Origin of the sequence: Bacillus sp. ME78 (assembly GCF_903970865.1) — a bacterium.
In the GTDB taxonomy this organism is placed as follows: Bacteria; Bacillota; Bacilli; order Bacillales; family Bacillaceae_G; genus Bacillus_A; species Bacillus_A cereus.
In genome coordinates this window covers 115,343-173,013 of record NZ_CAJCKK010000004.1, presented here as the reverse complement: position 1 = coordinate 173,013, position 57,671 = coordinate 115,343, and the positions used below count along the sequence as shown (strand labels likewise).

Here is a 57,671-nt window from a genome sequence, read left to right as displayed (position 1 = left end):
TCAATTTACACAACGAATAATCAGTATATTTCAACATATACACTTCAGGAATTAGAAAATAAGCTAAATGCATATGATTTTTTACGTGTGCATAAAAGCTATTTAATTAATATGTCATATGTAAAAGAACTGAAACCTTATTATAATGGCACGTATAATTTGTATTTAGATAGGTATGATGAGCAACCGATTCCAGTCAGTCGTAATTATGTAAAACGCCTTCGAAATAACATTGAATTATAGTAGGTAATGAGAGTATTTTAACATGATAAACTGAAAATCCTTCATGATAAGGAGGATTCAAGTTAAATATTCAGAAAATTTAGTACAATCTCCACTAAGAAATAGTATTGGGGGAATTGTATGTGAAGACATTGAAATCGATCTTACTTTGGGGCGTTATTACAGCAGTAGGAGCAGGTGCTTTTGGGGTAATAGCTTTATCACAAGGTGAAACCATTAATGCTGTATGGCTCTTAGTAGCTGCCGTATGTGTATATGCAGTTGCTTATCGTTTTTATAGTAGATTTATAGCGAGAAAGGTTTTTAATTTAGATGATAATCGGCAAACACCAGCCCATACATTAAACGATGGGAAAGACTATGTTCCGACAAATAAGTGGGTATTATTTGGACATCACTTTGCAGCGATTGCTGGGGCGGGACCTTTAGTAGGACCGATTTTAGCAGCACAAATGGGATATTTACCAGGGACCATTTGGATTATTGTTGGGGTAGTTGTTGCGGGGGCTGTTCAAGATTTTGTCATTTTATTTGCTTCGATGAGACGTAATGGTAAATCGTTAGGAGAAATGATTAAGGATGAGATTGGACCGGTTACAGGACTAATTGCAATGATAGGTATTTTAGGAATTATGATTATTTTATTAGCAGTATTAGCGTTAGTCGTAGTAAAGGCACTGATCGGAAGTCCTTGGGGAATGTTTACGATAGCAGCAACGATTCCTATCGCTATTTTAATGGGAGTTTATATGCGCTATATTAGGCCTGGTCGTGTTGGAGAAGGGTCAGTAATTGGTATTATCCTACTTATTTTATCTCTTATTGGAGGACAGTATGTAGCAGAAAACCCAACACTTGCAAGTATGTTCACATTTAGTGGTGAAACAATTGCTATTATGCTTATTGTATATGGATTTATTGCATCTGCATTACCAGTTTGGATGCTTTTAGCACCACGTGATTATTTAAGTACATTTTTAAAAGTCGGAACAATTGTAGGGTTAGCAATCGGTATCTTAATTGTAGCACCAGATTTACAAATGCCAGCAGTTTCGAAATTTATTGATGGAACTGGTCCTGTGTTCTCTGGAAACTTATTCCCATTCTTATTTATTACTATTGCTTGCGGTGCAGTGTCTGGATTCCATGCTCTTGTTTCATCAGGTACGACGCCGAAGATGATTGAGCAAGAGGGACACGCACAGCCAATCGGTTATGGAGCAATGTTAATGGAGTCGTTTGTAGCAGCGATGGCGATGATTGCAGCTTGTGTATTAACACCGGGAACGTATTTTGCAATTAATAGTCCCGCAGCACTTATCGGTACAGATGTCTCGCAGGCAGCTCAAGTTATTTCCTCATGGGGATTTGCTATTACACCAAATGAACTAAAAGATCTTGCTGTAAATGTTGGAGAGCAAACGATTTTATCACGTACAGGTGGTGCGCCAACATTAGCGATAGGTATGGCATATATTTTCTCACAAGTAATAGGTGGAACGGCCATGATGGCATTTTGGTATCATTTTGCGATTCTCTTTGAAGCCCTATTTATTTTAACAACGATTGATGCTGGAACGCGTGTCGGCCGATTTATGATTCAAGATATTTTAGGGCATGTATATAAGCCATTTGGGAAAACGGATTCTACATTAGCGAATGTAATCGCTACAACGTTATGTGTATTAGGGTGGGGATATTTCTTATACCAAGGGGTAATAGATCCGCTCGGTGGAATTAATACATTATGGCCACTTTTCGGTATTGCAAATCAAATGCTAGCAGGTATTGCATTATTACTTGGAACGACAATTTTGTTCAAAATGGGAAAAAAGGCGTACGTTTGGGTAACACTTATTCCAACTGTCGGGTTGCTGATTGTAACAATGACGGCGGGGTATCAAAAGCTATTTCATGAAAATCCTAAAATTGGATTTCTATCGCATGCAAAGGTATTTCAGAGAGCATTAGATGAGGGAAAAGTGTTAGCGCCAGCTAAAAATGTCGCTCAAATGAAGCAAATTATTTTCAATGATTATATTGATGCAGCGCTTTGTGGGATTTTTATGATAGTTGTAATCGCTGTGTTAATTTCAGCACTTCGAATTTGGATACAAGTATTAAGAAATAAGCCAATGCCGTTAAAGGAGGCACCATATATTCCGAGAGATGAAAGTGAGTCGAGGAACTATGCTTAAAAAGCTGTGGCAAGTATGGAGGGAAAGAAAACGCTTTATTAGTTTGCTCGTTGGGGTACCAAGTTATGAAATATACGTAGAGTATATGAAAAAGCATCATCCAGAAGAAGAGATTGTATGTCAAAAGCAGTTTTTTGCTGAGGCACAAGAAGCAAGATTTAACGCAAAGGGTGGAAAAATATCACGCTGTTGTTAATGAAAAAGGGCGAGTTTTCGCCCTTTTTATTTTTTTTGCTGTTTCACGTGGAACAGCAAAAAAATAAACAAAAAACTTTGGGAATTATAGGGATTTCGTATACAATAAAGTGAGGAAGGGGATAGATGGAAAAGTAGGGAGATTATTTTATGTTAAGGGACTTATTTGTAAATACAACAATTATTCTTTCCTTTATTTTTGTTGGAGGTCAGCTTTTAAGAGATAAGCCGTTAAAAGAAGGATTCTCTTTTTTGCAGAAGTGTGTAATCGGTATTTTTACTGGAATATTAGGTGTACTGTTAATGCATTTTGGTGTACACATTGAAGATATTATGTTGGATTTACGTTATTTAGCCGTTATTTTGGCAATTATAGTTGGAGGTCCGGTAGCTAGTAGTATAACAGTTACTATAATTTTAATTACTCGGCTAATTTTTACTGAGTACTCTTTAGCTTCCGAATTGGCTTGCTATACAATTTTACTAAGTGGAATTGGTGTTATCTTTATTGCAAGAATACAAACTTCGATTACGTTAAAGTTAGTATGGTTACACGTATACTGCCTTTCTATTTTGATAGTACCGATGTATATATTATTTAATGATATATCTGTAGTTGTACTATATTTAATTTCAAGTATTACTACAGGTTACATAACATTCGTAAGTACAAACTATGTTTTACAATCCAATGAGTTATTTCAAAAGATGAAACAATACGCAACGATAGATGCATTGACAGGTTTAGGAAACGTAAGACAGTTTGATTTAGAGATGAATCGTCATATTAGTAATAAGAACATGAAAAATGATTCGCTTTGTTTACTCCTTATAGATATTGATCACTTTAAGTATGTAAATGATACGTACGGGCATCCTGCAGGGGACGAAGTGTTAAAACAAGTAGGATGTATTTTACAAGAAACTTCACAATTTCCAGATTTAGCTTTTCGAAAGGGTGGAGAGGAGTTTGCGCTTTTGATACCGAATAAGGGATTAGCTTACGGAATTTGTATGGGCGAGCAAATTCGTACAGCTGTTGAAAGTCACCCATTTCAATTGTTAGATGGAACAAAAATAAAAATTACAGTTTCGATAGGGGTTTCAGAATATGAAGAATCACCGGAGCAATTTATTCAAGCGGCGGATGATGCGTTATACTACTCGAAACGAAATGGTAGAAATAAGGTCAGCTCTGCATCTTAAAGATAAGATGACCAGAAGACATAAAGCTTATAAAAAACACTCACAGAGTCAATGTATGAACCTTGTGAGTGTTTTTATTTATATATTAGACAAGTTCTTTTGATACAACGAATTTACGATATGCACCATGGTGAGTTGGACCTACGTATTCGTTAATTTTGAATGAGTAACGAATAGCAGCTGTGATGAATTCTTTAGCAGTTTTTACTGCTTCTTTCACAGATTTTCCTTTTGCAAGTTCTGCTGTAATTGCAGCAGAATATGTACAACCTGCACCGTGTGTATTGGTTGTATCGATTTTTTCTGATTCTAGAAGTTCGAATGTTTCTCCATCATATAGGACGTCGATTGCAGTTTCCGTACCAAGTTTGCTTCCGCCTTTAATTAGTACGTATTTGGCACCTAAAGCGTGGATTTTCTTCGCTGCTTCTTTCATGTCCTCAAGAGAATTAATTTTCACACCGCTTAATTGGTAAGCTTCAAATAAGTTTGGCGTTACAACTAATGCCTTTGGCACAAGAACGTCACGTAAGCAATCGTTCGTTTCAGGATGTAATGCTTCATCTGCACCTTTACATACCATAACAGGGTCAACTACTACATTTTTGAAATTGTGCTTTTCGATTGTTTCTGCAACCATTTCAATAATTTCTACTGATCCAAGCATACCTGTTTTTAAAGCATCTACGCCAACACCTTCAATTGTTGTTTCTAATTGTGGTTTTAATGTAGAAGCTGGGATTGGAAATACGTTATGTGCCCAACCGTTATGTGGATCCATCGTTACGATTGTTGTAAGAGATGTCATTCCGTATACGCCAAGTTCTTGGAATGTTTTTAAATCTGCTTGTATACCAGCACCGCCACTTGTGTCAGAACCAGCGATAGTAAGTGCTTTATTTAATGTCATTATGAAAGCCCCCTCAAGTGATATAATGAAAACTATGTTTTCACCATTATATCAATGTTACGAATAAGTACAAAGTGAAAAGTAGATGATTTATTTTAAGAGCTATTTAAAATCTTGTATGCAGGAGACTGAGTATGTTTCGAGATAATCGTACAAATGAATTAGTTATATTAAAGGAAATTGCAGAAACATTAAATACATCAAATGATACGTATCATGTATTGCAAGCTGTCCTAGAGAAATTACTAAGTGTGACAGGCTTAACGACAGGATGGATTTTTCTTGCAGATGAAAATGGGAAGTATACGAAGTTGATTGATTACCGATTACCAGAGGCACTTACATATGAAAATAAACGCCCGATGTGCGAAGGTGAGTGTTGGTGTTTACGGGGTTTTGTAGATGGGAAATTAGAGAGAGCCGTTAATATTATTGAATGTAAAAGAATTAATAATGCAATTGAATATAACTGGGGAGATACGGAGGGCATTCTTCATCATGCTACGGTTCCTTTAAAAGCTGGGGGAGAAAAATTTGGGGTGTTAAATGTTGCAAGTCCGGGTAAAACACATTTTTCAGAAGAAGAATTAGTATTACTCCAATCGGTTGCCTTCCAAATTGGTACGGCTTTAAAGCGAACAAAATTATATGAAAATGAAAAGAGAAGAGCACATTATTATGTGAAATTAGAGCGTTTCATTCAAGATTTAAAAATGATTCATAAGTTTAATGTACTACCTGAAAAGGTGGTAAATCACGTAGGTGAAGTATTTCAATGGAATCAAGTAGCGCTTTTTATTAGGGAGGAAAAAGAATTATCTCTGCGAGCGTCTTACGTTCAGGAAGAGTTACAAGAGGATGTAAAAGAGGCGGCCAAGAAGGCGTTAGAACAAGATGAACCAGTTCTAATAAAACATCAAATAGGACATAATGTACATTTAAATCGAGCTGTTATTGCTACACCAATACATATTCAAAACCATATATTTGGTGTTTTATGTGTTAGTTTGAATAATGGAGAGTTTGATGCTAATACAATAGATGTAATTCAAGCATTATCGAACCATGTTTCGTTAATAATAGAGAATTTGAGGTTAAACGAGCAGCGCCGTGAACTTGTACGAATGGAAGAAAGAAATCGATTAGCAAGAGATTTACATGATTCTGTTTCGCAAAAATTATTTTCATTAACCTTCATGACAAAAGGCGCCGAGGCAGTTTTAAAAGGTAAAAATGAAAAGGTAGATCACTCTTTGCATGAGATGCGTGAACTTGCGCAAGGAGCTTTGAAAGAAATGAGGACATTAATTTGGCAGCTTCGTCCGGCAGGATTAGAAAAAGGATTATTGCCAGCTCTAAAGCAGTACGGTGAAAATTTGGGACTGAAAATTAGGGAGCAAGTTACGGGTGTTCGTGATTTACCTCGTGTAGTAGAAGAAGCTTTATGGCGCATTGGCCAAGAAGCACTGAACAATGTAAGTAAGCATGCAGGTGTAAAAGAAGCGACGATTTATTTTACAGTGAATGAGAAAAATGTATCATTAGAAATAGTTGATCAAGGAAAGGGCTTTGTGGAAAAGAATATAAAAGAAAAGAAATCACTAGGTATGACTACGATGCGTGAAAGAGTAGAATTAGTTGGTGGAACAATTAAAATTGTAAGTAGTAATAAACGAACGAGCGTAAAAGTAAATGTACCATTATGATGTGAAAATGAGGGAAGTTTGTGAAAATAAAAGTATTGTTAGTTGATGATCATACAGTCGTTTTAAAAGGATTAGCATTTTTCTTAAGTACACAGGAAGATTTAGAGTTAGTTGGAGAAGCGAATAATGGGAAAGAAGCGTTAGTGAAAGTAGGAGAAACAAATCCTGATGTTATATTAATGGATTTATATATGCCTGAAATGGATGGTGTTGAGGCGACGGCATATATTAAAAAAGAGTATCCAAATGTGAAAGTAATTGTATTAACTAGCTTTTCTGATCAGGCGCATGTGTTACCTGCATTAAGGGCTGGAGCAAGTGGGTATATTTTAAAAGATGTAGAACCGGATCAGCTTGTTGAGGCTATTCGAAGTGCATATAAAGGTAATATTCAATTACATCCGGATATAGCAAATGCTCTTCTCTCTCAAACATTACCTGTAGAAGAAAAGGAAGAAGAACATTCTATTCAAGTGGATGTGCTAACAGCGAGAGAAAATGAGGTGTTGCAACTATTAGCAAAAGGGATGAGCAATAAGGAAATTGCATCTGTTTTAGTTATTACAGAAAAGACGGTTAAGGCGCATGTAAGTAGCATTTTGAGTAAATTAAATTTATCCGATCGTACGCAAGCGGCATTATATGCAGTGAAAAATGGAATTGTATAAGACAAAAGTCGTAAGACCTAGTTCGCCTTTAGAAGGTGGACTTTTTTTATGGAAAAATACGTCTATGTGAGGACGAAATTGTCTTGATATAAAGATAAAATATGTTTGTAAGCAACAAAACAACAATTACAAGGGATACCTTTTTTGAAAGCATATAACAACATAAGAGTGAGTACTAGGAGGAAGAAATAATGGCAACAGTTTTATTCGTTAAAGCAAACAACCGTCCAGCGGAACAAGCAGTTAGTGTAAAATTATATGAGGCATTTTTAGCAAACTATAAAGAAGCACACCCAAATGATACAGTAGTAGAACTGGATTTATATAAAGAAGAATTACCATATGTAGGTGTAGACATGATCAATGGTACATTCAAGGCAGGTAAAGGATTTGATTTAACAGAAGAAGAGGCGAAAGCAGTAGCAGTTGCTGATAAGTATTTAAATCAATTCCTAGAAGCTGATAAAGTTGTTTTCGGCTTCCCATTATGGAACTTAACGATTCCAGCAGTGCTACACACATATATTGATTATTTAAACCGTGCTGGTAAAACGTTCAAATACACGCCAGAGGGTCCAGTTGGCCTAATCGGTGATAAGAAGATTGCATTATTAAATGCACGAGGCGGCGTATATTCAGAAGGTCCAGCAGCTGAGGTAGAAATGGCTGTTAAATATGTAGCAAGTATGATGGGCTTCTTCGGCGCAACAAACATGGAAACAGTAATTATTGAAGGACATAACCAATTCCCAGATAAAGCAGAAGAAATCATTGCTACAGGTCTTGAAGAAGCAGCTAAAGTAGCAAGTAAATTTTAATTAAAATTATACTCGTCACTCGAAAAAACAGCATTAACGTTTATATGTTAATGCTGTTTTTTTATATTTTTAGTTCATCAGCAAGTTTTTCTAATGTATTTCGATCTTGTATATAATATGTTCGGCCTTCTTTTCTTAAATAATTTTGTTGGCAAAACTGATTTAATACATATAAAAGATGACGGTAGCTGACATTTAAATATTCCGAGGCCTCGGTATGCTTTTCTATATAACAATTATTTTGCTCTGTTAATAAAATAAAAGCAGCTAATCGATTTTCAAAAGGATAACTATAGTTTTTTGCGTAATTTTCAGTGCGAGTAATTGTCTTTTCTCCAATAAATTTACATAAGTGCTGTAAAAACGTTGCATCTTGTAATAAAAGTTGCTGACAATCTTTAAGAGGAAGTGCCAAACACACACAATCTTCTAGTACTTCAACGGACTTAGTAATATTTTCTACTCCTATTAAACCTAATTCTCCGATAAAAGATGGTGCTTGAATAAAATTAATTAATGAAACCTTCCCGTTTTTATGACTCATATATATTTTGGCTCTCCCAGAAATTAAGTAATAGAGATAAGGAAGAGCATTTCCTTCGCTACATATCATCTCTTTCGTTTGAAAAGAATGCAGCTCTACATATGGCAAGACATGAAATGAAAATAGGGTATGGAATTGATGGATTCGCATGTATTGATAAATTTCTTCCTCATTTTTGCTGATTTTCATATTTTCACCCCTATGTATAGTATGAGATATCTCCTATTATCTTTACAAGAAGGAATGATACGATTTATGTAAATTTGTTTTTGTAGAAAAGAGAGTGTGATGAATTTATGAAAAAATATAAAACATTGTTATTTGATGTAGATGATACATTACTAGACTTCCAAAAGGCTGAAAAATTGGCTTTACGGGTACTTTTTGAAGAAAAGGGAATCCCTTTAACAGACGAGATAGAGACTCGTTATAAAAAAATAAATAAAGGTCTTTGGGATGCTTTTGAAAAAGGTGAACTATCACGCAATGAAGTTGTAAATACACGATTCTCTCTGTTGTTTAAAGAGTATGGAGAAGAAGTAAATGGAATATTATTCGAAAATAATTATCGTAACTACTTAGAAGAAGGAAATCAACTCATGCAAGGTGCGTTTGAATTTATAAATCAAATTCAAGGGGAGTATGAATTGTATATAGTGACAAATGGTGTTTCTAAGACGCAAGATAAACGTTTGCGTAATGCAGGGTTACATTCATTATTTAAAGATGTCTTTGTTTCGGAAGATACAGGTTTTCAAAAACCGATGAAAGAGTATTTTGATTATGTTTTTGAACGGATTCCTAACTTTGCACCTGAAGAAGGGCTGATTATTGGGGATTCATTAAGCGCTGATATTAAAGGTGGATATGTAGCGGGAATTGATACTTGTTGGTTTAATCCAGAAAGGAAATTAAATGATAGTGGGATTATACCGACATATGAAGTGCATAATTTTGAGGAGTTAGAAGCTTTATTAAAGCAGCATGTGTAATAAAAATAGGCAGTGGAGCTTTCGTCCCCACTGCCTATTTTTATTAATTTTTATTTTCGTTATGTTTTGGGAGTGGAAAGGCATTCCCGATAGCAGCTGCACCAAGCATGGGCAATAGTAAATTAAGCGGGAAAAACATAAGTAATAGCAATGTTATAGCTATTGGCTTTCGTAACGCATAGCTTGAAATTGCTGTCGTTACGATGGCAACGGACGCTACTGGATCTATAGGAAGAATAGATGCTATAGCGTATCCAATACTTGATCCGGAAAATATAATTGGGAATATATGTCCACCCCGCCACCCTGTGTTCAAACAAACGGCAGTAATACACAACTTTAAAATCCCTGAAAGAAGTAGTATCCAAAAAGATAAATGGCTCCATTCAACAACTAACTCTTTTAATTGATGTTCCCCTGAAAATAATGTGTACGGAAGAAAAGTTCCTGCAATTCCTAATAAAATGCCACCGATAATTCCGAGTGTCAGCTTGTATTCCCTAAAAGGGTGAATTAACTTCTCTAATGTGAATTCTAACTTGAAATAAAAGAAACCAACTATAGCACCGATACTAGCAAGTGGAAGAAATGCGATCCATTCATTGAAAGAAAGTGCACCTTCCCCGAAATCAACAATAAAGGATCCACGATTATCGAGTTTACTCAGTAGTAAATAAACAGAAAAACCTGCGAAAGTAGTAGCTAAGTATACAATTGCCTTTTTTCCTTTAGAAAAAGCAGCAATTTGTTCCCCCTCATTTTCATTCGGTGCTAAATAACCGAATAATGGTGCGTTAAAAATGACACTTAAAGTAGCGCCAATTCCAATCTCGGTTAGCTCATTCATACCCTTTAAGGCAAATTTAAAGCGATCCCCTACCCATGTGCACAGTCCGCCTATAATTCCAACTAGTGCGGCTTCTGGACCAAGACTAGCTCCGAAAATTAAAACAATAATCGCTGTTAAAGTAGCCTGATGGACAAAGCGATATTCGATTCGACCAGTTTTTTTATATTCAGTCATCACTTCAGGCATAAGGCGTGGATATATACCGAAATATTTTTGTGATAGACCAACGAGGACCCCGCCAATTATTGTTACGCAAAGGGTGTAATAAGAGGGATAAGAGAGAACTTCAGGCAAGTATCCCCAAATAAAGTGGATTCCAATATTTATTGTGACTAAAAATAACCAGACTGTAGCTCCTACTATAGATCCTAGAAGAATGCCATATAGAGCAAGTATGTACTGCATATCTTTTTTATTTGTCATGTTATACCTCCGTTATGTAAATCTCAGTAGGGAAAAAGTGAAATATACTAGTGGAAAATGGATTGAATATATATAGTATCTTTTTGAGAGGACCGCCTATTCAACATATAGGCTGAATTTTAGAGAATTTGAATTTATAGGTTAAATTACTTATTTAATTTTATAGACTGATTTGAGTTTTTTAAAGGTCTTTTTTGAAATAGACTAGAATATATTTCTTTTGTTGCTTTATATGAAACTGTTAACATTTATTTTAGAACATTCAGAAAAACTGTTTGACATTAGGAAATTATTGCTATAAAATCAACGGTAATTGCATAGTCTTATCAAGAAAAGGTGGAGGGACAGGCCCGATGAAACCTTGGCAACAGCCGTATAACGGAATTGTGCCAAATCCTGCAGGTAGTAATCCTGAGAGATAAGAAAGAGCCTTTAGAGCGTGTTTTCAAACTGCTCCTTTCTTGTTTTCAGGAAAGGGGCAGTTTTTTATTTTGTATAAAAGAAAGGAGAATGAGAGATGGGAGAATCATGGGGAAAAGGAACGATTTGTGTGCAAGGTGGCTATACGCCAAAGAATGGTGAACCACGTGTTTTACCACTTTATCAAAGCACAACGTATAAATACGATACTTCGGATGATTTAGCAGCTCTATTTAACTTAGAGGCAGAAGGATATATTTATACGCGTATTGGAAACCCTACTCTAGCCGCATTTGAGCAGAAGTTATCAGATTTAGAAGGCGGTGTAGGAGCTGTTGCAACGGCTTCTGGGCAAGCAGCTATTATGCTCGCAGTTTTAAATATTTGTAGTAGTGGGGATCATTTACTTTGCTCTTCAACTGTTTACGGGGGAACGTTTAATTTATTTGGGGTGAGTTTACGTAAGCTTGGCATTGATGTTACGTTCTTTAATCCAAATTTAACGGCAGATGAAATTACGGCACTTGCTAACGATAAGACGAAACTTATCTATGCAGAATCATTAGGAAATCCAGCGATGAATGTTTTAAATTTCAAAGAATTTTCAGCTGCCGCTAAAGAATTAGAGGTACCTTTTATCGTTGATAATACATTAGCAACTCCTTATTTATGCCAAGCGTTTGAATATGGGGCAAATATTATTGTTCATTCTACGACTAAATATATCGATGGGCATGCGAGCTCTTTAGGCGGTATTGTAATTGACGGTGGAAACTTTGATTGGACAAATGGAAAATATCCTGAGCTTGTTGAACCAGATCCAAGTTATCACGGTGTAAGTTACGTTCAAAACTTTGGTGCAGCAGCATATATTGTGAAAGCACGTGTTCAACTATTAAGAGATTATGGAAATTGTATGAGCCCATTCAATGCATATATTAGCAATATTGGCTTAGAGACTTTGCATTTACGAATGGAGCGTCATAGCGAAAATGCTCTGGCAGTTGCTAAGTGGCTTGCTAATCATGAACGTATTGAATGGGTGAATTATCCGGGATTAGATAGTAATGAAAATTACTCGTTAGCACAAAAGTATTTGAAAAAAGGTGCTAGTGGGGTTTTAACATTTGGTATTAAAGGGGGATTAGAAGCAGCAAAAGAATTTATCGCAAATGTAAAACTAGCAACTCTTGTAACGCACGTAGCTGATGCACGAACTTGCGTTATACATCCCGCTAGTACGACGCATAGACAATTAAATGCTGAAGATCAGCGTTTAGCTGGTGTTACATCTGATTTAATTCGTTTATCAGTTGGTATAGAAGATGTTTCTGATATTATTGCAGATTTGGAAGCAGCTCTAGTTGGAGGCAAAACACATGCCGATCATAATTGATAAAGATTTACCGGCTCGCAAAGTGTTGCAAAAAGAAAATATTTTTGTAATGACGAAGGAGCGAGCAGAAACACAAGATATACGCGCTTTGAAAATTGCTATATTAAATTTAATGCCAACGAAGCAAGACACAGAGGCACAATTACTTCGCTTAATTGGAAACACACCGTTGCAATTAGATGTTCATTTACTTCATATGGAATCACATCTGTCTCGTAATGTAGCGCAGGACCATTTAACGAGCTTTTATAAAACGTTTCGTGATATTGAAAATGAAAAATTTGATGGGCTCATTATTACAGGAGCACCAGTTGAAACTCTTTCTTTTGAAGAAGTAGATTATTGGGAAGAGCTTAAACGTATTATGGAGTATTCAAAAACGAATGTAACATCTACGCTCCATATTTGCTGGGGGGCACAGGCTGGTTTGTACTATCATTATGGTGTTCCAAAGTATCCCCTTAAGGAAAAAATGTTCGGTGTATTTGAACATGAGGTTTGCGAGCAACATGTGAAATTGTTACAAGGATTTGATGAATTGTTTTTTGCTCCGCATTCTCGTCATACAGAAGTACGAGAGAATGATATTAGAGAAGTGAAAGAATTAACATTGTTAGCAAACTCTGAAGAAGCAGGTGTTCACCTTATTATTGGGCCAGAAGGAAGGCAAGTTTTTGCCCTTGGACATAGCGAATATAGTTGTGAGACGTTAAAACAAGAATACGAACGAGATCGTGACAAGGGATTAAATATTGATGTGCCAAAAAACTATTTTAAACATAATAATCCAGATGAAAAGCCGCTTGTTAGGTGGAGGAGTCATGGTAATTTATTGTTTTCTAATTGGTTGAATTATTACGTGTATCAAGAAACCCCTTATATATTGTAAAGAAAGATTGTGTAACACGTGGCAACGTTTTCCTTGTAAAGATCAACTTATATTTTTCCGAATGTTCAAAATACATTGTTTTTCAGATTTTTTACTCATATAATTTCATCTAAACACAATTTTTGAGGGGTGGACAGTACTATGAAAGAAATTCAAGTTGGGTTATTAGGTCTTGGGACAGTTGGCAGTGGTGTGGTTCGTATTATTACGGATCATCAAGAACGACTCATACACCAAGTAGGTTGTCCAGTTAAGGTAACGAAAGTATTAGTGCAAAACATTGAGAAAGAGAGAGAGGTAGAGGTACCTTCTACTCTATTAACACAAGATGCAAATGAAATTTTAGATAATCCAAATATTGATGTTGTCATCGAAGTGATGGGTGGCATTGATGATGCAAAATCATATATTTTACAAGCTTTAAAAAGCGGAAAGCATGTTGTAACTGCAAATAAAGACTTAATGGCATTACATGGAGCTGAATTATTAGCGACAGCAAAAGATAATAAGGCTGATTTATTCTATGAGGCGAGTGTGGCAGGAGGAATTCCAATTTTACGCAGTATCGTAGAAGGACTTTCTTCAGATCTTATTACGAAAGTAATGGGAATTGTAAATGGAACGACAAATTTTATTTTGACGAAAATGTCAGACGAAGGGAGAGCATATAACGACGTGTTAAAAGAAGCCCAACAACTTGGATTTGCAGAAGCAGATCCAACATCAGACGTAGAAGGTTTAGATGCAGCAAGAAAAATGACGATTTTAGCTACTCTCGGTTTCTCTACAAATGTAGAGCTTGGAGATGTGAAAGTAAAAGGGATTACCTCTATTACAGAGGAAGATATTGAATACAGTAAGAGCTTAGGTTATACAATTAAATTAATCGGTCTTGCAAAACGAGATGGTGAAAAATTGGAGGTTACAGTTGAACCAACTTTACTTCCAAATACACATCCTCTTGCGGCAGTACAAAATGAATATAACGCTGTGTATGTGTACGGTGAAGCAGTTGGAGAAACGATGTTTTATGGACCAGGCGCAGGAAGTTTACCGACAGCGACAGCTGTTGTTTCGGATTTAGTTGCTGTAATGCAAAATATTAGATTAGGGGTAACAGGAAATAGTGCTGTAGTCCCACAATATCAAAAAGTATTAAAAGAGCCAGACGAAATTGTCGTGAAAAAGTTTTTAAGACTTCATGTAAAAGACGAAATTGGTGTATTTGCAAAAATTACTTCATTGTTCTCTGAGCGTGGCGTTAGCTTTGAAAAGATTATTCAAATGCCGCTTGAAGAGAAAGGAAAGGCTGAAATTGTAATTGTAACGCATCGTGCGTCTCTTGCTGATTATGATTATATTCTACATACGTTGCAAGGGTATGAAGAAATCGATTGTTTAAAAGCGAACTATCGAATTGAAGGGGATGCTAAGTAGTATCTCTTACCATAAAACAGAAAGAGCCTATTAAGCAGCTTGCTTAATAGGCTCTTTTCTATTTAAAATCTGCGTACCAACTTGAATAAATGCTTGGATAATCCAGCCTGTTGTAAAGGATAAGATGATTGTTCCAAAATAGATAGGTCCATCTAATAAAAAGCTTAACGTTAAAAATAAAAAGGCTAATGAAATCTCTGTTCTTCTAAACGTCCATTTTTTCTTTTCAGCAACCGTTAAAACGAAAGCTTCTTGAGGCGCTGCGCAAAGGTTTGTAGAGACGTAAAGACCAATTCCAGCTCCAACGAATAGATTTCCGCAAATAAGTGTTATATATTTTGGAAGAGAGCGGATAGCGTCCATAATAGTTGTAATGGAACCAATCCAATCAACAAAAAGAGAAATAAGAACCATCGTTACAATTGTACCGATTGTAATTTGTTTTTTATTCCAAAAGAGTACGATAAGTGTAAAGGCAAAGTTAATCATGAAAATCCAAAAACCAATGCTTATCCCAAAATTTTGATATAGTGCAATAAAGAAGGAATCATAAGGACTAAGTCCAAAGGAAGTAATTGTTGTCATCATATTAATACCGATGGCAAGAATGAGTAAACCGCCAATGAAAAATATATATTCTAATTTGAATCGAAGCATAGTTGTATATCCTTTCTAAATGTATTTGCTAGGAAAGGATATATTGTGGAAAGCTTACCAGGTCAAGGGAGAATTTTTGTGAGAAGGGGAAAATGAGATGACAAATATAAGAAAGATTGCTGAACTTGCTGGAGTATCTGTTTCAACTGTTTCACGTGTACTAAATAATCATCCGTACGTAAATGAACAGAAACGAAAAGAAATTTTAGCAATTATAGAAGAATTAAATTACACGCAAAACGTGAATGCAATTCATTTAGTGAAAGGAAAAACGAATGTAATTGGCGTTTTATTGCCACACGTAAATGATCAATATTATAGTGCTATTATCGAGGGGATATCAAAAGAAACAGCAAAGAATAATTATAATATGATGCTTTGCCAGACAAATTATAGCGAAGAAAGAGAACTAGAAATTTTAAATATGTTAAAAATGAAAAAGCTTGATGGGGTTATTATTTGTTCTCGGACAAATAGTAAGGAGAAGCTTGAAGAATATACGAAATTCGGCCCGATTGTTATGTGTGAAGAAATAGATTCGAAGTATATTTCAAGTGTCCATATCGATTACTACAAAGTATTTTCACGTGGGATGAAAAGCTTAATAGATGCCGGTCATACACGTATTGGATATTGTATTGGAAGAAGTAATAGCGTTAATAGCCAAAGACGAAAGAAGGCGTACGGAGATTCGCTTCAACAGAGTATCGTAACATCGTTAGAGACCTGGAAATTTGAGGGGTGTTTTACAGTGGAAGATGGGCGCAATGTAATTAGAGAATGGGCTCATATGTCAGTAAAACCGACGGCGTTCCTTGTATCTTGTAACCATATTGCAGCGGGGATGGTTACAGAAGCAAAAAAACAAGGAGTTCGTATTCCAGAGGATATTACGATTATCGGGTGTGATGATCAAGAGGTGGCAGATATATTGGGTATAACGACGATTTCGCATTCTAGTAAAAACGTTGGAGTGAAAGCGTTTGAATTATTATATGAAAAGATTAATGAAGAGAAATTAGATGTGAAGCATATAGAGTTATTACCAGAGTTAGTAGATAGAGAAACGACATAATTGAGAAGGTGTGAAAATCGCTTTTCAAAATTTCGTTTGGTATAATTATGGACAATCTATGAGGGCTAAAAGGGGTTTTGATATGAGATCAAAAGTAGTAAAAGTAATTCTACTCATTACAATTGCATCTTTCTGTTTATTTGCATATGGCTTTGTTTCAGGTGTAAATGATGTATTAAATCCGAAAGCTTCAAATTTAATTAAAAAGACCGATGTAGTGGCAAAAGAGAAAAAGAAAACGGGAACGTTACAAATCGTTAGTTTAGGTGATTCATTAACGCGTGGCGTTGGTGATAAAGAAGGAATTGGCTATGTTGGGCGAATGAAAGAGGATTTACAAAAAGATTATAAGCAAAAAATTGCATTAACAAATTTAGCAGTTAGTGGTGCAAAAATGCCCGATTTATTAAAACAAATTGAGAGTAGTGGCGCTCAATATTCAATTAAGCAAGCAGATGTAATCGTGTTAACGATTGGCGGGAATGATTTGTTCCCAGGCTGGGAATCGCTCGGGAAAATAGATTTAGAGACGTATCGTCCTGATACAGAAACGTTTCAAAATGAAGCAAAGAAAATTATAGAAGAAATTCGTAAATTAAATGCAAATAGTCCGATTTTTTGGCTTGGTTTATACAATCCTTTTGAAGATGTAGAAGATTTAAAAGGGTCTTCAAACATTGTTGTGGACTGGAATGCATCTTTAGAGAAGTTAGCGCTAAACGATAAAAATGTGTATATTACACCGACATTTGATTTATTCCAAAACCGCGGGAAAGATTTATTATACTCTGATCATTTTCATCCGAATGAAGTAGGTTATACGTATATGGCAGAACGTTTAGTTCAAAATGTTGTAAGTAAATTAAAACTAGAACAAGGAGGGGTAAAATGACGACGATACTTTCCGTACGAGACTTGAAGAAGGTAATTGGAAACAAGACTCTTGTAGAGAATATTTCCTTTGATGTAAAGCAAGGAGAAGTGTTCGGGTTCCTAGGACCAAACGGTGCTGGAAAGACGACTACCATTCGAATGTTAGTCGGATTGATTAAGGCGACAGAAGGTAAGATTTCTATCGGTGGTTATTCGATTAAGGAAAATTTCAGAGAAGCGATGCGTCAAATTGGGAGTATCGTTGAAAACCCAGAGTTGTATACATATTTAACAGGATGGGAAAATTTAAAGCAATTTGCTCGTATGTTAGGTGATATATCAGATGAACGTATTATTGAAATTGCTGAAATGGTTCATTTAGATGAAAGAATTCATGACAAGGTAAAAACGTACTCACTTGGTATGAAACAACGCCTTGGAATTGCACAGGCGCTCCTTGGGAATCCTAAATTGCTTATATTAGATGAGCCAACGAATGGTTTAGATCCAGCAGGGATTAGAGAACTTAGGGAATTTATACATAAGCTTGTGAAAGAAGAAAATATGAGCGTGTTTATTTCAAGTCACTTGCTAAGTGAAGTGCAAATGATATGCGATCGCGTTGCTATTATTCATAAAGGAAAGATGATAACAGTTGCCAAGGTTGAAGAATTAATTAAAACAGCAAGTGATCGTGTAGAATGGATTGTTACACCAATTTCTAAGGCGAAAGATATGCTAGAAGCGGCCGAGGAAATAAGAGAAGTGAGTGTAAAAGGCGAGCGATTACTATGCCGCATGGATATTGCATCTATAAGTAGTTGGAATAAAAAATTTGTAGAAAATGAAATAGATGTACATAGCGTTAAGGAGCTTGTATTTACGCTAGAAGATTTATTTATTGAACTCACAAGGGGTGAGCAGCATGCGTGAATTTGCGAATCTAGTTTTAAATGAATCAGAAAAGATTTACCGTAAGAAACGTATTTTTGTTGTCATGCTTATTTTAGCAATCTTGATCCCGCTTTTTGTGTACGCGCAGTATCGTGAAATAGAAACGACACAAAAAAGACTCGGTACAACTGATTGGAAGGTTTCATTGCAACAGCAAATTGTTGATTCTCAGAACCGGTTGAACAATTCTAGGTTGCCAGAAGAATGGCGTGATTGGTTAAAGGTAAGAGTTGAGCAACAACAATATTATTTAGATCATGATATTAACCCGATGGCACCGGGTGCACCGACTTTTGTCAGAGCATTTATTGAACAAGGAATTACATTGTTTATTCCGCTTCTCGTAATGATTGTCGCTATTGATATCGTTTCAGGAGAACGAAGTGATGGGACAATGAAGATGTTACTTACGCGGCCGATTCGGCGCTGGAAAATACTCCTTAGTAAATACGTGACGATGTTATTTTTCATTTCGCTCATACTGTTTCTTGTAGGTTTGTTTGCTTACATATTATCAGGGCTTGTATTTGGATACTCGGGATGGAATTTACCTGTTTTAACAGGATTCGTCATTGATAAGGAAACGTTAAATACGAACTTTGTGCATCTTATTCCGCAGTGGCAATACATCTTAATGGCGTATGGACTAGCCTGGTTTGTTGCTATCGTTGTCGGAACTATATCATTTATGGTCTCTGTTTTAATTCGTAATACACCAGCTGGTATGGGCGTTATGCTAGCTGCATTAATTGCAGGCGGTATCTTAAGCTCGTTCGCAACATCTTGGGAAGGTGCGAAATATATTTTTAGCGTGAATTTATCATTAACGGATTATTTATCAGGAAAATTACCTGCATTACAAGGCTTATCAATGGGATTTTCTTTGATGAATTTAACTGTTTGGGCAGTTGTTTCCCTTATTATTTCGTTCTTAGTATTTACAAAACAGGATATGTTGAATTAATTAGACAGGAAGTGACAGTATGGAAAATGTTTTAAAGAATGATTGGGGACCATTATTGGCACCAGAATTTGAGAAAGAGTATTATCGTACTCTATCCAGTTTTTTGACAGAAGAGTACAGCACGCATGTTGTTTATCCGAAGGTAGAAGATATTTTTAACGCTCTTCAGTATACAAGTTATGAAAATACAAAGGTTGTTATTTTAGGACAAGATCCATATCATGGACCGAATCAAGCGCATGGTTTAAGTTTTTCTGTACAACCTGATGTTAAAACACCACCATCATTGTTAAATATGTATAAAGAACTTCGAGATGAATATGGTTATGAAATCCCGAATAACGGTTATTTAGTAAAATGGGCGGAACAAGGAGTATTACTACTAAATACCGTATTAACAGTTCGTCAAGGCGAAGCAAATTCTCATAAGGGAAAAGGGTGGGAGCACTTCACAGATCGTGTGATTGAACTGTTGAACGAACGTGCAAAGCCAGTTGTTTTCATATTGTGGGGGCGCCATGCGCAGGCGAAGAAGAAGTTAATTACGAATCCGAATCATCATATTATCGAATCTGTACATCCAAGCCCATTATCGGCAAGACGTGGTTTCTTTGGTAGTAAGCCATACTCTAAAGTAAATACGATTTTAGCTAATATGGGAGAAAGAGAAATTGATTGGGAAATTCCAAATTTATAAATAGAAAAGGTAGTTAACAGTCGTTAACTACCTTTTTATTATTGTTGTTCGTTCTTTAATTTTGCATCTAGTACAAAAGTACCAAATGGGATAACTGATGAAACAAATGCTCCAAGTGCCCATAAAATTGATTTACGGTGTACGATTGTTACTTGAATTACTGCAAAGATGAATAGAATAAACAGAACACCATGAGCCATGCCTGTAATTTTAACAGCTGTTGCAAATCCTGCGAAATATTTCAATGGCATTGCTACAAATAATAGTAATAGGAAAGAAATACCCTCAACTAGTCCAATTGCTCTTAATCGTCCGATTGGTGTAGATAACATAAAGTAGCCTCCTTTAACGTATGCTTGTATATAGTAAATTTGTATTCTTTTTCAAAATAAAATAGTCTATTTTGTTTCATTATATACAAAAAGAAAGTTTACACTACGAGAATAGTGCAAAGTTCAAAATATAGTCACAAAAGCATGAGAATTTAAATAAAAACCTATTTGAAGTATTTGACTTCAAATAGGTTTTGTGAATGAAAATATTAAACAAGTACATCCGTTTTTAAAACGAATTTCTCTACAACTTTTGCGACACCATCATTCATATTTGTATCTGTTACGTAGTTTGCAATTTCTTTAATATCATCAGGTGCATTGCCCATTGCAACACCAAGACCAGCAAATTCAATCATTGCTTGGTCGTTATAGCTATCGCCCATTGCGATAACTTCTTCACGCTTAATGCCAAGCTTTTGAATCAGTTTGTTTAAGCTCGTTCCTTTTGTAACACCGGCTTCAGTAAATTCTAAGAAGAATGGTTTCGAACGCATCACGCTTAATTGGCCTTCTAGTTGTTGTTGAAGTTTCTTTTCAACTTCAACAAGGCGTTCAGCTTCTTTATTCATTAATACTTTTACTACAGGCTCTTTAACTGCGGCTTTAAAGTCATCTACTACAACAATTGGCATACCAGTAATATCGCCCTCAATTTCAGTATAAGGATTATTTTCTTCCGTTACGATATCATCGCCCATATAAGTATGAATCCATACATCTTCAGTTTTACTAATTTCAAATAGGTTGTGAACGATTTCAGGAGATAGTGTACTACTAAAGATTTCTTCGTTTGTTTTACAGTTAATAATTTTTGCGCCATTAAAAGATAGAATGAAACTGCCGTATTCTTCTAAGCGAAGTTCTTTGGCTACATTGCGCATACCAAACGTTGGACGTCCAGAAGCAAGTACAACCTTTACCCCTTGCTCTTGTGCAGTCATTAACGCTTCTTTCGTACGAGGTGAAATAGTATGGTCATCACGTAATAAAGTATCATCTAAATCTAAAACAATCATTTTATAAGTCATATAGAAAATTCCTTTCTTTAATTGAAATCAAAATACATGTTCATGAAGATGTTGAGGAATAATAGTAAGACATCAAACCTCTTTGAAAAGAAGTAGATAAATCATTATGAGTGTGTTGCTCATAATATCGGTTAATAATCATTGGGGATGGATAAAACCCCAATGATTCAAGTTTGATTTTATCGTAACAACTCTAAAGGTAGAGTGCAATAATGGAAGTTTTCCAATTTACGATATTTGTTTTGCTGTGGAACGAGAAAATAGTATTTCTAGCAAAATGGCCATTACAGATCCAAGAACGAGACCGTTACTTAAAAACGATGCTAGAAATGGTGGAAGTGTGGAATATGCTCCTGCTGGAACAAACATAACTCCGACTCCTGTGAAGATTGAAAGACCGGCTACTTTAAATAATTGTTCTTTATCCTGGACAGTTTCGTATTCTCGAAAGGCGAGGCCAATCATGCTTGCGAATACAGGATAAATAGCGGCATAACCAACTGCAACAGGGATTGCTGCAAAGAATGAAGTAATCTTTGGGAATATACTAACGACAATAATAAAGCTTGACCCTAATATAAAAGGGAGACGTTTATAAATATTAGTCGTTGCAATAAAACCTGCTGATCCAGAAATAGCGACAGGTCCAATAGCTGAAAACAGGCCGCCTAGCAATTGGTTGATTCCTGTTATAATGCCGGCTTGTTTAAAACGATCTGATGCAGCATTTTCTTCATATTTAGAGACAACCTTTTGTACAACGCGAATACTTGCTAACATATTTGTTAGAAGTAAGAGTGTAACAAATATGACCGTAATTACCATGTTCCATTCAACACGAGGCATGCCGAAAACAAATAAGGACGGAAAACGAATTATGTCTGTCACTGGTGTTATTGGATTAGATAATCCGAAGCATGCGAATAATATCCAGCCGCATATGATACTGAAAAGAACGGAATATTGTCCAATAATAGGTAGCTTCATGATGAAAAAGGATAGTAAAATAACAATGAGTGAAAGAATAAATACGTTAGGTTGTACTTCTGTATGTTTTCCATCAAGGCCAAACATTCCCTTTAAGAAGGAGCCACTGAGTTGCGCGACAAGAAGAAATAAATACGTTCCAATGACTGTCGGTGTAAAATAGCGAACGAGTTTATCAATAAGTCCAAAAACGCTAAGAATAATACAAATAATACCGCTTAATAAGAAAGCATATTGAAGAACTTTAAGTGTCTCATTGCTTGATCCAAATAATACGACGCCTAAACTTGCGTAAAGGGAGAAAATTCCCCACCAAAGGCCAGCAGGACCTTCTTGAATAGGAAGTTTATGCCCAAATATAGCTTGCAAGAGACCAGCAAAGCCTAGAACAAATAATGTTCTTTGTACGAATGCAATGGCTTCAGCGCCATCAAGACCGTAACTAGTTGCGACACTAATTGGTACAATAAGGCTTCCAGCTAAAATAAATAGTGCCCATTGTAAGGCGGAAAGAAATGTCTTCATTATATCAACCTCTTTCATAGATTCCGTATCTAGTATATACGTATTTTATTTCCACTGGCAAAGATTGTAGATAGAGAAAAGAGTTGAAACACGGTATGAATGCACGTAAGCAATTATGGATAGCAGTTATATGTATGACTTTTGTTGTAATTCTAGGAACGATAGGATTTATGACAATTGAAGAGATTAGTTTGTTTCAAGCATTTTGGATGACGATGATTACTGTATTGACTGTTGGATACGGAGATGCCGTTCCTGTAACGCAAGCAGGGAAAGTATTTGCGCTCCTTATTATTCCTGTTGGTGTAGGTATTGTTACGTATGCAATTGGGGTAGTGGCAGCTATGATTATTGAAGGGAATTTATTTCATGCAGTACGGAGGAAGAAGATGGATAAACAAATAGCGCAGTTGAAAAATCATATTATAGTATGTGGTTGCGGTAGAGTGGGGCTTCAAGTTGTACATGAATTGCAAGAAAAGAACATTCCATTTGTCGTTGTTGATAAAGATGAAAGTATATTGGAGCAGGAAAAGCTTTTATTTGTACATGGAGATGCAACGGAAGATCAAGTATTACATAATGCCGGAATTTTAAAAGCAGCTGGTTTAGTTGCTATTGTTGCAAATGATGCCGAAAATGTATTTATTACATTAACAGCAAGAGGATTAAACGATACGATTAAAATTGTGGCGAGATCTGAAAAGCCAGAAACTGAAGAGAAATTAAGGCGTGCTGGTGCAAATAAGGTTATTAATCCATCTAGTATGGCAGGTATTCATATAGCAAAAGGTATTGCAAATCCATTAACCGTTCATTATATTGATACAGTGTTGTATGGAGTAGAACAGTCATTTGTCATTGAAGAAATTCTAGTTGGCAAAGATTCAATACTAGTCGGTAAATCGTTACTAGAGAGTAATGTAAGGAATCAGTTTGATGTAACGATATTAGCGATTTCAAGAAATGGTAATATTATACATAATCCAACAGGGCAGGAAAAATTACAAGAACATGATATGATAATAGTATTTGGTTCAGTAGAGAAACTGGGACAATTTGAGAAAGAATTACAAAGTACGAGGTGATAAGGAATGCAAATATCTAGTGACAAGATTTTAAATAAAATGGCGAATGAAATTGCGAAGGCGAAAAGTAGCGAAGGACAAAAGTCAAAAGAACATTTATTAGTTGTGCGTGCTTTATGCGATTTACTATTAGATGAACAGGTTGAATCTTCTACGTATAGGGAGCCGCAAATTCAATCGCAAGTAATTGGATCACAGCCTATAACAACAGTTCAACCAGTTATACCAGTTTCTGGAGAACCTGTGTATATAAAAGAAGAAGGTGCAAATGGTAATTCTTTATTTGATTTTTAAGAATTAAATCGTTTGGCTTATATGAAAAAATTGCTTATGATAAAGGTAAAAAAGGGGAATTAAGATGAAAATTTTCTTTTTACTAGGTTGTATTGCAGCGGGGCTATCTGTTGCGTTAGGGGCCTTTGGAGCACACGGTTTAGAAAATAAAATTTCTGCGAAAATGTTAGAAGTTTGGAAAACAGGCGTTACATATCAGATGTTTCATGCAGGTGGATTATTCGTAGTTGCTTTATTGATGGATAAGGTTCAATCATCACTTTTAACTACTGCTGGTTGGCTAATGGTAGCTGGGATTATTATGTTCTCAGGTAGTTTGTATGCATTAAGTACGACAGGCATTAAGTTCTTTGGCCCAATTACACCTCTTGGTGGTGTAGCGTTTATTGTGGCGTGGATTCTAGTAGGGACTGCAGTTGTAAAAGGATTATAAAAAACAAAAGCTGGCATTTGCCAGCTTTTTTTATGGTCTTGGAGTATAAGTTGCTTGTTGACTAGGTAAATACGTAATTTCTTCTGGAAATTCTACGTAATCTAAGTAGATCATTAATAGTAAATAGCGTTTTCCTGATTGCGGTTCACTAATAACGATATGGTCACGGCCGGCTGCTTCAATAATACCTGTATAAGATTGTGTACCAAGGGAACTGCCACGTTCATAAGTCATTACAACTGTAGCTTGCTTACCTTTGTTTAAACGAAGGATATTTTCAATATAGGATTGCTCTAGAGGTAACATGCCTTGAGAAATTGCATATTGAGCTTGCGCAGCTTGAGCTGTTTGTTGTTGCATTGCTTGCTGTTGTTGTTGAGTCATTTGTTGTGGTTGGACATAAGTTCCAGATGGTTGATAAAAACCTGTTCCATAGTACGGATTTTGTTGCTGTGCCATTCAAAAATCCCTCCTCATTTTCATCTCTTAATATACGCTAGGACAGTCTTCACCAGATGGTTGGAAGAAGCAGTGCTTTTTGAAGCGACCAGAGTTTTGTTGGTTATACCAAGTTGGTGGACAAGGACCTTCAGGTCTAAAGAACCATAAGGCAAAGTTAGCGGGCCAAAAACGTTGTCCTTGAATAGTTCGCCTTGCTAAGGCGATATCTTGTTCACGGGCTCTTTGATAAAAATATCCTTTTTGTGTTGCCTCAAAACCACCAGGATTTTGATACACCATTTGACGTAAATTACGAATACTTTTAAAGTCTAAACAATTTCCGCGGACACGATTTACCCCAACGTTTCCGACCATTAACATTCCTTGTTGCCCTTCTCCTTCGGCTTCAGCACGCATCAGTCTAGCTAACAACTTTACATCTGCTTCGTTATAAGCAATAACACCCATTATGTGTCACCTCTCTTTTTGTAATACCTTTTGGAAAGAGGTTTATTTCTAGATGAAGTGTGGAACAATTACTAGTTCATACGTATGAGAAAAAGGACTCAGATATGACAACCAAACGAAGTTTTACATTGAGAGAGGAAAATAAAAAAAGCTAGCGTGAGCTAGCTTTTCATCATTAAAATACTTTAGACCATAAGTTTGAGAAGAAATCTCCAATAGAGCGCATTGTTAGCACAAACCAATTTGCTTTTTCAACTTCCTCTGTTGTTTTTGCAGTAACTTTCATACTTTTACTACCGTCTAAGAAACCATATTTATCAATTGATTCTAAAGTAATTGAGCCTACTTTAGCATCTTTCTTAACAGGAGCAACTAAATGTCCATCTTCAGCAAGAGATTTATCTAATTCAGTCCCAATTTTATAAGGATCTTTGCTACCTTTTTTCGCAATTACTGTTATTTCTTTTTCAGGTGCAACCGTTACTTGATCTTCTTTCCCTTTTACTACAGAGATTGTGTTATTTTTATCAACCTTGAGCTTTTGTTTTTCGAAGTTATTAAATCCATATTCGATTAATTCACGAGATTCTGTGAAGCGCTCGTCCATTGATTTCGTTTTAATAATAACCGAGATAAGACGTAAATCACCGCGTTTCGCAGTAATAGTAAATCCATATCCAGCTGTATCAGAACTTCCTGTTTTTAAACCATCAGTACCTTCATAAGCGAAGGCAGCTCCTGGTAACATCCAGTTCCAGTTTTCCATACGAATTGGTTTTGGATGATTGTCTGGGAAGTTTCTAAATCTTTGTTTTGTATCCTCTAGCATTTCTGGATACTTTGTAATCATTACTTTTGAAAGTATACCCATATCGCGAGCTGACATAGAGTTTTCTGCATTTGGATCAGTACCCTCGGGATGTTTCCCTTTTAAGTCAGCGTTATTTAAACCAGTAGCGTTTACAAATTTATATTTCTTTAACCCTAGTTTTTTTGCATGTTCATTTGCAAGATTTAAGAAGTTTTTCTCACTTTCTGCAAGTAGCTCTGCTAAAGCAATACTAGACCCGTTTGCAGAGAAGATAACAATAGAATGATATAATTCTTTTACAGTATATTGACGTCCTTTCTCAAATGGTACGTTAGAGAATTCATTATTACGTGAGACTTCATAAGCGTAATCGGAAATATTTACTTTCGTATCCCAAGTAATTTTCCCTTCTTTAATTGCTTCTAAAACAGCGTAAACAACAATTAATTTTGACATACTAGCAATAGCTAGCAGTTCGTCTGGGTTTTGTTCATGCAGTATTTTCCCTGTATCTGCATCAAATAGAAGTGCAGCAGCAGCTTCTATTTGTATTTTTTCTTCCGCATGGGATGTTGTTACTTCTAAGGAAGAAATTGACAATAGAAGCGCTAGTAAAATAGACAAGATTTTCTTCATATAAATTATCACCTTCGCATCGTTATTAGCATATAGCTCGTACCATTTTAGCATGAATTTGGATATAGAAAAGTTACAATTTTGTAAGGAATTTGTCGGTTTTTGTTCGAATTTGCGGGAAAAAGGAGTTTTTTGAGGAGAAATATAGAGGGAAATAAAAAAAGGAACGAATTTCGTCCCTTTTTCAATATTATATGTGTAAAAATTTCTCTACTTTTTCGTCTGGTAAGATGTTTCCAACGAAGAATGTTCCGAATTCACCATAACGAGCACTTACTTCATCAAATCGCATTTCATATATAAGTTTCTTAAATTGAAGAACATCGTCAGCGAATAATGTTACGCCCCACTCGAAATCATCGAATCCAACAGATCCTGAAATAACTTGGCGTACTTTCCCTGCGTATTGGCGACCAATCTTGCTGTGACTGTACATCATTTTTTTACGCTCTTCCATAGGAAGCATGTACCAGTTGTCATCACCTTGGCGACGCTTATCCATTGGATAGAAGCAAATATGATTTGCTTTCGGTAATTCAGGATATAAGCGAGCTAAAATTTGTGGATTTTGATATGGATCCTCATCAGCTGGAAGGTAGTTGCTTAGTTCAACAACAGATACGTAAGAATATGCAGGAACCATATATTCAGCTAATGTTGTTTTATTCAATTCTGTCTCAATTTCATTTAACTCTTCCATTGTTGGACGTAAAATCATAAGCATAATATCAGCTTTTTGACCAACAACTGTATACATTGCGTGACTACCTTTTTTCGCAGTAGCTACTTCGTTCCATTTTTCAACGACATTTAAAAATTCAGACACTGCTTGTCCGCGTTCGTCGCTAGATAATGTTTTCCATGCAGCCCAATCAATAGAACGTAAATCATGTAAACAATACCAGCCATCTAACGTTGTTGTTGCTTCACTCATTCTATTCACCTCAGTTAATGATAGTTTTACACGTTAACTATAGCATATATAGTTTTAAAATCATCTATATAAAACCTTGGCGCATAAAATTGTCACATTTAAGTGTTTAAGCGAGGTGAATTTAACGGCTGAATTTTATGAAAATATAATCATTTTTATTTTATCTATTTTTTGGGAGCTATAAGTTTAAAATATAGAAGAAAAGCAGTATTCTTAAAGATAGAGTTTTTTAACATATGTAGGAGGGTTTATTCGTGAGCAACTTATTTACAACAGTAAAAGAAAAAGTTCAAGGAAAAGGCATTTCTATCGTACTTCCTGAAGGAACTGATGAAAGAATTTTAGGCGCTGCAGAGCGTTTAGCAAAAGAAGAGTTAGTAAAACCAATCTTAGTTGGTAATAAGGAAGAAATTAGCGCAAAAGCTGCTAGCATGAATTTAACATTAGCAGGCGTTGATATTTACGACCCAGCTACATACGAAGAAATGGATGCAATGGTAGCATCTTTCGTTGAACGCCGTAAAGGTAAAGCAACTGAAGAAGACGCTCGCAAAATCCTTAAAGACGAAAACTACTTCGGTACAATGCTTGTATACATGGGCAAAGCACACGGTTTAGTAAGTGGTGCAGCTCACTCTACAGCTGATACAGTTCGTCCGGCACTTCAAATTATTAAAACAAAACCAGGCGTTACAAAAACTTCTGGCGTATTCATCATGGTACGTGAAGAAGAGAAATATGTATTCGCTGATTGCGCAATTAACATTGCACCAAACAGCCAAGATTTAGCTGAAATCGGTATCGAAAGTGCGAAAACTGCTGAGTTATTCGGCATTGATCCACGTGTTGCTATGTTAAGCTTCTCTACAAAAGGTTCTGCGAAATCTCCAGAAACAGAAAAAGTTGTAGAAGCAACTCGCATTGCAAAAGAAATGGCTCCTGAGTTAACTTTAGATGGAGAATTCCAATTCGATGCTGCATTCGTACCATCTGTAGCTGAGAAAAAAGCTCCAGGTTCTACAATTAAAGGTGATGCTAACGTATTCGTATTCCCAAGCTTAGAAGCTGGTAATATCGGCTACAAAATCGCTCAACGTTTAGGTAACTTCGAAGCAGTAGGACCAATCTTACAAGGTTTAAACATGCCTGTAAATGACCTGTCTCGTGGATGTAACGAAGAAGAAGTGTACAAGTTAGCTTTAATTACAGCAGCTCAAGCACTTTAATTCTAAAATGAATTAGTATGGAAAATGACCACCCTTAGGGTGGTCATTTTTATTTTTCTAAGCCAAGTGCTTTATTATTACGATCAATAATACGTTGTAAATTCGTCTCATATAAAGGAATCTCATCTATTGTTAATTGAGATGGTGTTAACTTTGGAGCGAATTGCTGCAATGTTTTTAAAAGACGCATCATTAAATCTTGTACTGTAATGGTTTCGCCAAGTAATTCTGAGAGTGAGGCCATCGTACTTGGTACAATTTCAGGGTACGTAAAGCGTGTTTCTTTTCCTTGAATTGCTAGGTTGTAGAAATCACGAACGAGTGCGGCACGCTCAGAGCCACTTCCGGTAGCACAGAGATAAATTTGGACAGCGACACCGCCGCGAATACGACGTTGTGAAATACCAGCGAATTTTTGATCGCGAATACTTAAGTCATAACTACCAGGACAGTAAGAGCCAACAATTTCTTTTGCCTCGATAGTAACGTTGTAATCCTTTAACATCTCCTTAATTAAATGCCACATCGTATCGTATCCAAGATCAATATCGATACCTTTTTCTGTTTCTTGGAATAAAAGTGATACGTTTAAAACACCTTCATCAAGCACGACTGCAAGCCCGCCAGAATTACGAACAATAACATTGAAGTTGTGTTGTTTTAAAAAAGAAATACCTTCTTCTAAATGCGGAAGGCGTGAATCTTGAATGCCAAGGACAATTGTATTGTGATGAACCCAAGAACGCATTGTTGCGGCTGACTTGCCATTTCCAATGCTTGTGCATAATGTGTCATCCATTGCGAATGACTGAAGTGCGTGGAATGTTGGTCCCAAACTAGACTGATCTACAATGCGCCACTCTGGCTGAGATAAAATGGAACGGGAATTGCTCATATAACTAACCCCTTATCTTTAAAATGACAATCTCTATTATAGCAAAAAATGAAGAATGGAGTTTTCTCACATATAAAGGGGGAGCTTAAAGGTGAAATAATAAAAAGGATGCATTACATGCATCCTTTTTATTCTGCAATTTTTTCTAAATTACCGTTTCGGTCCATTCGGAAAGATGTTTGAGAACGTTCTTCGTCATCCATGACTGCCAATTTACGAGCTCGGTTCATAATGTTCATAAGTGTTTCGTAATCTTCTTGTACAGTATGAGATTGCTTTTCTAACTTTTCTAGTTTCTTTTCTAGTTCCTCATTCCGAAGGATTTGTGCTTTAATTTCTTGTTTCAATCTCGTATTCTCGTTTTCAAGAGCTGTCACTTTTATATTTGAAGATCCGACTGTTTGTAAAAAATAAATAACATCTTGCATTGTCATAGAGCTTCTTGCAGCAGGAGCAGTAGATTCTTGATATGGAATAGCTTCTTTATATTGTACGATTGATTCCTCTTGTACTAATTCTTCATAATCAGTTATCGAATCTGAAGCTGGTGGTGTATAAAGTAAACGTTTTTTCGCTTGTTCACCGCTTGCAGCACGCATTTTATCTTTACGATGTTTTTTTGCTAGTTGAAGAGCTTGTTCATAGCTATAGCGAACGACAGCATTCCAGCGGAAACCACAAGCAGCAGATGTACGATTTAACTGATCTCCTACTTCCTCAAATGCATTTAATTGCGTACTTCCTTCTCGAACATGACGAAGTACCGTTTCAGCAAGTAATAAATCATCCTCATCTGTCCAAGCATCTTGTCTTACTTTCATAGATTCAACTCCCTTTCTTTTTATGAACTTCCTATTTTTATAATGGGCAAAAAAATAAACTTTTATACAAAGCTTTTAAAAATATGGTAGATTTCGATGAAAGGTAAAAATTTTCCCATGAATGGTGAGCGCTTCTGTAGGAGAGCATATAAATATGTAGCATTATGTAGAGAATAGGCTTTGTAGGGAAACTTGCAACGAGCTTCAAAGAGCGGTAAAATACCATTTAGTGTTTATTTTTAAACGAACTTGAGAAAAGTTTAAAATAGAGGAAGTGTTATATAATGGGAAACGAATTTCGCGTGTGCGATGACTGTCAGGCAACGAACGTTAAAACGTTAGTTCCGAAGTTAAAAAAAGTAGATTCATGTGCAACGATTGAAGTTGGATGTCAGTCTTACTGTGGTCCTGGTCGTAAAAAATCATTCGCATTTGTAAATAACCGTCCAGTTGCGGCTCCAACAGAAGATGAGTTAATCGTAAAAATTGAAGCAAAGTTAAATAAGTAAGAAAAAGAAGAGTGAAAAGATTACTCTTCTTTTTTTATGCCCATAAGAGGAAAGATTTATTCTGCGAAAGTACTCTTGTGTGGACGAACGTTTTCTAAAGGATGGATATAACTTTTGTATTAAAGTTCCAATTTATATAAATTTATATTTCAAAATAATGGTTGACAGTCTTTTAAAGCGATAGGTAGAATAGAAGTGTCTGATTCTGAGAATCATTATCAGGAAAATAACAATTCACCTAATTTTTTTATTACTATTTGAGAATAAATTTCATTTTAATAAATATATGTTGTTGGTTAGGATGGTTGAGGGATGGAAGCGAGCGCAAGCAGTATAGAACAGCAAGAAGAGAATGTTAAAGAGATTAAGAGCAGACCGCTCATCGCTTCTATTATTTTAGTAGCGGGTACAGTTTTGTTAGCTTTAAGCATGGCAGTTTCTATTTCTTTTGGGGCTGCAGATATTAGTTTAAAGACTGTATGGCAAGCTGTATTTCAGTTTGATGGATCTATTACACATCATAACGTAATTCAAGAGCTTCGCATGCCTAGAGCAATAGGGGGCGTAGTTGCAGGTGCCTTTTTAGCGGTATCAGGAGCAATTATGCAAGGCATGACGCGAAATCCACTTGCTTCACCATCGTTAATGGGAATTACAGATGGGGCTGTATTTGGAATTGCAATTATGTATGCATTTTTCCCTAATTCACCTTATTTAATGTTTGTTATCGCATCTTTTATTGGAGCTGCGTTTGGTGCAAGCATTGTATATGGAATTGGGTCTTCTTCACCAGGTGGATTAACACCTGTGAAATTAGCTTTAGCAGGTGCAGCTATTAGTGCTTTATTAGGGGCAATTTCATCTGGAATCGCATTGTATTTTAATCTTGCCCAAGAGGTGAGCATGTGGAATGCAGGCGGAGTTGCTGGAGTGAAATGGCAAAGTATTAATATGTTAGTGCCAATTGGCCTTGTTTGTCTTTTTATCGCAATTATGATGTCGAGATATATTACAATTTTGAGCTTCGGTGAAGAAATTGCAATTGGACTTGGTCAAAATACGACATTAATTAAATTTATCGGAACAGTACTTGTTCTTGTTTTAACGGGTTCCGCAGTTTCCATGGCAGGATCAGTAGGGTTTGTTGGTCTTGTAATCCCGCATATGACTCGTTTCCTTGTAGGCTCGGACTATAGATGGGTTATTCCATGTTCTGCGGTCTTAGGCGGGCTGTTAATTGAATGTGCAGATATGTTATCTCGCGTTATTAACCCGCCATTTGAAACGCCAATTGGAGCAATTACAGCGCTAATTGGGGTTCCATTCTTCCTCTACTTAGCACGTAATGAAGGGAGAGGAAAGATGTGAGGACGAGTGTCTTAACAAAAAAGAACATTTCTATATTAACGATTTTAGTAGGACTAATCGTTTCTATATTTCTTATTAGTTTAAATACAGGAACTTTTAAAATACCCCCAATGGACGTATTAAAGTCATTGGTTGGACTAGGGGCTGAAGATCAGTCTGTTATTTTATTTGAATTCCGTATGCCGCGTATGGTAATTGCTATACTAGTCGGATCTGCTTTAGCTATGTCAGGTGCGATTTTGCAAGGTTTATCACGAAATCCACTTGCTGATCCAGGTATTATAGGGATTAATGCTGGAGCGGGATTAACAGTTGTTATATTCGTCTACTTCTTCTTCGGGAAAGTAGGGACTGGTACATTTTTATCTGTATTCATTCTTCCATTTTTCGCACTAGTTGGAGCGATATTAGCAGCGGTAATTATTTATTTATTAGCATGGAAAGACGGCGTTTCATCGACTCGATTAATACTAGTCGGTATTGCCGTTGCAGCTGGATTTGGAGCTGTTAGTTTAATTTTCTCTATGAAGATGACATCTAACGATTTTCGTTTTGCTACGATTTGGCTGGCGGGAAGTCTGTGGGGTACAGATTGGAAATTCGTATTAAGTGTACTTCCATGGATGGTTATTTTCTTACCGCTTGCTATAAGTAAAGCACACATATTAAATGTAATGAACCTAGGCGATTCTACAGCAGTTGGCCTTGGTGTAAATGTAGAAAAAGAAAGACGTAAATTATTATTTATTGCAGTTTGTTTAGCGGGTGCATCTGTTGCTGTTGCCGGTGGAATTGGCTTTATCGGTTTAATGGCCCCGCATTTAGCAAGGCGCCTTGTTGGTGGCAAACATCAAATCATGTTGCCCACAGCTGCGCTAATAGGAACGTTTTTACTTTTATTCGCAGACGTAATTTCAAGAAGTGTACTAACAACTTCAGAAATACCAGTCGGTCTTGTTATTTCTGTAATTGGTGCACCGTATTTCATTTATTTACTTATGAGGACAAAATAAAGGGAGGCTTTTCGTATGGCAACTTTAGCGGTTGATGCGGTATCTGTTGGCTATAATGAAGGTTTAATTATTGATGGATTAACAGTTGAAATTCCGGAAGGGAAAATTACAACAATTATTGGGCCAAATGGTTGTGGGAAGTCCACATTATTAAAAACGGCGTCTCGTATTTTGAAGGCAAAACAAGGTACTGTTTATCTTGACGGAAAAGCAATTGAGAAACAGCCAACGAAAGAAATTGCAAAGAAAATGGCGATTTTACCACAAACTGCAGAAGTACCAACGGGTCTTACTGTATTTGAGCTTGTGTCATACGGAAGATTCCCTCATCAAAAAGGGTTTGGCACGTTGAAAGAAGAGGATTATCGCTACATTAACTGGGCACTTGAAGTGACAGGAATGAAAGAATTTGCGAATCGTCCAGCAGAAGCGCTATCTGGTGGTCAACGTCAACGTGTTTGGATTGCAATGGCTCTTGCACAAGGAACAGAATTACTTGTATTGGATGAACCAACAACGTACTTAGATATGGCTCATCAATTAGAAGTATTAAACTTATTGAAAAAGTTAAATGAAGAAGAAGGTAGAACGATTGTTATGGTTATCCATGACTTAAACCACGCTTCTCGTTTCTCAGATCATATGATTGCATTAAAAGCAGGTAAGTTAATGAAACAAGGAACACCAGATGAAGTTATGACAAGTGAAACACTTCGTAACGTATTTGAGATTGAAGCTCAAATCGTTCCATGTCCAGTAAACTGTAAGCCAATTTGCTTAACATATGATTTAGCGATGATTAGTAATCAATTGCGTAAAAAAGCTTAAGTAGAACCCCCTCGTGAAGAGGGGGGACTTCTAATGGACGTTGAGCTTCTTATATAAGAATGGGAAGTTGAACGCCCGTTAGAATGGGGTATTAACAACAATTAATAAAAATATATTGATTAATTGTTATCTTCGTTTCTTATAGTTCATTGCAACTTATAAGATAAATACAGCTAGAAGGAGTGGGAACATGAAGAATTTTAAAATGGCACTATTAGCAATGGTATTAGTTGTGACTTCTGTACTATTTGCTGCTTGTTCTAACAAAGAAGAAGAAAAGAAAGCAGATGCAAAGACTGAAGAGCGCACTGTAAAACATGCAAAAGGGGAAATTAAAATTCCTGCAAACCCAAAGAAAATTGCTGACCTTAGTGGTTCAACAGAAGAATTATTAATTTTCGGTATGAAACCGGTTATTACTGCTAATACATCTCAAGAAAAAATTGATGCACATATTGAAAAGAAACTAAAAGACGTTAAACCAGTTGGTTCTGCTTGGGGCGATAAAATTAACATCGAAGCAGTAGCTGCTGCAAAACCAGATTTAATTCTTGTAAATAATCGTCAAGAAAAGATTTATGATCAATTATCTAAAATTGCACCAACAGTTATGTTAAACACTCCATTAGATCAATGGCGTCCAAAATTCGAAGAAGTAGGTCAAATCTTCGGTAAAGAAAAAGAAACAAAAGAATGGTTCAAAAAGTATGATGAAAAAGCAAGCAAATTACATGACAAAATCGTCGCTAAAACTGGTGAAGCAACATTCATGAAAATGGCTGCGTATCCAAATGCTTTCCGCGTATACGGTGACTACGGTTACGGTAGCGTAATCTTTAATGATTTAAAACTACCAGCAGTTAAAGGTACACCAACTGATAAACCACTAGTACAAGTACAAAAAGAAGCTTTAATCGATTACAACCCAGATTACTTATTCGTATTTACAACTGGTGACGGTTCTCAGCGCTTAAAAGAATTCCAAGAAGAATCAATTTGGAAAAACATGAACGCTGTTAAAAACAACCACGTATTCACAATTAAAAATGAAGACTTAAACAAAGGTTACTTCCCATTAGGGAAAGATATGATCTTAGACGAAGTTGCTGAATTCGTTTTAGGTAAATAATGTATAAAGGAAATCACTTTTACTTCGGTAAAGGTGATTTTTTCTTTTTATAAAGGTAATTAATACAGTCTTTCATTTCTTTCTGTTTCTCATTTCGTTTATAATATAAAGTAAGAATGTAGTAAAGAAAGGGGGATGTCGGAAAGTGGTATATTTAAACGACAAACTCAGCGAAACAAAAGTGTTTAAAGACCCAGTACATAAATATGTGCACGTGCGTGATCGTGTTATTTGGGATTTAATCGGAACGAAAGAATTTCAACGCTTGCGCCGTATTAAGCAGCTTGGAACGACATTTTTTACATTTCACGGTGCAGAGCATAGTCGCTTTACTCATTCGTTAGGTGTATACGAAATTATTCGTCGTATGATTGATGATGTGTTTGATGGCAGACCAAATTGGAATGCTGAAGATAGATTGTTATGTTTATGTGCGGCATTACTTCATGATGTCGGTCACGGCCCATTTTCTCACTCGTTTGAAAAAGTATTTTCATTAGATCATGAGAAATTTACGCAAAAGATTATTGTTGGCAATACGGAGATTAATGATGTATTAAGTCGTGTTGATAAGGAGTTTCCACAAAAGGTAGCAGATGTAATTGCAAAAACGTCTACTAATAAATTAGCAATTAGTATGATTTCGAGCCAAATTGATGCGGATCGTATGGATTATTTATTAAGAGATGCTTATTTTACAGGCGTAAAGTATGGAAACTTCGATATGGAACGTATACTGCGTGTAATGCGCCCGTATGGGGATCAAGTAGTCATTAAAAATAGTGGTATGCATGCTGTTGAGCATTACATTATGAGTCGTTATCAAATGTATTGGCAAGTATATTTCCATCCGGTAACGCGAAGTGCAGAAGTTATTTTAACGAAGATTTTACACCGTGCTAAATCATTGCACGAGAAGTATTATACATTTAAAAATCATCCTGTTCATTTCTATTCTTTATTTGAAGAAGAAGTAACAGTAGAGGATTATTTAAAGTTAGACGAGAACGTTATGTATTACTACTTCCAAGTATGGCAGGAAGAAGAAGATCCAATTTTAAGCGATCTATGCCGCCGTTTTATGAATCGAAATCTATTTAAATATGTAGAGTTTACAGATAAACACGGTTTAGATAATTGGATGGAATTAAGTAGTTTATTTAAAAAGATTGGACTTGATCCGGAGTATTATTTAGTAGTTGATTCAACATCAGACTTACCGTATGACTTTTATCGTGCAGGAGAAGAAGAAGAGCGTTTGCCAATCCTACTTCTTATGCCAAACGGAGAGCTTAGAGAGCTTTCACGTGAATCGGATATTGTTGAGGCGATTACAGGTAAGAAAAGAACGGACCAAAAGCTATTCTATCCACATGATTTAATCTATGAAGATGGAAGAAAAGGAAAATATAAAGAGAGAATTATTGAGTTGTTAGAAGGAAAGAAATAAGAAGCAGCTAGTGGCTGCTTCTTATGAAAAACTTGAAATTATTTGTCGCTTAAGCGTTTTCCGCCAACTGCATAATGATTCTTAGACATTTCTTCGATGAAAACAACGATGTTTTCTTCAGGAGCACCAGTTGTTTCGCTTACTGCTGCTGTTACTTTCTCAGCAAGAGCTTTCTTTTGTTCTTCTGTGCGTCCTTCTAGCATTTTCACTGTTACGTATGGCATGTACAATCGCTCCTTTTATGTAAGTTACACTCTTATTATAGCGGATTATGGGGAAGAACAATCGAAAAAACAAATAATTTCTTTTTTTGACATATGGAAGAGGAGATGAAGTATGGATCAGTTATTTAGATATCCATTGCACGAAATTCCGTTGGTAGCAATGGCGATTATTATTGCATTATCCGTTCATGAATTTGCACATGCATATGTTGCATATAAATTTGGGGACGATACAGCAAAGAGACAAGGGCGTTTAACGCTATCACCGATGGCTCATTTAGACCCTATCGGTTTGATTGCAGTATTAATTCTTGGATTCGGTTGGGCAAGACCGGTTCCTGTTAACCCATATAACTTTAAAAGACCGCGTCTTGCAGGCATATTAGTTTCAATTGCAGGGCCGATTAGTAACTTAATTTTAAGTGCAATTGGTTTAATTATTTTGTATAGCTTAGCAGTATTTGGAGTGTTAGATGCAGTTCCAGTTGCAGTAGCTGAAACATTAGGAAAGTTTTTTGAGCTCTTTATTATGTTAAATATTGTTTTACTTGTATTTAATTTATTACCGATCCCGCCACTTGATGGGTATCGTGTAGTGGAAGATTTAGCACCAGCAAATATTCGCGCGAAAATGACACAGTATGAAAAATATGGAGCGATTGCGTTATTAATTCTCGTTATTACACCGCTTAGTAATTACACAATTCAACCTATTTTCCAGGTAGTTATTCCGCATGTATTAATGTTTTTACAAAGTATCATTGCGCCTATTTTTGGCCTTTTATAATTTTTAAGTGAGGAGGATTTTACATATGACAGAGAAAAAGAAAAAAATCGGTTTTAATATCGTGAAAAATGATTCAACAGATGGACATGGTGGATTTGGTGTTGGGGCATTAAGCCTAGAAAACATTTCACCTGTATTTGTTGATGTACTAGAGAAAACTGCATTCGTTGATATCGGTGCGATGCATGCGCGTAGTACAGTAGAAAAAGGTATTAAGTTTTTAACAAATAAAGATGAAGTTCCAAACGGAAAACCATTTTGGCTTGTTTGGGTAACGATTGAAAGAACTGCAACTGGTGCTTATTACGCAGGTGTAACAGCTTGTGAAATGACAGTAGACCGTGAAATTCGTCGCGGATATAAATCACTTCCAGAACACGTAAACAAAATGGATAAATCAATGAAGCGTCACATTATGGTTGACCATATGGATGAATCATCTAAAAAAGTACTTGGTACGTTCTTGAAAGAACATAATGAAGCGATTTGGAACGAATCTAGTGAAGAATTGCGCCTTGCATTATTAAGTGAATAAAAAATAGCTGACGGATGCCCGTCAGCTATTTTTTTTACCAAGGAAGATATTTTTTCCACCAACTTGTTTTTTTCTTTTCTTCAGTCGTTTTTTCAAATTCTTCTTTATCATCGACGTGATCCATACAATATTCAGTCGGTTCGGTACCTTTAGCGAAATACATTTTCACAGAAATAGGACAATTTTTTGTAGCAATTTTACCGTTCTCTGGGTTGATATTAACCGCTACGACGTCACCTGGTTGTTTAAATTCTTTTTTGGGCTGTCCATCTAAGCCTTTCTCCATCGTATCAGTCCATATTTTCTTCGCATATCCTTGTTCTGCTACGTTTGAAATAGATTTAGGTTGATCATATCCGACCCATACACCTGTTACGATTTGCGGAGTAAATCCGATCATCCAACTATCCGTTTCAGTAGAACCAGATTTTCCGGCATATGTTCTTGATAATTTTGATAACATCGATTGGCCAGTTACAGCAGCATAACTGCTTAGTTTCTTATTAAACATACCGGTCATCATTTCTTCCATTACAAACGCTTTGCTCTTGTCGAGAACTTGTTTACTCTCTAAATGAGCATCGTATAATATATTTCCTTCATGATCCATAATGCGGCGAATGAAAGTAGGTTTTACTTCTTTTCCACCGTTTGCGAACATGCTATAAGCGTTAACCATTTCAATTGGTTTTACGGGTGATGTGCCGAGAGCTAGAGAAGGCACATCTTTTAATGCACTTGTAATTCCAAATTGTTTTGCTGTTTTTGCGAGTGCGTCATCTCCTAAAAATAAATTCGTTTTTACAGCATATATGTTATCAGAGACTGCGAGAGCTTGTGCCATCGTTACAAAATCATCTGCATAATAATCTTTATAGTTTTTTGGTTTATACTTTGAAACGCCGTCACCTAAAGTAAATACAGTATATTCGCTTTTTAAGCGCGTAGCAGGCGTGAATCCTCGTTCTAATGCTGCATAATATAGAAATGGCTTAAATGTAGAACCAGGCTGACGAACGGCTTGTGTAGCCCTGTTAAATTGACTCGTAGTATAATCAGTTCCGCCAACAAGAGCAGCCACTTCACCTGTCGTTGGATTCATAGAGACGAGAGCAGTTTGTATGTTTGTTGTGTCAGGTATATGATCTTTTACAGCTTGCTCTGCTACAGCTTGTAGTTTAGGGTCTAGCGTTGTATAAATTCGCAAGCCACCCCGTTGTAAAGCTTGTTCGTCTAATCCAACATCACGAAGAAGCGAAGCTTGTACAGCATCTTGGAAATATGGTGCGACCTCTGCTACTTTTTTCGTATCTAATGAGGCAAAAGTTAGTGGCTCTTTCTTCGCTAAGGCTGCTTGTTGCTTCGTAATATATCCTTGTTCGACCATTTCATCTAATATGAGAGCTTGTCGTCCTTTAGCACGATCCTCTTTCAAAAAGGGAGAATAGACACTTGGCCCTTTCGGGATACCTGCGAGCATACTAGCTTCTGCTAATGTTAAATCTTTTGCTGTTTTATCGAAATATAGATGGGACGCAGCTTCGATTCCATAAGCGCCATGTCCGTAATAAATTGTATTTAAATATCCTTCTAAAATATGATTTTTATTATAGTTTACTTCAAGGCGGACAGTGTACATTGCCTCTAATAATTTCCGTTTCCACGTTTTATCATGATCTAAATACAGATTACGCGCGTATTGTTGTGTAATTGTACTAGCTCCTTGTACCTTTGCCATCGCTTTTAAATCAGCAACAATTGCACCTGCAATCCGTTTCACATCGAAGCCGTGATGTTTATAAAATCTTTGATCTTCAATAGAAAGGGTCGCTTCTTTTACATAAGGTGAAATTTCATTAAGAGAGACATTGTAACGTTTTTGAATTTCATTACTTTGTCCAATAACAGTATCATCGTTTGCGTAAAAGACGCTTGTTTGTGGGACCGCAACAGGAGGAGGTCCCATAATTTTTGCAACTATAATAATAACAAAAAAAGAAAAAACGAAGAAAAGGACGCAAGAAAACATTGCGGTGAAGAAAAGACGTTTATATTTTTTAAGTTTTGGATTCATAGTTTGATCCATCTTTTTTCAGCCCCTCATTAATACAAGCGTTATTGTATTAGTATTGAGGGTTTTCATTTATTTTAAACAATGAAATTTCGAAAATAAAAAGCTCCTTCCATTAAGAAAGGAGCTCAAAGGCACGTGCTGGCCAATCGGTAATGATGACATCTACACCATAATCAATCATAGTTTGTAAATCTTTGTATTCGTTAATTGTATATGGACGGAAAACATATCCTTGCTCTTGTGCTAATTGCACAAATTCTTTCGTTAATAGCTGGAAGTTTGGATGTAATCCACTTGCTTTTCTCTGTTTTGCTTCGGCAATTGGATCAGCAATCGGTGTATCATATAAAATTGCTCTTGGGATTTCAGGAGCAATTTCTGCTAATAATGAAACAGAGTCATGGTTAAATGATGAAAATACAATTTGATTAGAAAGATGATATTCGCGCACAAGTGCAACAGCTTTTTCCTCAATATTTGGGTAATGAATAACATCTGTCTTTAATTCAATATTTAGTTGTAAGTTCGTTGTGGAAAGCCAAATGAAAATCTCACGCAACGTTGGGATTTTTGCTTCATGGAAAGAAGGGTCTTTATAGCTACCAGCGTCCAATGATTGTAGTTCCTCTACCGTTTTTTCCGAAACAAGTCCAACGCCATTTGTTGTACGATCGACGGTTTCATCGTGAATTACGACAAGTTCACCATCTTTTGATAAGTGGACATCGAGTTCAATTCCGTGAGCGCCAATGCGTTCTGCTTCTTGGAAGGCAATCATCGTATTTTCGGGATGTGTACCTTTTACTCCGCGGTGAGCGAAAATAAGTGGTTTACTCATGTGAAATTCTCCTTATTATCTCTTTTCTTTCATTATGAAACTGCTTTAGGGAAAATACAATTGAATATGATAAACATTTACAAAAGTCTAACAGTTGCAGAAAAGTTAACGTTAACGTAAAATGTAATAATCAAGTGAAGGGAGGAATAAACATGTATAAAATTGATGAAGTAACAAAGCAAGTCGGTTTAACAAAACGTACACTTCGTTATTATGAGGAAATTGGTTTAATTCATCCCCCAGAACGTAGTGAGGGGAATATTCGTCTGTATACGGATGAGGATATTGCCAGAATTAAAAGAATTGTAGAAGCGAAAGAAGTGCTAGGAATCACACTTCAAGAAATGCAGCATTTCTTATCACTAAAAGAAAGAATGGAGCAAAGAAGAAATAGCGAGAACCCTCGTGATCGTGAAGTGATTCAAGAAATTAAAGATATGCTTGAAAAACAAGTGCAAACGTTAGACGAAAAAATGGAGCAAATGCAACGTGTAAAGGCAGAACTTGAAGATAGTTTACATCGTGCAGTAACATTTTTAGAGAGCACAAAAGGAGAGTAATCAAAATGGAGAGCAAACAAAAACTAGGGAGATTGATTACAGTGGTGGCTACCTTCCTTGCCTTTTCGGGTATAGGAGTAGTCGACCCAATTTTGCCGATTATTGCAGAGAAAATTGGTGCAACGCATTGGCAAGTTGAAATGTTATTTACTGCTTATATTTTAACGATGGCAATCATGATGTTACCAGCTGGTATATTTGCATCAAGATTTGGTGATAAACGGATGATGACAATCGGTCTTGCGATTGTGACTGTATTTGCGTTTATATGTGGTATATCGCAAACGATTGCTCAATTATCTCTTTTCCGTGCTGGATGGGGATTAGGAAATGCGATGTTTTTTGCTACAGCAATGACGCTGTTAATAGCATTAAGTAAAGAAGTTCATGAAGCAGTAGGATTATACGAAGCAGCGATCGGCTTAGGTATGGCTGGGGGGCCGTTATTGGGTGGAATATTAGGTGGACATTCTTGGCGTTATCCATTTTTCGCGACGAGTATTTTAATTTTCTTAGCATTTATTTTAGTATTCTTTTTTGTAAAAGAACCGGAGCGAAAAGTGAAGCGTAAGGCTGCTGGCGTAGGAGAATTACTTAACCTGGTGAAGTATAAACCGTTTATGCAAGGTGCGATTTCAGGAATGTTATACTACTACGGATTTTTCGTTGTGTTAGCATATTCACCACTTATTATGCATTTATCAGCTATTCAATTAGGCTTTGTATTTTGCGGATGGGGATTAGCGTTAGCTTACGGTTCTGCAATTTTAGCACATAAGCTAGAAGGGAAATATGAACCAAAAACATTATTGAAGGGTAGTTTACTTGTATTTGCGATTTTCTTAATTGCACTATTCTTTGTGAAAATTATGTGGTTACAAATTACTCTTATCGTTTTATCAGGATTAGCATCTGGCTTAAACAATGCATTATATACAAGTTATGTAATGGATATTTCACCTTATGAAAGATCTGTTACGTCAGGTGTTTATAACTTTGTTCGTTGGTTAGGGGGCGCAATTGCTCCGATTTTATCAGGAATTATCGGTCATACTGTTTCACCACAAAGTCCGTTTTTAGTAGGTGGAATTGTGGTGTTAGTTGGTTGTATTATGATCCTAATTCCAATTCGTAAACCAGTAGAAATAGAGACAAAAGCCCTTTCTTAAGAAAGGGTTTTCTTTATACATATATGTTAGAACCCTCTGACTAAAATATATTTTCGGTATTTTTGTACTTTTAACTATACATTTTGGATGTTTTGTTTTATTTTTGTTAGGGGACATTAATGATGTCCCTATTATAAATTTGCATTGAAAGGCGTGATTGTACGATGGAACTATGGTTCACTGAAAAACAAACAAAACATTTTGGGATTACGGCGCGTATTAACCGCACATTACATACGGAGCAAACAGAATTCCAAAAACTTGATATGGTTGAAACGGAAGAGTTCGGAAACATGCTTATTTTAGATGGCATGGTTATGACAACAGAAAAAGATGAGTTCGTTTATCATGAAATGGTAGCGCACGTACCTTTATTTACACATCCAAACCCTGAAAACGTATTAGTTGTTGGTGGCGGTGATGGTGGTGTTATTCGTGAAGTGTTAAAACACCCAAGTGTAAAGAAAGCAACTCTTGTTGAAATCGATGGAAAAGTAATTGAGTACTCTAAACAATACTTACCATCAATTGCAGGCGCATTAGATAATGAGCGTGTAGAAGTAAAAGTAGGAGACGGTTTCCTACATATCGCAGAAAGCGAAAATGAATACGATGTAATTATGGTAGATTCTACTGAGCCAGTAGGACCAGCAGTAAACCTATTTACAAAAGGCTTCTACGCTGGAATTTCAAAAGCGTTAAAAGAAGATGGTATTTTCGTTGCACAAACGGACAACCCTTGGTTCACACCAGAGTTAATTACGACTGTGTTTAAAGATGTAAAAGAAATTTTCCCAATTACTCGTTTATACACAGCTAATATTCCAACATACCCAAGTGGTCTTTGGACGTTCACAATTGGATCTAAAAAACATGATCCATTAGAAGTAAGTGAAGAGCGTTTCCACGAAATCGAAACGAAATACTACACAAAAGAATTACACAACGCAGCATTCGCATTACCGAAATTTGTTGGCGATTTAATTAAGTAAGAAAATCGAGCTTGAACAAATAAAGTGTGAGTAGCTCATTTAAGGTGTTTGTCCAGAAGACTTGAACATGCTAGCTACTTACACTTCTGTAGAGAAAATCGTCTTCTTGTTGTTAAAAAGAAGACCCGGTAAATCGAGAAAGAGGAGCAATTCGCTCCAAATTTGAGAAATAGTGAAAGGTTGGGATACCTTAAGTTCCACATAAGGAGGAAAAGAATATGCGTTTTGATGAAGCTTATTCAGGTAAAGTATTTATTAAAAGTCATCCAAGTTTTGAAGAGTCAAAGGTAGTTATTTATGGGATGCCTATGGATTGGACAGTAAGTTACCGTCCGGGATCTCGTTTTGGCCCTGCACGTATTCGTGAAGTATCAATCGGTCTTGAAGAATATAGTCCGTATTTAGATCGTGAATTAGAAGAGGTAAAATATTTTGATGCGGGTGATATCCCATTACCATTCGGAAACGCACAACGCAGCTTAGACATGATTGAAGAGTATGTATCAAAACTTTTAGATGCCGATAAGTTTCCACTAGGTCTCGGCGGTGAGCACCTAGTGTCTTGGCCAATTTTTAAGGCAATGGCAAAAAAATATCCGGATTTAGCAATCATCCATATGGATGCTCATACTGATTTACGTGAATCGTATGAAGGGGAGCCTTTATCCCACTCTACACCAATTCGTAAAGTGTGTGATTTAATTGGTCCGGAAAACGTATATTCTTTCGGAATTCGTTCTGGAATGAAGGAAGAATTTGAATGGGCGAAAGAAGTAGGTATGAACTTATATAAATTTGACGTATTAGAACCGTTAAAAGAAGTATTACCGAAACTTGCTGGACGCCCAGTCTATGTCACAATCGACATTGATGTATTAGACCCAGCTCACGCTCCAGGAACAGGAACGTTAGAAGCTGGCGGTATCACATCTAAAGAATTATTAGATTCCATCGTAGCAATTGCAAATTCAAATATAAATGTAGTTGGAGCAGACTTAGTAGAAGTAGCCCCAGTCTACGACCATAGTGATCAAACACCAGTCGCAGCAAGCAAATTCGTGCGGGAAATGCTGCTCGGTTGGGTAAAATAAAAGCGGAAGCGGCTCGCTTAGAATGTGAGGGGGATGGAGCTTCAGACGTAGAGGCGCTTTTTGCCTCGAAGGAAGAAGCGAAGCCACCGATCATTCTAGCCGCTGCAGCTAGATAAAGTAAGAGCCCTCTATATGATTAGAGGGCTCTTATTTTGTCGTTATGTGTCGGTAAGTCGATATATTAAAAAAATCGCCGATATAATTTCATTTACCGTTACGCAACACAAAAAAAGCTATTCTCAAACGATGGGAATAGCTCTTTTTCTTATGCAACCTTCTCTTCCGAAGTAACTCCACGAATTTCATCAGCAGAGCGGATCGGATATTTACGGAACACAATAGACCCGATGTATCCGACAATAGTGGTAACGATTCCACATAGTACAACAGCAATCGTTACTTTTATAACGTCATTAAATCCGAATAGGACAAGAAGACCTGGAATTGGTGATGCTGTTCCTGGTGCATTATTAACAAGCTGGAATAGCGATGTAATAATACCGGCAAGTGCACCGCCAACGAAGTTTGTTGCATAAATTGGAATTGGATTTGCTGAAACAACATCTGCTTGTGTTAAAGGCTCGATTGCTACAGCGATTGTGTCTTTCTTTGAGCAAATTTTTAGTCGCTTAAAGAAAATAAAGTTCATCGGGGCTGAGGCTGCTACGGCAAGACTACCAATTGCCATTGGTAAACCTGTTAATCCAAGCATTGCAGTTAGTGCCATAGAACTCAGTGGAGAGGTAGAAATAACTGTTATTAATCCACCAAGCATAATACCCATAATGATAGGACTTTCTGTAGTTGCAACTGATATCATAGAACCGATTTTACCAAGTGTTGCGTTAACGAGCGGATCCATAAGCATTGCCATTCCACGTGAGATTGGTGCAGCGATAAATAGGATTGCTAAAAATTCCACACCAGCCGGTAATTTCTTTTCGAGAAATTTCACGACGAAGGCACAAACGTATCCGGCGAAAAATCCTGGTAAAATACCGAATCCACTAGTAGCGATACCAATTAAAACAGCGTATACGGGGGAAACACCGATTGCTAATGCGACTAAAATCGCTGCTGCGACACCGCTCATACTACCAGAAGCTTCTCCTACTGATTGTAAAAAGTCATTATGAAACATTTCTCCACCTATATAACGGTGAAATGCTTCAATAAGAAAACTTGCGATTGCTGCATTAGCTAAAGCGCCCATCGCCTTCATTCCGTAAGGCGCACGGTAACTGAAAAGTGTAAATAGACAAAGTACAACAAGTAATAGTGCTAAACCTTGCAAGATAGCCATTTGAAAACTGTCTCCTTTGATTTTTGTAATAAAAATTCGTATCATTCAATAATAATATAAAAGTGTATGAAACGGAAAAATTTTTTCTTGGGAACTTGCTTTAAGAAAAAATCCCTTACAATAATGTAAGGAAAGTGTAAGACTTTTAGATAGAGTATAGTATGCTCTTTTCCGTATAATACAAGTATAGATATAATACTAGTGAGAAAGAAGTGCAAACAGGAGGCGCATGTATGAAATTGGTAATTAAAGTTTTAGCTGTATTCGCCATCATTTTAGGGGGAACAGCATATTATTTAAACAAAAAAACAGAAGGTGTACATGCTTTTGTAGACAACTTCTTTTCAAATAAAGAAATACAAGATTATTATGCGGTTGTAGATAAAGGTGAGAAAAAAGACGGTGAATATTTGTATACATTTAAAGGGTATACAGAGGACGGAAAGCAACAAATTATTAAAAGAATGGTAAATCGTGAATTGCATGCAGGTGCTTTTATAAAAATTTATGCAAAAGGTATGCAAGGAAAAGGATGGGCTGAAATAACGAAAGAGTCAATCCCGCAAAAAGCGTTGCAAAAAATAGAAAAATCATAAAAGGAGCGAATCGTTCGCTCCTTTTTTAGTGCGTTAAAATAGTGATAGATGTATTTTCTTTGTTAGAAATGATTTTGGCATGTCCACCAATTGGAAAAGTAAAAATTGGAGTTGTATGTCCAAAATTTGCATTTGCAATGATAGGAATATTTGCAAGTTCAGGTTTTGAAGAAATCATTTCTTGAATGTCCGCTATCGTACATTCTGCTTCTTTTTGCATTCTTCCTATTACAATACCTGTTATATGTTCAAAATCAGGTTGCTGCATAAGGGAATGTAGATAGCGATCAAAAGTTTTAAGCGTTGATTTTCCTGTTAAACTGTCTTCTTCAAGGAATAAAATTTTGCCCTTTAAGTTTGGCATATATGGTGTGCCTTGTAGTAAATTAAGTGTGCTCATATTGCCACCGATAATTTCTCCTGTTGCTTCCCCCTCTTGAATTGGAACATACCCTTCATTTTTTATAAATTCTCGATTTTCCTGATCCATATACCAAGAATCATCGCTCCACATTTCCGCCGGAATGATTTCAATAGGCTCATTAGTGGTTAAGCATTGTAAAAAGTAATCGTTTGTATACTCGAGCCCTTTCTCCATTCCAAATGAAGAGAAGTGGGGACCCGAATATGTAACAAGCCCTGTTTTTGTGTAAATTGCATTATTTAAGGCAGTAATATCAGAATAACCACAGAAAAATTTCGGGTTTTTACGAATTAGATCATAATCGAGATGTTTCAATAAACCATTGGAGTTGTATCCGCCAAGTGTCGTCAAAATAGCTTTTACATTAGGGTCTCCAAATGCTTCATGGAGGTCTTGAATGCGGGAAGAAATAGAAGAGGAAGCAAATTGATCTATCTCATCGGCATATTTTGAGAATGTAACTTGAAAGCCCATGTCAGTTAATCTTTTTATAGCAAGTTTTCTATTTTCATTTGAAACAATACTTAAACTACAGGATGGTGAAATCACGCGTATTTCATCACCCTTTTTTAACTTTGTTGGTATCACTGAATTCACCTCTATAATTAAAAGAATATTTAGATTTAAAAAATATTTTATCACATGAAATAAAGTAGAAGTGAATTATTTTTTGAAATGGAGTTTTCCTGATTTTTCAGCAGACAGACAGCGTCTTTTTTTGATATGATAGGAAAAGTGATTTATTATAAGTAGTATTTAATATCTATAACATTTGAAAGGTGTGCAAGACGTGAAGAAACAACTTGCAGGCTTGCCGGTACACGTTCATTTCGTAACAGAAATCCGTGAAGGGGCGAGGAAGGAAACCGTTGCTTTTGAAGCAAATGGTCAATACTATGTAAAAGGTCAAGGTACATATGTAACATTCCAGGAGCCGAACGAACAAGGCGAAGTGAAAACAATTATTAAAATTCAAGATGAACAAGTTCTCATTATGCGTTCAGGTGCTATTTCTATGCGTCAGACGCATGTGAAAGGTGAATGGACAACGGGTACGTATACGAGTGAACTTGGTACGTTTGCACTGCAAACGAAAACTGATAACGTTCTTTTTAAATGGTCGGATGAAAAGAAAAAAGGACAACTCTTCTTAACGTACGCATTGCTTCTAAGTGAACAAGAAGCTGGCAGATATACAATTACAATTAATTTGAAGGAGGCAAAATAATGAATTCCTTAGAACAGGTAAAAGGATTGATTAAAGAAGAAATTCAAGCTGCTGTATTAAAGGCAGAATTAGCGACAGAAGAACAGATTCCAAACGTTGTATTAGAATCTCCAAAAGATAAAACAAATGGTGACTTCTCTACAAATATGGCAATGCAACTTGCACGCGTTGCGAAAAAAGCACCTCGTATGATTGCAGAAGAACTAGTTGCAAACTTCGATAAAGCAAAAGCTTCTATTGAAAAAATCGAAATCGCTGGTCCTGGTTTTATTAACTTCTATATGGATAATAGCTACTTAACAGATTTAATTCCAACAATCGTAAACGCTGGTGAAGCTTACGGTGAAACGAACACTGGTAAAGGTGAAAAAGTACAAGTTGAGTTCGTATCTGCGAATCCAACAGGTGACCTTCACTTAGGACATGCACGTGGTGCGGCAGTAGGTGACACTTTATGTAACGTATTAGCAAAAGCAGGATACGATGTATCTCGTGAGTACTATATTAATGATGCTGGTAACCAAATTCATAACTTAGCTCTTTCTGTTGAAGCTCGTTACATGCAAGCATTAGGTTTAGAGAAAGAAATGCCAGAAGACGGTTACCATGGTGCGGATATCATTGGAATCGGTAAACGTTTAGCTGAAGAGTTTGGTGATCGTTACGCAAAAGCTGATGAAAAAGAAAGCTATGAATTCTACCGTGAATATGGTTTGAAATATGAGTTAGCAAAACTTCAAAAAGACTTAGAGAGCTTCCGTGTTAAATTTGATGTATGGTTCTCAGAAACATCATTATACAAAAACGGAAAAATTGATGCTGCACTTGCTGTATTAAAAGAGCGTGATGAAATCTTTGAAGAAGGCGGAGCAACTTGGTTCCGTTCAATGACTTACGGTGACGACAAAAACCGTGTATTAATTAAAAATGACGGTTCTTACACATACTTAACGCCAGATATCGCTTATCACCGTGATAAATTAGAGCGTGGTTTCGATAAGTTAATCAACATTTGGGGTGCTGACCACCACGGTTACATTCCTCGTATGAAAGCTGCTATTCAAGCGCTAGGTTACGATAAAGAAACACTTGAAGTAGAAATCATCCAAATGGTACAACTGTACCAAAATGGTGAAAAAATGAAAATGAGTAAGCGTACAGGTAAAGCAGTTACACTTCGTGAGCTTATGGAAGAAGTAGGCGTGGACGCAATGAGATACTTCTTCGCGATGCGTAGCGGTGATTCTCATTTAGACTTCGATATGGACTTAGCTGTATCAAAATCTAATGAAAACCCAGTATACTATGCACAATATGCTCATGCTCGTGTATGCAGTATCCTTCGTCAAGGTGAAGAGTTAGGATTAGCTGCAGATGGAGACGTGAATTACAAACTTGTTACTTCTGAGAAAGAAGTAGAGTTACTGAAAAAACTTGGTGAATTCCCAGCTGTAGTTGCGGATGCAGCACAAAAACGTCTGCCACACCGCATTACAAGCTATGCATTTGAATTAGCAGCAGCATTACACAGCTTCTACAATGCAGAAAAAGTATTGAACCAAGATAACTTAGAATTAAGTAAAGCTCGTTACGAGTTAATGAAAGCAGTACGCACTACACTTCAAAATGCATTAGCAATCGTAGGAGTATCTGCACCAGAAAAAATGTAATTAAGAAAAGCGAAAGCGGCTCGTTTAGAATAGGAGGGGGATGGAGCTCCTAACAGAGAGGCGTACTTTGCCTCGGAGGAAGGCGCGAAGCCACCGAGTATTCTAGCAAAGCGGAGCCGATTTTTCGCTTTCAGTAAAAGGCAATCACACGATGTTGTGATTGCCTTTTTGTATGGAGATAATAAAAAAATAAAATTTTATCAAACAAAAGGATAATTTGCGTCGTCTTATATAAATGACAGGAGGCTTATGATGGAAGAAAAGGTAGAAGAATTAATTGATATATATAAGCAGCAAATATATTCCTTATGCTATAAGTTAGCGAAAACGAAAGAAGATGCGGAAGATATTTTTCAAGAGACGTGGATAAAGGTTTTTTCATCAAGGCACCAACTTTCTTATGTGGATAATTATAAAAAGTGGATTACTACAATTTGTGTTCGTACGTTTTATGATTTTTATCGTAAGAAAAAAAGGTGGAAAGACCGAATATTGGATTTGTTTCATAAAGAAGATGGTGGAGAAATAGATTTCGCAGATGAAGTGAATATATCAGAAGAATTTATTCAAAAAGTGGAAGCGGAAATGATACGGGAAGTAATACAGTTATTAAATGAAAAATATAAAACGGTACTCGTACTCTATTACTATGAACAATATTCTTACAAGGAAATGAGTGAAATATTAAATATACCGATTGGTACGTTGAAGTATCGTCTCAATTATGCGAAAAAGAAAATGCGAGAACATTTGGAGGGTTTCGTGCATGAAGGAAGATAAATTTGAACAGAAAATAAAGAGCAGTTTAGCGGGAGAGATGATTCCTAGCGAAGAGCTGATAAATCATACGAAACAGAGCGTGCGAAATGCTCGGAAATTAGAAAAGAGATGGGTTGTTTTCATTCATGCTATGTGGATGATTGTATTAACAGTCACCCTAGAGCAGTTTGTTAGTCATTTGGATCATAAAATATCTGTCATTATAACGATAGTTATTATGATGCACCTATACATTCCTATATACGTTGTCATACAGTCATTTTTAAAGAAGGAGTATAAATTACATGATAGAGTTCGCTAATCCATTTGTAGTATTTGAGATAGCTGGGATTACAATGTTTTTGGCTTTTATAGCACTTTTAGTATGTGTAGCATCATGGGTGTATACAGATGCGAAAACGTGTGGAATAAGTAAGTGGTGGAGTGTTATAGCGATTGTATTGCCATTTTTTATTGGAGTTTTGTTATATATGATACGAAGAAGTAACAAGAAAATAGAAGGCGAACATACGATGAAGGTTATGAAAAAACAAAAGATAACATTAGTTGTCATATTTGTAAGTGCGATGTTTGTATTACTTAGCGGCTTTGCTTTTGTTCAAACGCTAGATGATATGTGGAGAGCTGGTGATATATATTTAGAAAATGAGAAGCGAGGGGAGACAAGTTACGAGGCAAAATTCTCATCATGGGATATTGCTGGGAAAGGTATTGAACTTGAGTATGCAAAAGATACAGAAGTAACATTTTCTTATGAAACAGATGCAAAACGTGGTAATTTATGCTTTAGCTTATATGAAAGGAAAGGAGAAGGAGAAGGTATAAGAGAGTTAAAAGAAATCTGTGAATCGAAAAAAGGTACTTTTAAAGCTACATTAAAAGCAAATGAAAAGTATGTATTTAATATAAGTGGTTTAATGGTGAAAGATGGTTTTGTAAAAGTGAATTGGGAAGCAAAATAAAGGGCCCTTGAGAAAGGCCCTTTATTTTATTGGATTGTATAAGTAACAGAAAAACTAACAGGACTATAGTAAACGTAAGGTGCATGAAATTGAACGTACATATTTCCATCTGTTTTTGCAGTGAAAATTCGGCCGTAACCATCAGAATAACGTCCAATAAGGTTATGATTTGAGTCATAAACACTGTAACTAGGAGTTTTGCTGTTAGGTTGAATTGTTAACTCTTGTCCCTTTTGAAGGAAAACAGGTTCTTGTTCAGAACTACCTCCAGTTTGCAAAGAATAAAATTTTGTAAAGCTTTGTTCTTGAGCGGCAGCAGCGACTTTTGTTTCAGGAATAAACGCGGTAGCGCCGGTAATTCCTGCTAAAGTTAACGCACCTGCTAAAATCATTTTTTTCATAATAGAAAAAGCCTCCTTATAAGTTGTAATCGATATTGTTACAGTTAATATTGTATACGATAATGAGTAGGATAAAATATGCTTTTATGCATATATATTTTTTCTCAATAAAAGACCACTGATAAAAATCAGTGGTCTTTTATTGATTAAGCAGCTTTCTGCTCAGTTTGAGTAACAGGTTTTTGAAGCGAGTTATAAACCCCTGTTCCGATAACGTCTAATGCCATTTTCATTCGTTCAGGTGAAATATTTTCTAATACGTTATCTTGAGGTGTATGGTATACCTTCTCAATATGATAGATTAATGGATTCCAACTATCGACACCCATCCAAATAAATAGAGCAGCAGGAATACCAGCTTCAGCAAATGGAACATGATCACTAGAACCGAATTTACCTTGTAGGACGAGGTCATTATTTAGTTGTTTACCTGCTTGCAAGGCAGCATCTGTTACAAAGTTTGTAGAGCCATCAGGTGTCATAGCGTATAAATTCTTTGCTTTATCATAATTTGTTGCAACCATGTCTGCGTTAAAGACACCTAAAATTCGATTGCGTTCTTTTTGGGATAGACTATTAACGTAATAATCGGAGCCAAGTAAGCCAGTCTCTTCAGAACCAAAGGTAATAAACCGAATTTCCTTATCAGTTTCTACATTTTGAAAAGCACGAGCTAGTTCTAATACTAATCCAGTTCCAGAAGCATTATCATTTGCGCCAGGTGCTCCGACAACACTATCATAGTGCGAACTTACAACGACTGCTTTTTCATTACCGGTACTCTTTTTTGGTTTCTTTGTGGCGATAACATTTAGAGATGTTAATTTAGATTCATGTCTCGCTTTTAGGGAAAGAATTGTTGTCCCTTTTTTAGCGATTTCTTCTTTAAATGCATTTCCTTGCGCATAAGCAAGACCAAAGACAGGGATAGATTGCTTTTTCGTTAGGCGGGGATTGAAGGTTTGTCCATAATTTCCGCGTCCGCCAATTAAACTGTATAAAAGAACACCTTTTGCACCTTTGCTAACAGCATTTTCAACTTGTTTATTATAGTCTGTAATTGTCGTTCCTCTTTCAAATAAAACAATTTTACCGTTTACTTCATTTGGAATATCTTCTAATTTTGTCCCACCTTGAACAAAGATAAGGGGAGCTGTAACAGCTTCTGTAGAAATTAGTGAATTAGGAGCAGCACCAGCTTGCCAATTACGTTTTATTGATAGTGGTGATTCAATGAATCCAACGTACTGATCGGGCACCTGAAATGGCTGATATTCTACTTCATAGCCCATCGATTTAAGCTGCATACCAATGTAACGAGAAGCCCATTCTTCGGATTTTGTTCCACCGGGTCGAGGACCAATTGTTTCAGATAAGAAACGAACATGTTCAATTGCGCGGTTTGGATCAATCTGTTTTGTAATAGATGGAGTTTGTGTAACCTCTGACGTGGAATCCGCTTTTGCTTGCCCAATTGGAGCTAAGCTAACAGCGAGTGATACAGCAAGCAAAGAGCTTACTATTTTTTGTTTCAATGATTTTCTCATTTTTTCCTCTCCTATTCTTCTATTCTCTGTGACTGACAAAAGAAGACGGATAATGACTTTATTTTACCTTCGCGTCTTTTAATTTTCAATATTCTGACATTGAGAAATAAAAACAATATATGCATATTTGCATATTTTTGAGGAAGATATGTATGCTATCATTTTAAACGAAGGTTCGCTTTCTACTCTGAAAGCTCCTACATTGCATGAATCTAGTGTACCCAAACTTTAGATTATGTAGAGAAATGGAACCACTGTAGGGTTTCATTTCTCATGTTTGAATCAGTTGATGGTAATTATGTTTCCGCATTTCATAATTATTATCAGTGATATATGTAAGGCATCCATATGAAAATAAGAGGCTGTTCAAAGGTTTTCCGTACTTTTGGGCAGCCTCACCCCGTTAAAAGGACGATACTTTATGTATCGTCCTTTTTGTATAAAAAAACATCCAATCAATTGAGAGATTGATTGGATGTAAAAACATTATTAATAATGTTTTTTGCGTTTTGTAGCTAAAATACTTAATAATCCAGCTAGTAGAAGGACGATACCTACTGTTTGTGTAGGGTCTTCTTTATGACCTGTATTTGGAAGGTGTTTATCCGTATTTCGATCATCTTGCTGTTTGTTATCTGTTTCATTTGATGTTTCTTCGGAAGTTCCGTTTTTGTGTTTCTCAGATGTTTCATTGCCTTTGTTTTCTTCTTTATTTGGAGGAGTAACTGGCTTGTCATCTCCACCTGACGAAGATTCAATCTTTTTATTTGAAACTGTAATTTGTAGTGGTGTAGCTTGGGCTTTATCAATTGTAAAGTTTATTGGTGATGCATCTAATTGATAGCCTTTAGGAGCCTGTGTTTCTACTAATTGATAATTACCAGGTTTCAAATCATTTACGATTACTTTTCCGTGTTGGTCTGTTTTTAAACCTTCTCGGATGATTTTTCCATCTTGGTCTAAAATATTGAAAATGGCACCTTCAAGTGTTCCATGGTGATCAATATCAACTTTAGTTAACTCAATTGAACCTGTTGTTAAACTATTTAAAGCTGTAACAGAGGTAACCTGAGATTGTCCTTTCGTAATTGTGAAAGGAATTGGTTTAATGTTTAAATCATAGCCAGTTGGAGCTTTCGTTTCAATAAACTGATAATCTCCTGGACGTAAATCAGAAACAGAAATCTTCCCATCTTTATCAGTAGTTAAATCAGAACGAATATCCTTGCCGCCCATATCTACAATTTTAAAGATAGCCCCTTCAAGAGTAGTACCATCGATGTTATCAACTTTAGTTAATTCAACTGCGCCTTTAGTTAAGCTGTTAGTAGCAGTAACAGAAGCTTTAGCAGTTTGACTCTTTTCAACAGTAAACTTGATAGGATTTTGGTTTAAGTCATAATGCTTAGGAGCTTTCGTTTCAATAAACTGATAATCTCCCGGACGTAAATCAGAAACAGAAATCTTCCCATCTTTATCAGTAGTTAAATCAGAATGAACATCTTTACCGTTCATATCTACAATTTTAAAGATAGCCCCTGCAAGAGTAGTACCATCGATGTCATCAACTTTAGTTAATTCAACTGCGCCTTTAGTTAAGCTATTCGTAGCAGTAACAGAGGCGATTTTTTCTTGGCCTTTTTTAACTGTGAACTTAATAGGTGTTTTGTTTAAGTCATAGTGTTCAGGAGCTTTTGTTTCGATAAACTCATAGTCTCCTGGCGGTAATTCATCCACAACTAAACGGCCGTTTTTATCAGTAGTTAAATCGGTACGAACATCGTGTCCATCCTTATTAACAATTTTAAATACTGCACCTTCAAGTGTTGTGTTTTGCTTGGCATCATCAACTTTAATTAACTCAACACTACCTTTCGTTAAGCTATTAATAGCTGTAACGAAGACATGCTTTGTTTGACTTCTTTCGATTGTGAACTTAATTGGTTCTTCATTTAAGTCGTAATGTTTAGGAGCTTTTGTTTCAATAAATTGATAGTCTCCTGGTTGTAAGTCTTTAGCGATGATTTTTCCGTCTTTATTGGTAACTAAATTCGTACGAATGTCGTTATCGTTCAGATCAGTAATTTTAAATACCGCACCTTCTAGCATTTCTTTCTTATCTATAGAGTCAACTTTCGTTAATTCCACGCCACCTTTTGTTAGGCTATTCTTAGCAGTAACAGAAGCGTGAGTTAGTTGACTTCTTTCGATAGTGAAGCTAATAGGTGTTTTATTTAAATCGTAATGCTTAGGAGCTTTCGTTTCAATGAATTGATAGTCTCCTGGGCGTAAGTTCGTAGCAGTAATCTTACCATCTTTATCAGTAGTTAAATCAGTGCGAACAATTTTACCTTTCGCATCGATGATGTTAAACACTGCATCAGAAAGTTTTGTATCTGGATTTATATCATCCACTTTTATTAATTCTACAGCACCCTCAGTTAAGCTATTTGTAGTAGTAACTTGGAGCTTTTCTTTTTGGCTTTTCTTAATTGTAAACTTAATAGGTGTACTATCTAATTTATAGTGTTCAGGAGCTTTCGTTTCAACAAACTGATAGTCCCCAGGACGTAAATCAGAAACAGAAATTTTTCCATGTACATCTGTTGTAAGCTCAGTACGAATGTCGTTACCATTCAGATCAGTAATTTTAAATACCGCACCTTTAAGAGCAGTACCATCTACATCATCCACTTTAGAAAGTTCCACAGCGCCTTTCGTTAAGCTATTTGTAGCTGTAACGGAGATAGGATCAGCTTGGCTCTTTGTAATTGTGAATGGAATTGGCTCTTTGTTTAAATCGTAGTGTTTCGGAGCCGTTGTCTCGATGAATTGATAATCACCAGGACGTAGGTCAGAAACGCTAATTTTACCTTGTTGATTCGTAACAAGATTTTTGCGAATTACAGTACCATTCATATCCACAATTTTAAATACTGCGCCTTCAAGAGTAGTGCCATCGACGTCATCCACTTTAGAAAGTTCCACGCCGCCTTTTGTTAAACTATTTTTCATAGTAACGGTAGCAATATCTTTTTGACTTTTTTCAATTGTAAATATAATTGGTTTTTTGTCTAAATCATAGTGTTCAGGAGCAATTGTTTCAACGAATTGATACGTACCAGGACGTAAGTTTTCGATAACGATTTTACCTTC

At 36.2% G+C, this 57,671-nt stretch carries 59 protein-coding genes and 1 riboswitch (2 of these 60 running past the window's edge); of the genes, 38 read left to right on the top strand and 21 right to left on the bottom strand.

Going from position 1 to position 57,671, the window contains the following annotated elements; translation table 11 throughout:
• The 4 genes from H6481_RS07920 to H6481_RS07905 form a co-directional block, all read left to right on the top strand.
• On the top strand, positions 1-243 hold the end of the coding sequence (locus H6481_RS07920; protein WP_000698259.1) for a LytTR family DNA-binding domain-containing protein. The gene continues 474 nt to the left of window position 1, outside the view; the window shows 243 of its 717 coding nt (coding positions 475-717); the start codon falls outside the window, past its left edge; it ends in the stop codon at positions 241-243.
• A gap of 122 nt (positions 244-365) precedes the next feature.
• Positions 366-2,441: a carbon starvation protein CstA gene (gene cstA / locus H6481_RS07915; RefSeq protein WP_182811378.1), complete on the top strand. Its 2,076-nt coding sequence runs from the start codon at positions 366-368 to the stop codon at positions 2,439-2,441.
• On the top strand, positions 2,434-2,637 hold the full coding sequence (locus tag H6481_RS07910) for a YbdD/YjiX family protein (protein ID WP_182811375.1): 204 nt from the start codon (positions 2,434-2,436) through the stop codon (positions 2,635-2,637). The genes cstA and H6481_RS07910 overlap by 8 nt, the downstream gene beginning before the upstream one ends.
• A 149-nt stretch (positions 2,638-2,786) precedes the next feature.
• Positions 2,787-3,842, top strand: a complete 1,056-nt coding sequence (locus H6481_RS07905; RefSeq protein WP_182811371.1) for a diguanylate cyclase — start codon at positions 2,787-2,789, stop codon at positions 3,840-3,842.
• Between the two features lie 85 nt (positions 3,843-3,927).
• Here the strand turns inward: H6481_RS07905 and pdxK are convergent, their stop codons facing one another.
• Complete coding sequence (pdxK, locus tag H6481_RS07900) at positions 3,928-4,752, bottom strand: pyridoxine/pyridoxal/pyridoxamine kinase (protein WP_182811368.1); 825 nt, start codon at positions 4,750-4,752, stop codon at positions 3,928-3,930.
• 134 nt (positions 4,753-4,886) lie between these two features.
• Here pdxK and H6481_RS07895 point away from each other — a divergent pair, with 134 nt between their 5' ends.
• The 3 genes from H6481_RS07895 to H6481_RS07885 all read left to right on the top strand — a co-directional run bounded on the left by H6481_RS07895 (position 4,887) and on the right by H6481_RS07885 (position 7,944).
• Positions 4,887-6,458 carry a GAF domain-containing sensor histidine kinase gene (locus H6481_RS07895; RefSeq protein WP_182811366.1) on the top strand — a complete coding sequence of 524 codons (1,572 nt, stop codon included), beginning with the start codon at positions 4,887-4,889 and terminating at the stop codon, positions 6,456-6,458.
• Between the two features lie 20 nt (positions 6,459-6,478).
• Complete coding sequence (locus H6481_RS07890) at positions 6,479-7,126, top strand: response regulator transcription factor (protein WP_000695798.1); 648 nt, start codon at positions 6,479-6,481, stop codon at positions 7,124-7,126.
• A gap of 191 nt (positions 7,127-7,317) precedes the next feature.
• Positions 7,318-7,944, top strand: coding sequence for an FMN-dependent NADH-azoreductase (locus H6481_RS07885; RefSeq protein ID WP_000246722.1), 627 nt, complete (start codon positions 7,318-7,320; stop codon positions 7,942-7,944).
• Positions 7,945-8,005: 61 nt separating this feature from the next.
• On the opposite strand, the gene H6481_RS07880 is transcribed toward H6481_RS07885, so the two are convergent.
• On the bottom strand, positions 8,006-8,677 hold the full coding sequence (locus tag H6481_RS07880; RefSeq protein WP_000703327.1) for a transcriptional regulator YeiL: 672 nt from the start codon (positions 8,675-8,677) through the stop codon (positions 8,006-8,008).
• Positions 8,678-8,784: 107 nt separating this feature from the next.
• On the opposite strand from H6481_RS07880, the gene H6481_RS07875 reads away from it, so the two are divergent.
• The gene (locus H6481_RS07875; protein WP_182811363.1) at positions 8,785-9,480 is read left to right on the top strand and encodes a YjjG family noncanonical pyrimidine nucleotidase; all 696 of its coding nucleotides are present in this window, start codon (positions 8,785-8,787) and stop codon (positions 9,478-9,480) included.
• Between the two features lie 43 nt (positions 9,481-9,523).
• On the opposite strand, the gene H6481_RS07870 is transcribed toward H6481_RS07875, so the two are convergent.
• A complete protein-coding gene (locus H6481_RS07870; RefSeq protein WP_075718655.1) occupies positions 9,524-10,753 on the bottom strand; it encodes a chloride channel protein in 1,230 nt (409 codons plus the stop codon).
• Between the two features lie 320 nt (positions 10,754-11,073).
• A riboswitch (SAM riboswitch) is annotated at positions 11,074-11,178 on the top strand.
• Between the two features lie 92 nt (positions 11,179-11,270).
• Here H6481_RS07870 and H6481_RS07865 point away from each other — a divergent pair.
• The 3 genes from H6481_RS07865 to H6481_RS07855 all read left to right on the top strand — a co-directional run bounded on the left by H6481_RS07865 (position 11,271) and on the right by H6481_RS07855 (position 14,895).
• Complete coding sequence (locus H6481_RS07865) at positions 11,271-12,569, top strand: bifunctional O-acetylhomoserine aminocarboxypropyltransferase/cysteine synthase (protein ID WP_000504786.1); 1,299 nt, start codon at positions 11,271-11,273, stop codon at positions 12,567-12,569.
• The gene (gene metA, locus H6481_RS07860; protein WP_182811360.1) at positions 12,553-13,458 is read left to right on the top strand and encodes a homoserine O-succinyltransferase; all 906 of its coding nucleotides are present in this window, start codon (positions 12,553-12,555) and stop codon (positions 13,456-13,458) included. Before H6481_RS07865 ends, metA begins: the two co-directional genes overlap by 17 nt.
• A gap of 141 nt (positions 13,459-13,599) precedes the next feature.
• On the top strand, positions 13,600-14,895 hold the full coding sequence (locus tag H6481_RS07855; protein WP_000659109.1) for a homoserine dehydrogenase: 1,296 nt from the start codon (positions 13,600-13,602) through the stop codon (positions 14,893-14,895).
• A 30-nt stretch (positions 14,896-14,925) separates the two neighbouring features.
• Here the strand turns inward: H6481_RS07855 and H6481_RS07850 are convergent, their stop codons facing one another.
• Positions 14,926-15,552 (bottom strand): YitT family protein, encoded by a 627-nt coding sequence (locus H6481_RS07850; protein ID WP_000943411.1) that lies wholly within the window; start codon positions 15,550-15,552, stop codon positions 14,926-14,928.
• A 97-nt stretch (positions 15,553-15,649) separates the two neighbouring features.
• On the opposite strand from H6481_RS07850, the gene H6481_RS07845 reads away from it, so the two are divergent.
• From H6481_RS07845 to H6481_RS07825, 5 genes are read left to right on the top strand one after another with little or no spacing between them, the layout of a single operon-like run.
• Positions 15,650-16,627 (top strand): LacI family DNA-binding transcriptional regulator, encoded by a 978-nt coding sequence (locus H6481_RS07845; protein WP_065485973.1) that lies wholly within the window; start codon positions 15,650-15,652, stop codon positions 16,625-16,627.
• 10 nt (positions 16,628-16,637) lie between these two features.
• Entirely contained in the window at positions 16,638-17,519 is an 882-nt protein-coding gene (locus H6481_RS07840; protein ID WP_015055217.1) for an SGNH/GDSL hydrolase family protein, read from the top strand.
• Entirely contained in the window at positions 17,516-18,433 is a 918-nt protein-coding gene (locus tag H6481_RS07835; RefSeq protein ID WP_000207730.1) for an ABC transporter ATP-binding protein, read from the top strand. The genes H6481_RS07840 and H6481_RS07835 overlap by 4 nt, the downstream gene beginning before the upstream one ends.
• Positions 18,426-19,418, top strand: coding sequence for an ABC transporter permease subunit (locus H6481_RS07830; RefSeq protein WP_001206475.1), 993 nt, complete (start codon positions 18,426-18,428; stop codon positions 19,416-19,418). Before H6481_RS07835 ends, H6481_RS07830 begins: the two co-directional genes overlap by 8 nt.
• 19 nt (positions 19,419-19,437) lie before the next feature.
• The gene (locus H6481_RS07825; protein WP_000432541.1) at positions 19,438-20,115 is read left to right on the top strand and encodes a uracil-DNA glycosylase; all 678 of its coding nucleotides are present in this window, start codon (positions 19,438-19,440) and stop codon (positions 20,113-20,115) included.
• A gap of 38 nt (positions 20,116-20,153) precedes the next feature.
• On the opposite strand, the gene H6481_RS07820 is transcribed toward H6481_RS07825, so the two are convergent.
• The 3 genes from H6481_RS07820 to H6481_RS07810 form a co-directional block, all read right to left on the bottom strand.
• Entirely contained in the window at positions 20,154-20,447 is a 294-nt protein-coding gene (locus tag H6481_RS07820; RefSeq protein WP_000953396.1) for a DUF3817 domain-containing protein, read from the bottom strand.
• Between the two features lie 209 nt (positions 20,448-20,656).
• Positions 20,657-21,478, bottom strand: coding sequence for a Cof-type HAD-IIB family hydrolase (locus tag H6481_RS07815; protein WP_000221387.1), 822 nt, complete (start codon positions 21,476-21,478; stop codon positions 20,657-20,659).
• 228 nt (positions 21,479-21,706) lie between these two features.
• Positions 21,707-22,990 (bottom strand): purine/pyrimidine permease, encoded by a 1,284-nt coding sequence (locus H6481_RS07810; protein ID WP_000847031.1) that lies wholly within the window; start codon positions 22,988-22,990, stop codon positions 21,707-21,709.
• 95 nt (positions 22,991-23,085) lie between these two features.
• Here H6481_RS07810 and H6481_RS07805 point away from each other — a divergent pair, with 95 nt between their 5' ends.
• From H6481_RS07805 to H6481_RS07795, 3 genes are all read left to right on the top strand, one after another.
• A complete protein-coding gene (locus tag H6481_RS07805) occupies positions 23,086-24,078 on the top strand; it encodes a potassium channel protein (protein ID WP_000993985.1) in 993 nt (330 codons plus the stop codon).
• 6 nt (positions 24,079-24,084) lie between these two features.
• Complete coding sequence (locus H6481_RS07800; protein WP_001167346.1) at positions 24,085-24,372, top strand: YwdI family protein; 288 nt, start codon at positions 24,085-24,087, stop codon at positions 24,370-24,372.
• Positions 24,373-24,436: 64 nt separating this feature from the next.
• The gene (locus tag H6481_RS07795) at positions 24,437-24,805 is read left to right on the top strand and encodes a DUF423 domain-containing protein (RefSeq protein WP_000688315.1); all 369 of its coding nucleotides are present in this window, start codon (positions 24,437-24,439) and stop codon (positions 24,803-24,805) included.
• 30 nt (positions 24,806-24,835) lie between these two features.
• Here the strand turns inward: H6481_RS07795 and gerQ are convergent, their stop codons facing one another.
• The 4 genes from gerQ to hemQ form a co-directional block, all read right to left on the bottom strand.
• Entirely contained in the window at positions 24,836-25,264 is a 429-nt protein-coding gene (gerQ, locus tag H6481_RS07790; protein ID WP_000068652.1) for a spore coat protein GerQ, read from the bottom strand.
• Positions 25,265-25,291: 27 nt separating this feature from the next.
• On the bottom strand, positions 25,292-25,714 hold the full coding sequence (gene cwlJ / locus H6481_RS07785; protein WP_000538155.1) for a cell wall hydrolase CwlJ: 423 nt from the start codon (positions 25,712-25,714) through the stop codon (positions 25,292-25,294).
• A gap of 175 nt (positions 25,715-25,889) precedes the next feature.
• The gene (locus H6481_RS07780; RefSeq protein WP_071731534.1) at positions 25,890-27,161 is read right to left on the bottom strand and encodes a serine hydrolase; all 1,272 of its coding nucleotides are present in this window, start codon (positions 27,159-27,161) and stop codon (positions 25,890-25,892) included.
• Positions 27,162-27,351: 190 nt separating this feature from the next.
• Positions 27,352-28,095, bottom strand: coding sequence for a hydrogen peroxide-dependent heme synthase (gene hemQ, locus H6481_RS07775; RefSeq protein ID WP_001287595.1), 744 nt, complete (start codon positions 28,093-28,095; stop codon positions 27,352-27,354).
• A 254-nt stretch (positions 28,096-28,349) separates the two neighbouring features.
• Here hemQ and pta point away from each other — a divergent pair, with 254 nt between their 5' ends.
• The gene (pta, locus tag H6481_RS07770) at positions 28,350-29,321 is read left to right on the top strand and encodes a phosphate acetyltransferase (RefSeq protein WP_000067215.1); all 972 of its coding nucleotides are present in this window, start codon (positions 28,350-28,352) and stop codon (positions 29,319-29,321) included.
• A 49-nt stretch (positions 29,322-29,370) separates the two neighbouring features.
• Here the strand turns inward: pta and H6481_RS07765 are convergent, their stop codons facing one another.
• Together H6481_RS07765 and H6481_RS07760 are read right to left on the bottom strand one after the other, a co-directional pair.
• The gene (locus H6481_RS07765; RefSeq protein WP_000071945.1) at positions 29,371-30,216 is read right to left on the bottom strand and encodes a biotin/lipoate A/B protein ligase family protein; all 846 of its coding nucleotides are present in this window, start codon (positions 30,214-30,216) and stop codon (positions 29,371-29,373) included.
• Positions 30,217-30,344: 128 nt separating this feature from the next.
• On the bottom strand, positions 30,345-31,037 hold the full coding sequence (locus H6481_RS07760; RefSeq protein ID WP_000868358.1) for an RsfA family transcriptional regulator: 693 nt from the start codon (positions 31,035-31,037) through the stop codon (positions 30,345-30,347).
• Positions 31,038-31,321: 284 nt separating this feature from the next.
• On the opposite strand from H6481_RS07760, the gene H6481_RS07755 reads away from it, so the two are divergent.
• From H6481_RS07755 to H6481_RS07730, 6 genes are all read left to right on the top strand, one after another.
• Complete coding sequence (locus H6481_RS07755) at positions 31,322-31,546, top strand: DUF1450 domain-containing protein (protein WP_000526079.1); 225 nt, start codon at positions 31,322-31,324, stop codon at positions 31,544-31,546.
• Positions 31,547-31,858: 312 nt separating this feature from the next.
• Positions 31,859-32,914 carry an iron ABC transporter permease gene (locus H6481_RS07750; RefSeq protein ID WP_000388296.1) on the top strand — a complete coding sequence of 352 codons (1,056 nt, stop codon included), beginning with the start codon at positions 31,859-31,861 and terminating at the stop codon, positions 32,912-32,914.
• Positions 32,911-33,927: an iron ABC transporter permease gene (locus tag H6481_RS07745; RefSeq protein WP_001260757.1), complete on the top strand. Its 1,017-nt coding sequence runs from the start codon at positions 32,911-32,913 to the stop codon at positions 33,925-33,927. The genes H6481_RS07750 and H6481_RS07745 overlap by 4 nt, the downstream gene beginning before the upstream one ends.
• Before the next feature lie 15 nt (positions 33,928-33,942).
• On the top strand, positions 33,943-34,755 hold the full coding sequence (locus H6481_RS07740; RefSeq protein WP_000212068.1) for an ABC transporter ATP-binding protein: 813 nt from the start codon (positions 33,943-33,945) through the stop codon (positions 34,753-34,755).
• A 190-nt stretch (positions 34,756-34,945) separates the two neighbouring features.
• The gene (locus H6481_RS07735; protein ID WP_000787724.1) at positions 34,946-35,884 is read left to right on the top strand and encodes an ABC transporter substrate-binding protein; all 939 of its coding nucleotides are present in this window, start codon (positions 34,946-34,948) and stop codon (positions 35,882-35,884) included.
• Between the two features lie 145 nt (positions 35,885-36,029).
• Positions 36,030-37,334 carry an HD domain-containing protein gene (locus tag H6481_RS07730; protein WP_000262741.1) on the top strand — a complete coding sequence of 435 codons (1,305 nt, stop codon included), beginning with the start codon at positions 36,030-36,032 and terminating at the stop codon, positions 37,332-37,334.
• A gap of 38 nt (positions 37,335-37,372) precedes the next feature.
• On the opposite strand, the gene H6481_RS07725 is transcribed toward H6481_RS07730, so the two are convergent.
• Positions 37,373-37,558: a 2-hydroxymuconate tautomerase gene (locus H6481_RS07725; protein WP_001147171.1), complete on the bottom strand. Its 186-nt coding sequence runs from the start codon at positions 37,556-37,558 to the stop codon at positions 37,373-37,375.
• A 112-nt stretch (positions 37,559-37,670) separates the two neighbouring features.
• On the opposite strand from H6481_RS07725, the gene H6481_RS07720 reads away from it, so the two are divergent.
• Together H6481_RS07720 and H6481_RS07715 are read left to right on the top strand one after the other, a co-directional pair.
• Positions 37,671-38,345, top strand: a complete 675-nt coding sequence (locus tag H6481_RS07720) for a site-2 protease family protein (RefSeq protein ID WP_000372443.1) — start codon at positions 37,671-37,673, stop codon at positions 38,343-38,345.
• A 25-nt stretch (positions 38,346-38,370) separates the two neighbouring features.
• Positions 38,371-38,880, top strand: coding sequence for a YwhD family protein (locus tag H6481_RS07715; protein WP_000136682.1), 510 nt, complete (start codon positions 38,371-38,373; stop codon positions 38,878-38,880).
• A gap of 34 nt (positions 38,881-38,914) precedes the next feature.
• Here the strand turns inward: H6481_RS07715 and H6481_RS07710 are convergent, their stop codons facing one another.
• Positions 38,915-40,966: a PBP1A family penicillin-binding protein gene (locus H6481_RS07710; protein ID WP_182811357.1), complete on the bottom strand. Its 2,052-nt coding sequence runs from the start codon at positions 40,964-40,966 to the stop codon at positions 38,915-38,917.
• A 100-nt stretch (positions 40,967-41,066) separates the two neighbouring features.
• Positions 41,067-41,792, bottom strand: coding sequence for a glycerophosphodiester phosphodiesterase (locus tag H6481_RS07705; RefSeq protein WP_000042783.1), 726 nt, complete (start codon positions 41,790-41,792; stop codon positions 41,067-41,069).
• 152 nt (positions 41,793-41,944) lie between these two features.
• On the opposite strand from H6481_RS07705, the gene H6481_RS07700 reads away from it, so the two are divergent.
• From H6481_RS07700 to speB, 4 genes are all read left to right on the top strand, one after another.
• Positions 41,945-42,352, top strand: a complete 408-nt coding sequence (locus H6481_RS07700; protein ID WP_000276560.1) for a MerR family transcriptional regulator — start codon at positions 41,945-41,947, stop codon at positions 42,350-42,352.
• Positions 42,353-42,357: 5 nt separating this feature from the next.
• Positions 42,358-43,521, top strand: a complete 1,164-nt coding sequence (locus H6481_RS07695; protein ID WP_000444233.1) for an MFS transporter — start codon at positions 42,358-42,360, stop codon at positions 43,519-43,521.
• Positions 43,522-43,685: 164 nt separating this feature from the next.
• Positions 43,686-44,513 carry a polyamine aminopropyltransferase gene (gene speE / locus H6481_RS07690; RefSeq protein WP_000424696.1) on the top strand — a complete coding sequence of 276 codons (828 nt, stop codon included), beginning with the start codon at positions 43,686-43,688 and terminating at the stop codon, positions 44,511-44,513.
• Between the two features lie 218 nt (positions 44,514-44,731).
• The gene (gene speB / locus H6481_RS07685) at positions 44,732-45,604 is read left to right on the top strand and encodes an agmatinase (RefSeq protein WP_001209831.1); all 873 of its coding nucleotides are present in this window, start codon (positions 44,732-44,734) and stop codon (positions 45,602-45,604) included.
• A 265-nt stretch (positions 45,605-45,869) separates the two neighbouring features.
• Here the strand turns inward: speB and H6481_RS07680 are convergent, their stop codons facing one another.
• Positions 45,870-46,907 (bottom strand): PTS sugar transporter subunit IIC, encoded by a 1,038-nt coding sequence (locus H6481_RS07680; protein WP_182811354.1) that lies wholly within the window; start codon positions 46,905-46,907, stop codon positions 45,870-45,872.
• A 233-nt stretch (positions 46,908-47,140) separates the two neighbouring features.
• Between H6481_RS07680 and H6481_RS07675 the strand changes: the two genes are divergently transcribed.
• Positions 47,141-47,503 carry a YxeA family protein gene (locus tag H6481_RS07675; protein WP_182811351.1) on the top strand — a complete coding sequence of 121 codons (363 nt, stop codon included), beginning with the start codon at positions 47,141-47,143 and terminating at the stop codon, positions 47,501-47,503.
• Positions 47,504-47,528: 25 nt separating this feature from the next.
• Here the strand turns inward: H6481_RS07675 and H6481_RS07670 are convergent, their stop codons facing one another.
• On the bottom strand, positions 47,529-48,515 hold the full coding sequence (locus H6481_RS07670; protein ID WP_182811349.1) for a S66 peptidase family protein: 987 nt from the start codon (positions 48,513-48,515) through the stop codon (positions 47,529-47,531).
• 202 nt (positions 48,516-48,717) lie between these two features.
• On the opposite strand from H6481_RS07670, the gene H6481_RS07665 reads away from it, so the two are divergent.
• The 5 genes from H6481_RS07665 (at position 48,718) to H6481_RS07645 (ending at position 52,567) form a co-directional block, all read left to right on the top strand.
• Complete coding sequence (locus H6481_RS07665) at positions 48,718-49,155, top strand: DUF1934 domain-containing protein (RefSeq protein ID WP_000744343.1); 438 nt, start codon at positions 48,718-48,720, stop codon at positions 49,153-49,155.
• Positions 49,155-50,825: an arginine--tRNA ligase gene (gene argS / locus H6481_RS07660; protein ID WP_001086464.1), complete on the top strand. Its 1,671-nt coding sequence runs from the start codon at positions 49,155-49,157 to the stop codon at positions 50,823-50,825. The genes H6481_RS07665 and argS overlap by 1 nt, the downstream gene beginning before the upstream one ends.
• A 252-nt stretch (positions 50,826-51,077) precedes the next feature.
• Positions 51,078-51,605: an RNA polymerase sigma factor gene (locus H6481_RS07655; RefSeq protein WP_141435912.1), complete on the top strand. Its 528-nt coding sequence runs from the start codon at positions 51,078-51,080 to the stop codon at positions 51,603-51,605.
• Positions 51,592-51,906 carry an anti-sigma factor gene (locus H6481_RS07650; RefSeq protein ID WP_182811346.1) on the top strand — a complete coding sequence of 105 codons (315 nt, stop codon included), beginning with the start codon at positions 51,592-51,594 and terminating at the stop codon, positions 51,904-51,906. Before H6481_RS07655 ends, H6481_RS07650 begins: the two co-directional genes overlap by 14 nt.
• Positions 51,890-52,567 carry an anti-sigma factor gene (locus tag H6481_RS07645; RefSeq protein WP_098519207.1) on the top strand — a complete coding sequence of 226 codons (678 nt, stop codon included), beginning with the start codon at positions 51,890-51,892 and terminating at the stop codon, positions 52,565-52,567. The genes H6481_RS07650 and H6481_RS07645 overlap by 17 nt, the downstream gene beginning before the upstream one ends.
• 26 nt (positions 52,568-52,593) lie before the next feature.
• On the opposite strand, the gene H6481_RS07640 is transcribed toward H6481_RS07645, so the two are convergent.
• From H6481_RS07640 to H6481_RS07630, 3 genes are all read right to left on the bottom strand, one after another.
• The gene (locus H6481_RS07640) at positions 52,594-52,968 is read right to left on the bottom strand and encodes a hypothetical protein (protein ID WP_000738223.1); all 375 of its coding nucleotides are present in this window, start codon (positions 52,966-52,968) and stop codon (positions 52,594-52,596) included.
• Between the two features lie 146 nt (positions 52,969-53,114).
• Positions 53,115-54,515 (bottom strand): M28 family metallopeptidase, encoded by a 1,401-nt coding sequence (locus tag H6481_RS07635; protein ID WP_001232223.1) that lies wholly within the window; start codon positions 54,513-54,515, stop codon positions 53,115-53,117.
• A gap of 489 nt (positions 54,516-55,004) precedes the next feature.
• Positions 55,005-57,671, bottom strand: partial view of a SpaA isopeptide-forming pilin-related protein gene (locus H6481_RS07630; protein WP_182811343.1) — the 3' portion only. Its footprint extends 7,005 nt past the window's final position; the window shows 2,667 of its 9,672 coding nt (coding positions 7,006-9,672); its start codon lies beyond the right edge, outside the window; its stop codon occupies positions 55,005-55,007.

Excerpts from the sequence above, each read along its gene's own strand:
- H6481_RS07810 (WP_000847031.1), bottom strand. The coding sequence starts at position 22,990 with ATGAAGACATTTCTTTCCGCCTTACAATGGGCACTATTTATTTTAGCT.
- H6481_RS07905 (WP_182811371.1), top strand. The coding sequence starts at position 2,787 with ATGTTAAGGGACTTATTTGTAAATACAACAATTATTCTTTCCTTTATT.
- H6481_RS07830 (WP_001206475.1), top strand. The coding sequence starts at position 18,426 with ATGCGTGAATTTGCGAATCTAGTTTTAAATGAATCAGAAAAGATTTAC.
- H6481_RS07640 (WP_000738223.1), bottom strand. The coding sequence starts at position 52,968 with ATGAAAAAAATGATTTTAGCAGGTGCGTTAACTTTAGCAGGAATTACC.
- H6481_RS07700 (WP_000276560.1), top strand. The coding sequence starts at position 41,945 with ATGTATAAAATTGATGAAGTAACAAAGCAAGTCGGTTTAACAAAACGT.
- pdxK (WP_182811368.1), bottom strand. The coding sequence starts at position 4,752 with ATGACATTAAATAAAGCACTTACTATCGCTGGTTCTGACACAAGTGGC.
- H6481_RS07805 (WP_000993985.1), top strand. The coding sequence starts at position 23,086 with ATGAATGCACGTAAGCAATTATGGATAGCAGTTATATGTATGACTTTT.
- H6481_RS07650 (WP_182811346.1), top strand. The coding sequence starts at position 51,592 with ATGAAGGAAGATAAATTTGAACAGAAAATAAAGAGCAGTTTAGCGGGA.
- H6481_RS07850 (WP_000943411.1), bottom strand. The coding sequence starts at position 15,552 with ATGCTTCGATTCAAATTAGAATATATATTTTTCATTGGCGGTTTACTC.
- H6481_RS07755 (WP_000526079.1), top strand. The coding sequence starts at position 31,322 with ATGGGAAACGAATTTCGCGTGTGCGATGACTGTCAGGCAACGAACGTT.
- H6481_RS07645 (WP_098519207.1), top strand. The coding sequence starts at position 51,890 with ATGATAGAGTTCGCTAATCCATTTGTAGTATTTGAGATAGCTGGGATT.
- H6481_RS07800 (WP_001167346.1), top strand. The coding sequence starts at position 24,085 with ATGCAAATATCTAGTGACAAGATTTTAAATAAAATGGCGAATGAAATT.
- H6481_RS07715 (WP_000136682.1), top strand. The coding sequence starts at position 38,371 with ATGACAGAGAAAAAGAAAAAAATCGGTTTTAATATCGTGAAAAATGAT.
- gerQ (WP_000068652.1), bottom strand. The coding sequence starts at position 25,264 with ATGGCACAGCAACAAAATCCGTACTATGGAACAGGTTTTTATCAACCA.
- H6481_RS07725 (WP_001147171.1), bottom strand. The coding sequence starts at position 37,558 with ATGCCATACGTAACAGTGAAAATGCTAGAAGGACGCACAGAAGAACAA.
- cwlJ (WP_000538155.1), bottom strand. The coding sequence starts at position 25,714 with ATGGGTGTTATTGCTTATAACGAAGCAGATGTAAAGTTGTTAGCTAGA.
- H6481_RS07705 (WP_000042783.1), bottom strand. The coding sequence starts at position 41,792 with ATGAGTAAACCACTTATTTTCGCTCACCGCGGAGTAAAAGGTACACAT.
- H6481_RS07710 (WP_182811357.1), bottom strand. The coding sequence starts at position 40,966 with ATGGATCAAACTATGAATCCAAAACTTAAAAAATATAAACGTCTTTTC.
- speB (WP_001209831.1), top strand. The coding sequence starts at position 44,732 with ATGCGTTTTGATGAAGCTTATTCAGGTAAAGTATTTATTAAAAGTCAT.
- H6481_RS07780 (WP_071731534.1), bottom strand. The coding sequence starts at position 27,161 with ATGAAGAAAATCTTGTCTATTTTACTAGCGCTTCTATTGTCAATTTCT.
- H6481_RS07740 (WP_000212068.1), top strand. The coding sequence starts at position 33,943 with ATGGCAACTTTAGCGGTTGATGCGGTATCTGTTGGCTATAATGAAGGT.
- H6481_RS07825 (WP_000432541.1), top strand. The coding sequence starts at position 19,438 with ATGGAAAATGTTTTAAAGAATGATTGGGGACCATTATTGGCACCAGAA.
- H6481_RS07865 (WP_000504786.1), top strand. The coding sequence starts at position 11,271 with ATGGGAGAATCATGGGGAAAAGGAACGATTTGTGTGCAAGGTGGCTAT.
- H6481_RS07845 (WP_065485973.1), top strand. The coding sequence starts at position 15,650 with ATGACAAATATAAGAAAGATTGCTGAACTTGCTGGAGTATCTGTTTCA.
- H6481_RS07875 (WP_182811363.1), top strand. The coding sequence starts at position 8,785 with ATGAAAAAATATAAAACATTGTTATTTGATGTAGATGATACATTACTA.
- H6481_RS07855 (WP_000659109.1), top strand. The coding sequence starts at position 13,600 with ATGAAAGAAATTCAAGTTGGGTTATTAGGTCTTGGGACAGTTGGCAGT.
- H6481_RS07675 (WP_182811351.1), top strand. The coding sequence starts at position 47,141 with ATGAAATTGGTAATTAAAGTTTTAGCTGTATTCGCCATCATTTTAGGG.
- H6481_RS07720 (WP_000372443.1), top strand. The coding sequence starts at position 37,671 with ATGGATCAGTTATTTAGATATCCATTGCACGAAATTCCGTTGGTAGCA.
- H6481_RS07695 (WP_000444233.1), top strand. The coding sequence starts at position 42,358 with ATGGAGAGCAAACAAAAACTAGGGAGATTGATTACAGTGGTGGCTACC.
- H6481_RS07880 (WP_000703327.1), bottom strand. The coding sequence starts at position 8,677 with ATGAAAATCAGCAAAAATGAGGAAGAAATTTATCAATACATGCGAATC.
- H6481_RS07760 (WP_000868358.1), bottom strand. The coding sequence starts at position 31,037 with ATGAAAGTAAGACAAGATGCTTGGACAGATGAGGATGATTTATTACTT.
- speE (WP_000424696.1), top strand. The coding sequence starts at position 43,686 with ATGGAACTATGGTTCACTGAAAAACAAACAAAACATTTTGGGATTACG.
- H6481_RS07795 (WP_000688315.1), top strand. The coding sequence starts at position 24,437 with ATGAAAATTTTCTTTTTACTAGGTTGTATTGCAGCGGGGCTATCTGTT.
- H6481_RS07870 (WP_075718655.1), bottom strand. The coding sequence starts at position 10,753 with ATGACAAATAAAAAAGATATGCAGTACATACTTGCTCTATATGGCATT.
- H6481_RS07885 (WP_000246722.1), top strand. The coding sequence starts at position 7,318 with ATGGCAACAGTTTTATTCGTTAAAGCAAACAACCGTCCAGCGGAACAA.
- H6481_RS07680 (WP_182811354.1), bottom strand. The coding sequence starts at position 46,907 with ATGGCTATCTTGCAAGGTTTAGCACTATTACTTGTTGTACTTTGTCTA.
- argS (WP_001086464.1), top strand. The coding sequence starts at position 49,155 with ATGAATTCCTTAGAACAGGTAAAAGGATTGATTAAAGAAGAAATTCAA.
- H6481_RS07835 (WP_000207730.1), top strand. The coding sequence starts at position 17,516 with ATGACGACGATACTTTCCGTACGAGACTTGAAGAAGGTAATTGGAAAC.
- metA (WP_182811360.1), top strand. The coding sequence starts at position 12,553 with ATGCCGATCATAATTGATAAAGATTTACCGGCTCGCAAAGTGTTGCAA.
- H6481_RS07910 (WP_182811375.1), top strand. The coding sequence starts at position 2,434 with ATGCTTAAAAAGCTGTGGCAAGTATGGAGGGAAAGAAAACGCTTTATT.
- H6481_RS07820 (WP_000953396.1), bottom strand. The coding sequence starts at position 20,447 with ATGTTATCTACACCAATCGGACGATTAAGAGCAATTGGACTAGTTGAG.
- H6481_RS07895 (WP_182811366.1), top strand. The coding sequence starts at position 4,887 with ATGTTTCGAGATAATCGTACAAATGAATTAGTTATATTAAAGGAAATT.
- hemQ (WP_001287595.1), bottom strand. The coding sequence starts at position 28,095 with ATGAGTGAAGCAACAACAACGTTAGATGGCTGGTATTGTTTACATGAT.
- H6481_RS07635 (WP_001232223.1), bottom strand. The coding sequence starts at position 54,515 with ATGAGAAAATCATTGAAACAAAAAATAGTAAGCTCTTTGCTTGCTGTA.
- H6481_RS07765 (WP_000071945.1), bottom strand. The coding sequence starts at position 30,216 with ATGAGCAATTCCCGTTCCATTTTATCTCAGCCAGAGTGGCGCATTGTA.
- H6481_RS07735 (WP_000787724.1), top strand. The coding sequence starts at position 34,946 with ATGAAGAATTTTAAAATGGCACTATTAGCAATGGTATTAGTTGTGACT.
- H6481_RS07815 (WP_000221387.1), bottom strand. The coding sequence starts at position 21,478 with ATGACTTATAAAATGATTGTTTTAGATTTAGATGATACTTTATTACGT.
- H6481_RS07655 (WP_141435912.1), top strand. The coding sequence starts at position 51,078 with ATGGAAGAAAAGGTAGAAGAATTAATTGATATATATAAGCAGCAAATA.
- H6481_RS07750 (WP_000388296.1), top strand. The coding sequence starts at position 31,859 with ATGGAAGCGAGCGCAAGCAGTATAGAACAGCAAGAAGAGAATGTTAAA.